The organism is Bacillus sp. FSL R9-9497 (assembly GCF_038005805.1).
Taxonomy (GTDB): Bacteria; Bacillota; Bacilli; order Bacillales; family Bacillaceae_G; genus Bacillus_A; species Bacillus_A cereus.
On sequence record NZ_JBBOTY010000001.1, the window covers coordinates 85,001 to 142,103 of the forward strand.

Here is a 57,103-nt window from a genome sequence, read left to right on the forward strand (position 1 = left end):
GTCCGCTCAGGGTTAGTCAGGACCTAAGCCGAGGCCGACAGGCGTAGGCGATGGACAACAGGTTGATATTCCTGTACCACCTCTTTATCGTTTGAGCAATGGAGGGACGCAGAAGGATAGAAGAAGCGTGCGATTGGTTGTGCACGTCCAAGCAGTTAGGCTGATAAGTAGGCAAATCCGCTTATCGTGAAGGCTGAGCTGTGATGGGGAAGCTCCTTATGGAGCGAAGTCTTTGATTCCCCGCTGCCAAGAAAAGCTTCTAGCGAGATAAAAGGTGCCTGTACCGCAAACCGACACAGGTAGGCGAGGAGAGAATCCTAAGGTGTGCGAGAGAACTCTGGTTAAGGAACTCGGCAAAATGACCCCGTAACTTCGGGAGAAGGGGTGCTTTCTTAACGGAAAGCCGCAGTGAATAGGCCCAAGCGACTGTTTAGCAAAAACACAGCTCTCTGCGAAGCCGTAAGGCGAAGTATAGGGGGTGACACCTGCCCGGTGCTGGAAGGTTAAGGAGAGGGGTTAGCGTAAGCGAAGCTCTGAACTGAAGCCCCAGTAAACGGCGGCCGTAACTATAACGGTCCTAAGGTAGCGAAATTCCTTGTCGGGTAAGTTCCGACCCGCACGAAAGGTGTAACGATTTGGGCACTGTCTCAACCAGAGACTCGGTGAAATTATAGTACCTGTGAAGATGCAGGTTACCCGCGACAGGACGGAAAGACCCCGTGGAGCTTTACTGTAGCCTGATATTGAATTTTGGTACAGTTTGTACAGGATAGGCGGGAGCCATTGAAACCGGAGCGCTAGCTTCGGTGGAGGCGCTGGTGGGATACCGCCCTGACTGTATTGAAATTCTAACCTACGGGTCTTATCGACCCGGGAGACAGTGTCAGGTGGGCAGTTTGACTGGGGCGGTCGCCTCCTAAAGTGTAACGGAGGCGCCCAAAGGTTCCCTCAGAATGGTTGGAAATCATTCGTAGAGTGCAAAGGCATAAGGGAGCTTGACTGCGAGACCTACAAGTCGAGCAGGGACGAAAGTCGGGCTTAGTGATCCGGTGGTTCCGCATGGAAGGGCCATCGCTCAACGGATAAAAGCTACCCCGGGGATAACAGGCTTATCTCCCCCAAGAGTCCACATCGACGGGGAGGTTTGGCACCTCGATGTCGGCTCATCGCATCCTGGGGCTGTAGTCGGTCCCAAGGGTTGGGCTGTTCGCCCATTAAAGCGGTACGCGAGCTGGGTTCAGAACGTCGTGAGACAGTTCGGTCCCTATCCGTCGTGGGCGTAGGAAATTTGAGAGGAGCTGTCCTTAGTACGAGAGGACCGGGATGGACGCACCGCTGGTGTACCAGTTGTTCTGCCAAGGGCATAGCTGGGTAGCTATGTGCGGAAGGGATAAGTGCTGAAAGCATCTAAGCATGAAGCCCCCCTCAAGATGAGATTTCCCATAGCGTAAGCTAGTAAGATCCCTGAAAGATGATCAGGTTGATAGGTTCGAGGTGGAAGCATGGTGACATGTGGAGCTGACGAATACTAATAGATCGAGGACTTAACCATATAATATGAAGCAATGTTATCTAGTTTTGAAAGAATATAAAAAACTTGTTGACTTTAAAAGTTAAATAAGTTAAAATGATTCTTGTCTTAAATGAATACAGTCTGGTAATGATGGCAGAGAGGTCACACCCGTTCCCATACCGAACACGGAAGTTAAGCTCTCTAGCGCCGATGGTAGTTGGGACCTTGTCCCTGTGAGAGTAGGACGTTGCCAGGCAAAATGGAGGATTAGCTCAGCTGGGAGAGCACCTGCCTTACAAGCAGGGGGTCGGCGGTTCGATCCCGTCATCCTCCACCATTTAGCCGACTTAGCTCAATTGGTAGAGCAACTGACTTGTAATCAGTAGGTTGGGGGTTCAAGTCCTCTAGTCGGCACCAGTTTTTATTGTAAGAGCCATTAGCTCAGTTGGTAGAGCATCTGACTTTTAATCAGAGGGTCGAAGGTTCGAGTCCTTCATGGCTCACCATTTTAATTAATATGCGGGTGTGGCGGAATTGGCAGACGCACTAGACTTAGGATCTAGCGCCTTTGGCGTGGGGGTTCGACTCCCTTCACCCGCACTTTTAATAAAATATCTCAAACATGTCTTGCGGAAGTAGTTCAGTGGTAGAATACAACCTTGCCAAGGTTGGGGTCGCGGGTTCGAATCCCGTCTTCCGCTCCAATTTTCAATATGACATGCCGGGGTGGCGGAACAGGCAGACGCACAGGACTTAAAATCCTGCGGTGGGTGACCACCGTGCGGGTTCGACCCCCGCCCTCGGCACCATATGCGCCCGTAGCTCAATTGGATAGAGCGTTTGACTACGGATCAAGAGGTTAGGGGTTCGACTCCTCTCGGGCGCGTTTTCTTTCGGGAAGTGGCTCAGCTTGGTAGAGCACCTGGTTTGGGACCAGGGGGTCGCAGGTTCAAATCCTGTCTTCCCGATACTTGTTTGGGGCCTTAGCTCAGCTGGGAGAGCGCCTGCCTTGCACGCAGGAGGTCAGCGGTTCGATCCCGCTAGGCTCCACCATTAGTTCTTTGAAAACTGAACGAAACAAACAACGTGAAACGTCAATTTTTATTTTAGATGCTAGACAAACTAACTTTATTGGAGAGTTTGATCCTGGCTCAGGATGAACGCTGGCGGCGTGCCTAATACATGCAAGTCGAGCGAATGGATTAAGAGCTTGCTCTTATGAAGTTAGCGGCGGACGGGTGAGTAACACGTGGGTAACCTGCCCATAAGACTGGGATAACTCCGGGAAACCGGGGCTAATACCGGATAACATTTTGAACTGCATGGTTCGAAATTGAAAGGCGGCTTCGGCTGTCACTTATGGATGGACCCGCGTCGCATTAGCTAGTTGGTGAGGTAACGGCTCACCAAGGCAACGATGCGTAGCCGACCTGAGAGGGTGATCGGCCACACTGGGACTGAGACACGGCCCAGACTCCTACGGGAGGCAGCAGTAGGGAATCTTCCGCAATGGACGAAAGTCTGACGGAGCAACGCCGCGTGAGTGATGAAGGCTTTCGGGTCGTAAAACTCTGTTGTTAGGGAAGAACAAGTGCTAGTTGAATAAGCTGGCACCTTGACGGTACCTAACCAGAAAGCCACGGCTAACTACGTGCCAGCAGCCGCGGTAATACGTAGGTGGCAAGCGTTATCCGGAATTATTGGGCGTAAAGCGCGCGCAGGTGGTTTCTTAAGTCTGATGTGAAAGCCCACGGCTCAACCGTGGAGGGTCATTGGAAACTGGGAGACTTGAGTGCAGAAGAGGAAAGTGGAATTCCATGTGTAGCGGTGAAATGCGTAGAGATATGGAGGAACACCAGTGGCGAAGGCGACTTTCTGGTCTGTAACTGACACTGAGGCGCGAAAGCGTGGGGAGCAAACAGGATTAGATACCCTGGTAGTCCACGCCGTAAACGATGAGTGCTAAGTGTTAGAGGGTTTCCGCCCTTTAGTGCTGAAGTTAACGCATTAAGCACTCCGCCTGGGGAGTACGGCCGCAAGGCTGAAACTCAAAGGAATTGACGGGGGCCCGCACAAGCGGTGGAGCATGTGGTTTAATTCGAAGCAACGCGAAGAACCTTACCAGGTCTTGACATCCTCTGAAAACCCTAGAGATAGGGCTTCTCCTTCGGGAGCAGAGTGACAGGTGGTGCATGGTTGTCGTCAGCTCGTGTCGTGAGATGTTGGGTTAAGTCCCGCAACGAGCGCAACCCTTGATCTTAGTTGCCATCATTAAGTTGGGCACTCTAAGGTGACTGCCGGTGACAAACCGGAGGAAGGTGGGGATGACGTCAAATCATCATGCCCCTTATGACCTGGGCTACACACGTGCTACAATGGACGGTACAAAGAGCTGCAAGACCGCGAGGTGGAGCTAATCTCATAAAACCGTTCTCAGTTCGGATTGTAGGCTGCAACTCGCCTACATGAAGCTGGAATCGCTAGTAATCGCGGATCAGCATGCCGCGGTGAATACGTTCCCGGGCCTTGTACACACCGCCCGTCACACCACGAGAGTTTGTAACACCCGAAGTCGGTGGGGTAACCTTTTTGGAGCCAGCCGCCTAAGGTGGGACAGATGATTGGGGTGAAGTCGTAACAAGGTAGCCGTATCGGAAGGTGCGGCTGGATCACCTCCTTTCTATGGAGAATTGATGAACGCTGTTCATCAATATAAGTTTCCGTGTTTCGTTTTGTTCAGTTTTGAGAGAACTATCTCTCAAATATAAATGTATGTTCTTTGAAAACTAGATAACAGTGTAGCTCATATTTTTTAATTTTAGTTTGGTTAAGTTAGAAAGGGCGCACGGTGGATGCCTTGACACTAGGAGTCGATGAAGGACGGGACTAACGCCGATATGCTTCGGGGAGCTGTAAGTAAGCTTTGATCCGAAGATTTCCGAATGGGGAAACCCACCATACGTAATGGTATGGTATCCTTATCTGAATACATAGGGTAAGGAAGACAGACCCAGGGAACTGAAACATCTAAGTACCTGGAGGAAGAGAAAGCAAATGCGATTTCCTGAGTAGCGGCGAGCGAAACGGAACATAGCCCAAACCAAGAGGCTTGCCTCTTGGGGTTGTAGGACATTCTATACGGAGTTACAAAGGAACGAGGTAGACGAAGCGACCTGGAAAGGTCCGTCGTAGAGGGTAACAACCCCGTAGTCGAAACTTCGTTCTCTCTTGAATGTATCCTGAGTACGGCGGAACACGTGAAATTCCGTCGGAATCTGGGAGGACCATCTCCCAAGGCTAAATACTCCCTAGTGATCGATAGTGAACCAGTACCGTGAGGGAAAGGTGAAAAGCACCCCGGAAGGGGAGTGAAAGAGATCCTGAAACCGTGTGCCTACAAATAGTCAGAGCCCGTTAACGGGTGATGGCGTGCCTTTTGTAGAATGAACCGGCGAGTTACGATCCCGTGCGAGGTTAAGCTGAAGAGGCGGAGCCGCAGCGAAAGCGAGTCTGAATAGGGCGTTTAGTACGTGGTCGTAGACCCGAAACCAGGTGATCTACCCATGTCCAGGGTGAAGTTCAGGTAACACTGAATGGAGGCCCGAACCCACGCACGTTGAAAAGTGCGGGGATGAGGTGTGGGTAGCGGAGAAATTCCAATCGAACCTGGAGATAGCTGGTTCTCCCCGAAATAGCTTTAGGGCTAGCCTTAAGTGTAAGAGTCTTGGAGGTAGAGCACTGATTGGACTAGGGGTCCTCATCGGATTACCGAATTCAGTCAAACTCCGAATGCCAATGACTTATCCTTAGGAGTCAGACTGCGAGTGATAAGATCCGTAGTCAAAAGGGAAACAGCCCAGACCGCCAGCTAAGGTCCCAAAGTGTGTATTAAGTGGAAAAGGATGTGGAGTTGCTTAGACAACTAGGATGTTGGCTTAGAAGCAGCCACCATTTAAAGAGTGCGTAATAGCTCACTAGTCGAGTGACTCTGCGCCGAAAATGTACCGGGGCTAAATACACCACCGAAGCTGCGGATTGATACCGAATGGTATCAGTGGTAGGGGAGCGTTCTAAGGACAGTGAAGTCAGACCGTAAGGACTGGTGGAGTGCTTAGAAGTGAGAATGCCGGTATGAGTAGCGAAAGACGGGTGAGAATCCCGTCCACCGAATGCCTAAGGTTTCCTGAGGAAGGCTCGTCCGCTCAGGGTTAGTCAGGACCTAAGCCGAGGCCGACAGGCGTAGGCGATGGACAACAGGTTGATATTCCTGTACCACCTCTTTATCGTTTGAGCAATGGAGGGACGCAGAAGGATAGAAGAAGCGTGCGATTGGTTGTGCACGTCCAAGCAGTTAGGCTGATAAGTAGGCAAATCCGCTTATCGTAAAGGCTGAGCTGTGATGGGGAAGCTCCTTATGGAGCGAAGTCTTTGATTCCCCGCTGCCAAGAAAAGCTTCTAGCGAGATAAAAGGTGCCTGTACCGCAAACCGACACAGGTAGGCGAGGAGAGAATCCTAAGGTGTGCGAGAGAACTCTGGTTAAGGAACTCGGCAAAATGACCCCGTAACTTCGGGAGAAGGGGTGCTTTCTTAACGGAAAGCCGCAGTGAATAGGCCCAAGCGACTGTTTAGCAAAAACACAGCTCTCTGCGAAGCCGTAAGGCGAAGTATAGGGGGTGACACCTGCCCGGTGCTGGAAGGTTAAGGAGAGGGGTTAGCGTAAGCGAAGCTCTGAACTGAAGCCCCAGTAAACGGCGGCCGTAACTATAACGGTCCTAAGGTAGCGAAATTCCTTGTCGGGTAAGTTCCGACCCGCACGAAAGGTGTAACGATTTGGGCACTGTCTCAACCAGAGACTCGGTGAAATTATAGTACCTGTGAAGATGCAGGTTACCCGCGACAGGACGGAAAGACCCCGTGGAGCTTTACTGTAGCCTGATATTGAATTTTGGTACAGTTTGTACAGGATAGGCGGGAGCCATTGAAACCGGAGCGCTAGCTTCGGTGGAGGCGCTGGTGGGATACCGCCCTGACTGTATTGAAATTCTAACCTACGGGTCTTATCGACCCGGGAGACAGTGTCAGGTGGGCAGTTTGACTGGGGCGGTCGCCTCCTAAAGTGTAACGGAGGCGCCCAAAGGTTCCCTCAGAATGGTTGGAAATCATTCGTAGAGTGCAAAGGCATAAGGGAGCTTGACTGCGAGACCTACAAGTCGAGCAGGGACGAAAGTCGGGCTTAGTGATCCGGTGGTTCCGCATGGAAGGGCCATCGCTCAACGGATAAAAGCTACCCCGGGGATAACAGGCTTATCTCCCCCAAGAGTCCACATCGACGGGGAGGTTTGGCACCTCGATGTCGGCTCATCGCATCCTGGGGCTGTAGTCGGTCCCAAGGGTTGGGCTGTTCGCCCATTAAAGCGGTACGCGAGCTGGGTTCAGAACGTCGTGAGACAGTTCGGTCCCTATCCGTCGTGGGCGTAGGAAATTTGAGAGGAGCTGTCCTTAGTACGAGAGGACCGGGATGGACGCACCGCTGGTGTACCAGTTGTTCTGCCAAGGGCATAGCTGGGTAGCTATGTGCGGAAGGGATAAGTGCTGAAAGCATCTAAGCATGAAGCCCCCCTCAAGATGAGATTTCCCATAGCGTAAGCTAGTAAGATCCCTGAAAGATGATCAGGTTGATAGGTTCGAGGTGGAAGCATGGTGACATGTGGAGCTGACGAATACTAATAGATCGAGGACTTAACCATATAATATGTAGCAAATGTTATCTAGTTTTGAAGGAATATGCCTTCAATAGTTTGGTGATGATGGCAGAGAGGTCACACCCGTTCCCATACCGAACACGGAAGTTAAGCTCTCTAGCGCCGATGGTAGTTGGGACCTTGTCCCTGTGAGAGTAGGACGTCGCCAAGCAACTAAACACGAGTCAAATGACTCGTGTTTTTTCGTGTTTTCTTTTATAATCCATAGTAATTAAAAAAATGTGCTTAAATAATTACCATGTTGATTAAATACAGGGGAATGTGGCTAGGATAGTGAATAAGCAAAAGAGTTGCAAATTTTATTAATACGTATATAATTAAAGTCAAAGATAGTCAAAGTCAATAAAGGTGGCGGATAAATGAGAAATATATCTGATATCATTGAGCAATATCTAAAGCAAGTTATTGACTTAAGTAATAATAATGTGATTGAAATCAAAAGAAATGAGATTGCGGATCGATTCGAGTGCGTACCATCTCAAATCAATTATGTAATCAATACCCGTTTTACATTAGAAAGAGGATTTATAGTAGAAAGTAAACGTGGTGGTGGAGGTTACATTCGCATTATAAAAGTCAAACTGCATGATGATATAGACATTATTGATCAAATGCTTCATATGATTGATCATAGCGTTGCACAAGGGAATGCAGAGAGTATGATTATACGTTTATTAGAAGAGGGAATTATAACAGGCCGTGAAGCAAAACTAATGTTAAGTGTACTAGATCGTTCTGTATTATCAATGGATATTCCTTCTCGAGATGAACTTAGGGCTCGAATATTATGCGCAATGTTAAGAACACTGAAATATAAATAAATACAGCTTTTGTAAAAGAATGATAATTAAGATAGGGCAGTTAAATATTGTAGAAGTTTTGAAAAAGAGCATGTACTTTTATCTAAATGGATTAAGGAAAGAGGACAATCTAGTAATGTATGAAAAGTATCATGAGGTAGATCGTTCCTATTTTAAAGGTGGGGATATTGATGACTTGTCAAAACTGTAATATAAGACCAGCAACTTTACATTATACAAAAGTAATCAACGAGAAGAAGGCGGAAGTTCATCTTTGTGAGCAATGTGCGGAGCAAAGTGGCTATACGTCTTTCTTTCAATCATCACAGTCTAACTTTTCATTTCATGATGTATTTGCTGGTTTATTACACGGTGAATCAACAATGTTTGGAGAAGAAAAAAACGGGTTTTCAAATACAAATACAGTAAGATGTCCAGATTGTAAGATGACATATGAACATTTTACAAAAGTGGGACGCTTTGGTTGTGCTTCTTGTTACGATACATTTAAAGGACACTTAAACCCATTGTTAAAGCGACTTCATGGTGGACATACAGAACATTGTGGAAAAATTCCGGAACGAATGGAAGGAAATATCCACTTAAAGAAAGAATTAGATGAACTAAAACTTATTCTGAAACAATATGTACAGAATGAGGAGTTTGAGAAAGCTGCTGAGGTAAGAGATGAAATTCGAGGGCTTGAAACTCAGCTTAGTGAGCATAGAGAGGGGGAGTAGTTCTATGTCACTGGACAAAATTATGAATGAAGCGATTAGTCCATGGATGAAGGGGGATGGCCCTGATTCTGATATTGTTTTAAGTAGTCGAATTCGTTTGGCTCGTAATTTTAAGCAATATCAATTTTCTACTATGCAAAACGAAGAGGAAGCTCAACAGGTTCAAGAATTATTTAAAAAGAAATTTATAAATAAATCGGTAGAGCCCTTTGGGAAGTTTGGATTATTAAAAATGAATGAATTAACGCCTCTTCAAAGGAGAGTTTTAGTCGAAAAGCATTTAATTAGTCCAAATCTCGCAGGGACCGAATATGGAGCATGTCTGTTATCAGAAAGCGAACACATTAGTGTGATGCTTAATGAGGAAGACCACATTAGGATTCAGTGCCTATTTCCAGGGCTACAGTTATCAAAGGCGCTTCAAAGCGCTAATCAAATAGATAATTGGATTGAGAAAGAGGTTGAATATGCTTTTGATGAATCACTTGGATATATTACGAGTTGTCCTACTAACGTTGGTACAGGATTAAGAGCTTCTGTAATGATTCATTTACCAGGGCTGGTTTTAACAAAAAGAATTAGCCGTATTATACAAGTAATTCAAAAATTAGGGTTAGTAGTAAGAGGAATATACGGTGAAGGTAGCGAAGCGTTAGGTAATATATTTCAAGTATCAAATCAAATGACGCTAGGGAAATCCGAAGTAGATATTATTGCAGATTTAAAGAGTGTCATGCAGCAAATTATACAACAAGAAAAATTGGCCAGAGAATTAATTGTACAAAATTCGAGTATTGAGCTTGAAGATAAGGTTTATCGTTCTTACGGTATACTAGCAAACAGTCGTTTAATTCAATCTGCAGAAGCGGCAACTTGCTTATCGGATGTACGACTTGGTATTGATCTAGGATATATAAAAGGTATATCGAGAAATATTTTGACTGAGCTAATGGTTCTTACGCAACCAGGTATTTTACAACAATACGCAGGAGGACCTTTAGGACCAGAAGAAAGAGATTATCGAAGAGCAACCTTAATCCGTGAGCGATTACGTATTGAAAAAAACTAAGCGCAAGTAGGAGGCGATTTCTATGATGTTTGGAAGATTTACAGAAAGAGCACAGAAAGTATTAGCTTTATCTCAAGAGGAAGCAATTCGCATTGGGCATAATAATATTGGAACAGAACATATTTTACTTGGGCTTGTACGCGAAGGTGAAGGAATTGCAGCAAAAGCGTTAATTGCTCTTGGATTGAGCCCGGAAAAAGTGCAAAAAGAGGTAGAAGCGTTAATTGGACGTGGAACAGAAGCTTCTCAAACTGTACATTATACACCTCGTGCTAAAAAAGTTATTGAATTGTCTATGGATGAAGCGCGTAAGCTAGGACATTCTTACGTTGGAACAGAACATATTTTACTTGGCTTAATCCGTGAAGGTGAAGGTGTAGCGGCACGTGTTTTAAATAATTTAGGCGTAAGCCTCAACAAAGCAAGACAACAAGTGTTACAACTTCTTGGAAGTAACGAAGCGAGTTCAGGTCACCAAGGTGGTTCATCGACAAATGCCAATACACCGACACTAGACAGTTTAGCGCGCGACTTAACAGTTGTTGCACGTGAGAATCGTTTGGATCCTGTTATTGGACGTAGTAAAGAAATTCAACGTGTAATTGAAGTGTTAAGCCGTAGAACAAAAAACAATCCAGTGTTAATTGGAGAGCCTGGTGTAGGTAAAACAGCAATTGCTGAAGGGTTAGCACAGCAAATCGTAAATAATGAAGTTCCTGAAACGTTAAGAGATAAGCGTGTTATGACACTAGATATGGGAACAGTGGTAGCTGGGACGAAATATCGTGGTGAGTTTGAAGATCGTTTAAAGAAAGTAATGGATGAAATACGTCAAGCAGGGAATATTATTCTATTTATTGATGAACTTCATACATTAATCGGTGCAGGTGGAGCAGAAGGTGCAATCGATGCATCAAATATTTTAAAACCATCTTTAGCACGCGGAGAATTACAATGTATTGGTGCGACAACTTTAGATGAGTATCGTAAATATATTGAAAAGGATGCAGCTTTAGAGAGACGTTTCCAGCCAATTCATGTTGATGAGCCGAGTCTAGAAGAATCAACTCAAATCTTGAAAGGTTTACGCGATCGTTATGAGGCGCATCACCGTGTGTCTATTACAGATGATGCAATTGATGCAGCTGTAAAACTTTCTGATCGTTATATTACGGATCGTTTCTTACCGGATAAAGCAATTGATTTAATTGATGAAGCTGCTTCAAAGGTTCGCTTACGCTCTTATACAACACCACCAAACTTAAAAGAGCTTGAAGTGAAGCTTGAGGAAATTCGAAAAGAAAAAGATGCGGCTGTACAAAGTCAAGAGTTTGAAAAGGCTGCTTCCTTACGTGATATGGAACAACGCTTACGTGAGAAATTGGAAGATACAAAGCGTCAGTGGAAAGAGCAACAAGGAAAAGAAAATTCAGAGGTTACGGTAGAAGATATTGCAAATGTCGTTTCTACATGGACACGTATCCCTGTTTCTAAACTTGCACAAACAGAGACTGATAAATTATTAAACTTAGAATCCATTCTTCATGATCGTGTCATCGGCCAGGATGAAGCGGTAGTGGCTGTAGCGAAAGCTGTTCGTCGTGCAAGAGCAGGACTAAAAGATCCGAAACGTCCAATTGGTTCATTTATTTTCTTAGGACCAACAGGTGTAGGTAAAACAGAATTAGCAAGAGCATTGGCAGAATCTATGTTCGGTGATGAGGATGCAATGATTCGCATTGATATGTCTGAGTATATGGAGAAACATTCAACTTCTCGCTTAGTTGGTTCTCCTCCAGGATATGTTGGGTATGAAGAAGGCGGACAATTAACAGAGAAGGTTCGTCGTAAGCCGTATTCAGTTGTCCTATTAGATGAAGTAGAGAAGGCGCATCCCGATGTATTTAATATTTTACTACAGGTATTGGAAGATGGTCGTTTAACTGATTCTAAAGGACGTACAGTTGACTTCCGTAATACGATTGTTATTATGACGTCTAACGTTGGTGCTGAGGCGTTAAAACGTAACAAACATCTTGGATTTAACGTACAAGATGAAAGCCGTGATTATTCGGATATGAAAGGTAAAGTAATGGATGAGCTGAAAAAGGCATTTCGTCCAGAATTCTTAAACCGTATTGATGAAATTATCGTATTCCATATGCTTGAGAAAAAACATATTCAAGAAATTGTGACTCTTATGGTAAATCAGTTAGTGAATCGCTTAAAAGAACAAGAAATTGAATTGCAATTAACAGAAGGGGCGATTGCAGCTATTGCTGATAAAGGGTTTGATCGTGAATATGGTGCTCGTCCACTACGTAGAGCAATTCAGAAGCATGTAGAAGATAGACTATCGGAAGAACTTTTAAAAGGTGCTATTGAGAAAGGGCAAAAAGTTATCTTTGATGTAGAAGGGGAAACATTTGTCATTCATAGTGCTGAAAAGGTAAAATAAGTATAGACAAACTAAGAGGGCTACGAGATAGCCCTCTTTCTTGTACGAGAAGGTCAAATGTTTATAGATGAAAGCGAAGTGAAATATAAAAAGATATGGCTAAAAAGAAAACAAAATTCACATGTCAAGAGTGTGGTTATCAATCACCAAAATATATGGGTAAATGTCCAGGGTGTGGTCAATGGAATTCGCTTGTTGAAGAGATGGAACCCGTTGTATCATCCAGACGCCTAAATTATGCAAATGCAATTCAAACAGAAGTAACAAAACCAAGACGTCTTACAGAAGTAGAAACAAAGTCTGAGGCACGTATTGAAACAAAATTTCAGGAGTTTAACCGTGTACTAGGTGGCGGAATTGTAGATGGATCTTTAGTACTTATTGGTGGGGACCCTGGGATTGGAAAATCAACGTTATTATTACAGATTTCCTCGCAATTAGCAGATGCTTCATATGATGTATTGTATATATCAGGTGAGGAGTCAGCAAAGCAGATTAAACTTCGTGCAGATCGTTTACATGTAAATGGTAGTAATCTATTTGTTGTATCAGAGACAGATTTACAGCGTATTGCAGCACATATTGAAGAGATGAATCCTGCTTTTGTTGTTATTGATTCTATTCAAACGATACATTTACCTGAAGTGACATCAGCTCCTGGTAGTGTGGCGCAAGTACGTGAATGTACAGCAGAATTAATGAAACTTGCAAAAACAAAGGGAATCCCAATTTTTATCGTAGGGCATGTGACAAAAGAAGGTGCAATTGCGGGACCGCGTATGCTAGAACATATGGTCGATGCAGTTCTTTACTTTGAAGGAGATCGACACCATACATATCGTATTTTACGAGCTGTAAAGAATCGTTTTGGTTCTACGAATGAAATGGGTATCTTTGAAATGAAAGAACTTGGCCTTGCAGAAGTCTTAAATCCTTCTGAAATTTTCCTTGAGGAAAGACCAGTTGGAGTTGCAGGTTCAACAGTAGTTGCCTCAATGGAAGGAACAAGACCAGTTTTAGTAGAAATACAGGCATTAATTTCCCCTACTAGTTTTGGAAATCCTCGAAGAATGGCGACAGGAATTGATCATAATCGTGTCTCGCTTATTATGGCGGTACTAGAGAAAAGAACAGGTTTACTATTACAAAATCAAGATGCGTATTTAAAAGTAGCTGGTGGTTTGAAATTAGATGAACCGGCAATTGATTTAGCTGTTGCCTTAAGTATAGCTTCAAGTTTTAGAGATAAATCTACGGCACCAACTGATGCGGTAATAGGAGAAGTTGGATTAACTGGAGAAATAAGAAGAGTATCAAGAATCGAACAACGTGTACAAGAAGCAGCTAAATTAGGATTTCAACGTGCTATCATTCCTAGAAAAAATTTAGGGGGGTGGACAATTCCAGAGGGGATTGAGGTTGTAGGTGTTTCTAATTTAGGAGAAGCGCTTCGTTTGACATTAGGAGGCTAGGCTATGGAAGAAAATAAGCAACGTGTCAAAAGTATAATTAATATTTTACAGCTCGTGGCCCCGGGAACACCACTGCGCGAAGGGATAGATAATGTACTTCGCGCACAAACAGGGGGACTAATTGTTCTTGGGTATAATGAGCAGATTAAAAGCATTGTTGATGGTGGTTTTCATATTAATTGCGCATTCTCTCCTGCTAGTTTATATGAATTAGCAAAAATGGATGGAGCACTTATTTTAAATGAAACTGGAAGTAAAATTTTAATTGCAAACGCACAGTTAGTTCCGGATTCATCTATTGATTCTATTGAAACAGGTATGCGTCACCGAACAGCAGAGCGTGTAGCAAAGCAGACGGGCAGCCTTGTTGTGGCCATTTCACAAAGACGTAATGTAATTACGCTATATCAAGGGAACTTACGTTATACATTAAAAGATATAGGTGTCATTTTAACGAAGGCAAATCAAGCAATTCAAACGCTAGAAAAATATAAGGCTGTATGGAATGACGGCATTACGAATTTGGGTATTCTAGAATTTGAAGAGGTCGTTACAATGTCCGAGGTGGTTCACGTTTTACATAGTGTTGAAATGGTGCTGCGTATAAAAAATGAAATATTGAGCTATATTCATGAGCTAGGAACAGAAGGTAGGTTAATTCGTTTACAGCTTACAGAATTACTAGCTGATTTAGAGGCAGAGGCAGCATTGTTAATTAAAGATTATCACCAGGAGAAAACACAAGACCATCATCAAATCTTGAAAAAGTTACAAGATCTTGCAAATACACAACTTTTAGAGGATAGTGATTTAGTTAAATTACTCGGGTATTCAGGACAAACAAGTTTAGAAGAAAGTGTGACACCTAGAGGATACCGAATCACAAGCAAGATTTCTCGTGTTCCGCCACTTATTATCGAAAATTTAATTAATCGATTTAAAACATTGCAAGGTGTTTGCCGAGCAACTATTAATGAATTGGATGATGTGGAAGGAATTGGAGAAGTGAGAGCGAAGAAAATACGAGAAGGTCTAAAAAGAATTCAAGAGCATCTCTATATGAGTAGACACAATTAAGAATATTACATTGATTCTATAATATAACGACACTAGAACATTTTTGGTATATGATATGATATATTGGTAAATAAAACTATTTACAAAAAAACACGTCCGCTTTTGCATTCGGCGTTTTGATTAGCGAAACAATGGTTAATAATGAGTAGGAGGTGGTTGGATGTTAAAACGGATTGTACAGCTCTTCTTTTTAGTGATCGGGGGAGCGTTAGGGATTTACTTAATCCCAAAAATTATTAATGTATTAGATATCGGTGCGGTTCCTTTGTTGGAAGGATCGTATGTTCGTGCAATTATTGGTGCAATTATTTTATTTTTAACAACATTTTGGCTTGTAGATTATATTGTTCAACTTATTAAGCATATTGAAGAGGCTCTTGTAAAGGCGCCTGTAGCAGATGTTTTATTTGGTACATTAGGATTAATCTCTGGTCTTATTGTTGCATATTTAATTTTGATACCAATTCGTGAATTTACAATTCCAGTTATTAGTACGGTGTTGCAAGTGTTCTTCACCCTTTTACTTGGATATTTAGGATTCCAAGTAGGATTTAAAAAGAGGAATGAATTGCTAGGATTATTTACATTACCCCAACGCGGAGGTAAGAAGAAAAACAATAGTGAGAATGAAGAGGTAGAGGTCGAAGCAGAAAAATCTACGACTCATTGGAAAATTCTCGATACGAGTGTAATTATTGATGGACGTATTGCAGATATTTGCCAAACAAAGTTTTTAGAAGGAACAATCGTCATTCCACAATTCGTATTAGAAGAGCTTCAGCATATTGCCGATTCTTCAGATGCTTTAAAGCGTAATCGTGGCCGCAGAGGACTAGACATTTTAAATCGTATTCAAAAGGAGATGCCAATTCCGGTAGAAATTTATGAAGGCGATTTCGATGATATCCAAGAAGTAGATAGCAAGCTTGTAAAGTTGGCAAAAATCACTGGTGGAACTGTAGTAACAAACGATTTCAATTTAAACAAAGTTTCTGAATTACAAGGGGTTACGGTGTTAAACATTAATGATTTAGCTAATGCGATTAAACCAGTCGTACTCCCTGGTGAAGAATTAAGTGTTTATGTTGTGAAAGATGGTAAAGAACAGAATCAAGGTGTTGCATACTTAGATGATGGTACGATGATTGTAGTAGAAGATGGTAGAGAGTATGTGGGTTCACAACTTGATGTACTTGTTACTAGCGTATTACAAACATCGGCTGGTCGTATGATTTTCGCAAAACGTAAATTGCTAGAAAAAGCATTATAAGTAGAGGATTATTAATATGTATACATTAATTATTCCGGCAGCGGGCCAAGGGAAACGAATGGGTGCTGGTAAAAATAAGTTATTTTTACTTATAGATGAAGTACCAATTATTGTGCACACATTGCGTGCTTTTGAAAAAGATAAAGCGTGCAAAAGTATTATTATGGCAATTAACGAAGAAGAACGCCCGTATTTTGAAGAGTTGGTGCAGAAGTACCAGATTGAAAAGCACGTACAATTTATTCAGGGTGGAGCCGAAAGACAAGATAGCGTATATAACGCACTTCAGTATGCGAGTGGTGTCGAATATGTTCTTGTTCATGACGGGGCGCGCCCGTTCGTAACGAATAAAGTGATTCGCGATGTATTAACTGCAGCAGAAAAATATGGAGCTTCCATTTGTGCAGTGCCAGTAAAAGATACTGTTAAGAAAGTAGAGCAGGGTGTTGTTGTAGAAACGGTAGAGCGGTCTCAACTTAACGCTGTACAAACACCACAAGGATTCTCTGTTTCTCTTTTGCTAGAAGCTCATAGAAGCGCAAAGCAAAGTTGTTTTCTTGGCACAGATGATGCAAGTCTCGTAGAACGCGTTGGGAAGCAAGTTGGTGTAGTGGAGGGGAGTTACTATAATATTAAAGTGACGACTCCGGAAGATCTACTAATTGCTGAAAGTTTCCTTCGTGTTCAGAAGAAATAAAGTTGATGATGTGTTAATAAAGAAAAGCTCGGCAACAGCCGGGCTTTTCTTTATAAGGATAGCGATATAATATAGAGTCATAAAGCTCAGTAGTTTAGCTTAAGGAGGAAGTAAGGATGTTTCGAATTGGACAAGGTTTTGATGTACATGAATTTGCGGAAGGGCGTCCGTTGATTATCGGTGGAATTACAATTCCACACGAGAAAGGATTAATCGGTCATTCAGATGCAGATGTATTGTTACATACGATTGCTGATGCATGTTTAGGTGCGATTGCAGCAGGAGATATCGGAAAGCATTTTCCTGATACAGACCCAGCTTTTAAAGATGCAGATTCAGCTGTATTGTTACAAAAAGTTTGGGAATTTGTGCGTGAACAAGGTTACGAGTTAGGAAATTTAGATTGTACAATTATTGCTCAAAAACCAAAAATGGCACCACATATTGAGAGCATGCGTAAGCGCATTAGTGAACTGTTAGAAACGTCTATCAATAACATTAATGTAAAGGCAACAACAACAGAAAAATTAGGATTTACAGGTAGAGAAGAAGGGATTGCTTCTCAAGCGGTTGTTTTATTACAGAAAAAATAATGGTTTTTAATTCGTAAGATGGATAATCACATTTTTTTGGTGTACAATTATAGAATGTGTTGACATTAAGAATGGAAGGTGTACCAATTATGGAAAAGCAAGTGAGAGTGCGCTACGCGCCAAGTCCAACAGGACACTTACATATCGGAAATGCGCGTACGGCATTATTTAATTATTTATTTGCTCGTCATTTAGATGGCAAATTTATTATTCGTATTGAAGATACTGATGTAAAACGTAACGTGGCTGGTGGAGAAGAAAGCCAATTAAAATACTTGAAATGGCTCGGTATGGACTGGGATGAAGGTGTTGATGTTGGTGGTGAATTTGGACCATATCGCCAAACAGAGCGTTTAGATATTTATAAAAAATTATATGAAGATTTATTAGAGCGTGGTCTAGCTTATAAATGTTACATGACAGAAGAAGAGCTAGAAGCAGAGCGTGAAGGACAAATCGCTCGCGGTGAAACACCTCGTTACGCAGGTAACCACCGTGAATTAACTGAAGAACAAGTGAAAGAATTTGAAGCTGAGGGACGTATTCCAAGTATTCGTTTCCGTGTACCAGCTGATCGTGACTACACATTCAAAGATATCGTAAAAGATGAAGTTGCGTTCCATTCAAATGATTTCGGTGATTTTGTTATTGTGAAAAAAGATGGAATTCCAACTTATAACTTTGCAGTAGCAGTAGATGATCATCTAATGGAAATTACACATGTACTTCGTGGTGATGATCATATTTCAAATACACCGAAACAAATGATGATTTATGAAGCTTTCGGCTGGGATATTCCACAATTCGGTCATATGACTCTAATTGTTAATGAAAGTCGTAAAAAGTTAAGTAAGCGTGATGAATCTATTATTCAATTTATTGAGCAATATAAAGAGCTTGGGTATCTTCCAGAAGCAATCTTTAACTTTATTGCACTACTAGGTTGGTCTCCGGTAGGAGAAGAAGAAATCTTCTCTAAAGATGAGTTTATCAAAATGTTCGATGCAGCTCGTTTATCAAAATCACCTGCATTATTTGATTCTCAAAAACTAAAATGGATGAACAACCAGTATATGAAAAAGCAAGATTTAGATACGGTTGTAGAGTTAAGCTTACCGCATTTAGTGAAAGCTGGACGTGTGGGAGAAACTTTAAGCGAACAAGACCAAGCTTGGATTCGTGATGTAATTGCTTTATACCATGAACAAATGAGTTTTGGAGCTGAAATTGTAGAGCTTTCTGAAATGTTCTTTAAAGATCATGTTGATTATGAAGAAGAAGGACAAGAAGTATTAAATGGTGAACAAGTACCTGAAGTACTTCGTGCATTTGCTGGTCAAATAGAAGCTCTAGAAGCAATGGAGCCAGCAGCAATTAAGGCAGCAATTAAAGCAGTTCAAAAGGAAACAGGACATAAAGGTAAAAATTTATTTATGCCAATCCGTGTTGCAACTACAGGACAAACGCATGGTCCAGAGCTTCCGAATGCTATTGCACTTCTTGGAAAAGAAAAAGTTTTAAATCGTCTTCAAAAAGTAATTGGTTAACATTTTCTAGATTTAGAAATATAATAAGTATACCTAAAATCTAATAAGGAAAAGCGACGAGAAGGAGAAGTAGAAAATCAGGCTTTTTACAGAGAGAACCACCTTTAGGCTGGGAGTGGTTTATAAGCGGATTTTTGAAATGCCCCTTCGAGTCTTCTGCTGAACAGCGAATTGCTTCGTGGGACGTCTTAGGCCGCAAAGTAAGCAGAAGCGGTGTACACCGTTATCATGGATGAGTTTGAGGCTTTTTTAAGCCTAAACAGAGTGGAACCGCGCTTAAAAGGCGTCTCTGTCAATATGACAGAGACGCCTTTTTTTTATACCGTGTAAATAGGTAGAGATATAGAATTTCTCCCCTTATATAAAGAATTAGGGGAGAAGTGATGAGTTAGGGGAGTTAGTTCGTTCGACAAAAAAGCAGCCCATAAAGGGGAGGGAACACCGATGTTTAAGAGGCTTCGGGAAGATATTGAAGTCGTTTTTGAACAGGATCCAGCGGCAAGAGGTTATTTCGAAGTCATTTTAACTTACTCTGGATTACATGCAGTTTGGGCCCATCGAATTGCACATGCTTTTTATAAAAGGAATTTTTTCTTTCTTGCACGTTTTGTTTCACAAGTGAGTCGCTTTTTTACTGGCATTGAGATCCATCCAGGAGCAACTATTGGTCGACGCTTTTTTATAGATCATGGAATGGGAGTTGTAATTGGAGAAACTTGTGAAATTGGTGATAATGTAACGATTTATCAAGGGGTTACATTAGGTGGTACAGGAAAAGAAAAAGGGAAGAGGCACCCAACAATTCAGGATAATGTATTAATTGCGACGGGTGCTAAAGTTCTTGGGTCTATTACTGTGGGAGAGAATTCTAAAATCGGAGCAGGGTCTGTCGTATTAAAAGAAGTTCCTGCACATTCTACAGTTGTAGGTATACCTGGCCGTGTCGTTATTCAAAATGGAGTAAAGATTGGTCAAGAATTAAATCACTCTGACCTTCCAGATCCGATTTTTGATAAATTAAAGGCTATGGAAGTAGAACTTGATAAATTGAAGAAACAATTGGAATTAAAGGTAGAAAGGAAGGATAAAAATGACTATTCACATTTATAATACGTTAACACGTCAAAAAGAAGAGTTTGTTCCATTAGAAGAAAATAAGGTAAAGATGTATGTATGCGGACCTACAGTTTATAACTACATTCATATTGGGAATGCAAGACCTCCTATGGTATTCGATACAGTGCGTCGTTATTTAGAATACAAAGGATACGATGTGCAATATGTATCTAACTTTACGGACGTAGATGATAAATTAATTAAAGCGGCAAATGAATTAGGTGAAGATGTACCAACGATTGCTGATCGTTTTGTTGAAGCGTACTTTGAAGATGTAACAGCACTAGGTTGCAAACATGCAACAGTTCATCCTCGTGTAACAGAAAATATGGATATCATTATTGAATTTATTCAAGAACTTGTGAATAAAGGGTATGCATATGAATCAGAGGGTGATGTGTACTTTAAGACGAAGGAATTCGAAGGTTACGGTAAATTATCACATCAACCAATCGCAGATTTACGTCACGGTGCTCGTATTGAGGTAGGGGAAAAGAAACAAGACCCTCTTGATTTTGCTTTATGGAAAGCTGCGAAAGAAGGAGAAATCTTCTGGGAAAGCCCTTGGGGGCAAGGACGTCCAGGATGGCATATTGAATGCTCAGCAATGGCGCGTAAGTACTTAGGGGATACAATTGACATTCATGCTGGTGGGCAAGATTTGGCGTTCCCGCATCATGAAAATGAAATTGCGCAGTCAGAGGCATTGACTGGAAAAACGTTTGCACGTTACTGGATGCATAATGGATATATTAATATTAACAATGAGAAGATGTCTAAATCGCTTGGTAACTTTATTTTAGTTCACGATATTATTAAGCAATACGACCCGCAGTTAATTAGATTCTTTATGTTATCAGTACACTATCGTCACCCGATTAACTTTAGTGAAGAGTTATTACAAAGTACGAATAATGGACTGGAAAGAATTAAAACAGCTTATGGAAACTTAAAGCATCGTATGGAGAGTAGTACGGATTTAACGGACCATAATGAGAAATGGTTAGCTGAAATAGAGAAATTCCAGACTGCATTTGAAGAGGCAATGAATGATGACTTTAACACTGCAAATGCAATTACCGAATTATACAACGTAGCAAATCATGCAAATCAATATTTACTTGAAGAGCATACATCTAAAGTTGTGATTGAAGCATACGTAAAACAACTGGAAACGTTATTTGATATTTTAGGATTAGAATTATCAAAAGAAGAATTACTGGATGAAGAAATTGAAGAGCTTATCCAAAAGCGCATTGAAGCTCGTAAAAATCGCGATTTCGCATTGTCTGATCAAATTCGTGACGATTTAAAAGAACGTAATATTATTTTAGAAGATACCGCTCAAGGTACAAGATGGAAAAGAGGATAAGGATGATTGATGCAAAGCAATTAAACAGCTTGGCGTTAGCGTATATGGGTGATGCGGTATATGAACAATATATCCGCTATCACCTCCTTCAAAAAGGAAAAGTTCGCCCTAATCAATTACATCGCTTAGGGACGAGCTTTGTTTCAGCAAAAGCACAGGCGAAAGTTGTTTATCATTTATTAGAGACGGCATTTTTGACAGAGGAAGAAGAGGCGGTATTAAGAAGAGGGCGTAATGCAAATTCAGGTACAGTTCCGAAAAATACGGATGTACAAACATATCGACATAGTACAGCCTTTGAAGCACTAATTGGTTATCATCATTTATTAAATAATCGTGAAAGATTAGACGAAATTGTATATAAGGCAATTGCAGTTTTAGAAGAAAAGGAAGGGGGCACATCATCATGACTAGTGAATATATTATCGGACGTAACCCTGTAATTGAAGCGTTAAGATCAGGGAGAGATATTAATAAAATTTGGATCGCAGAAGGTGCTGCCAAAGGACAAGTACAAATTGTACTAGCGTTAGCGAAAGAAAATAAGATTATTTTACAACATGCACCAAAGAAAAAGTTAGATCAATTAGTTGAGGGTAATCATCAAGGTGTAATTGCTCAAGTAGCTGCATATCAGTATGCAGAGTTAGAAGATTTATTCAAAGTGGCAGAAAAACGTAATGAAGATCCGTTCTTCTTGATTTTAGATGAGATTGAAGATCCGCATAACCTAGGTTCTATTATGCGTACTGCTGATGCAACAGGAGCTCATGGAATTATTATTCCGAAGAGAAGAGCTGTGGGACTTACAGCATCAGTTGCGAAAGCATCAACAGGAGCGATTGAATACATTCCTGTTGCGCGCGTAACAAACTTATCTCGTACAATTGATGAATTAAAAGAGCGTGGACTTTGGATTGCTGGTACAGATGCCAAAGGGAAAACGGATTACCGTAATTTAGATGGTACAATGCCGATTGGATTAGTAATTGGTAGTGAAGGAAAAGGTATGAGTCGTATTATTGGTGAAAAGTGTGATTTCTTAATCACTCTACCGATGGTTGGTAAAGTTACATCCTTAAATGCTTCAGTAGCCGCAAGTTTGTTAATGTATGAGGTATATCGTAAACGTCACGAAATTGGTAAATAAAAAATGAACGATATTTTAATCGTTGACGGTTACAACATTATCGGAGCTTGGGGAGATTTGAAGAAACTGCGGGATGTAGATTTACAATCATCAAGAGATGCGCTTATTGATAAGATGGCGGATTATCAAGGTTATACAGGCACAAAAGTGATGATAGTCTTTGATGCCTATACAGTCCATGGTATTGAAAAAAAGATGAAACAATCTCGTGTAGAAGTAATATTCACACGAAAGAATCAAACTGCAGACGAAAAGATAGAGCAACTTGCAATAGAGCTTAGAAATATAAATACACAAATATATGTTGCGACTTCTGATTATACAGAACAATGGGTTATATTTGGGCAAGGTGCCCTTCGAAAATCTGCGCGTGAATTAGAGTTGGAAGTACAAGCGATGGAACAACAAGTAAGAAGGCGTACAAAAGACGCGAAAGAACAGCAGCCTGCCATGCGAAAGATATTTAGTAAGGATATTACAGAAAAATTAGAAAAATTAAGAAGAGGAGAGCGTTGAAGCATTGACGCTCTTTATCTTTTTACTGTATAATATTGCTAAATAAATAGCGGTCGGAGGGATCAAGGTGGAAGCAGGCTTCGTAAGTATAGGCGACGTTACATTTCGTGATTTAGAGGATGAGGCAATCGTTGAGTTAGTTCGAAAAGGTAATACTGACGCTCTAGAATATTTAATTCACAAGTATAAGAACTTTGTTCGTGCGAAATCAAGATCTTACTTTTTAGTGGGTGCCGATCGAGAAGACATTGTTCAAGAAGGTATGATAGGGTTGTTTAAAGCAATTCGTGATTATAAAGAGGACAAGCTGTCTTCATTCAAAGCATTTGCTGAACTATGTATCACTCGACAAATTATTACCGCTATTAAAACGGCAACAAGACAAAAACATATTCCTTTAAATTCGTATGTGTCTTTAGATAAGCCGATTTACGATGAGGAATCTGATCGAACGTTATTGGATGTTATTTCTGAAGCGAAGGTGACTGATCCTGAAGAGATGATCATTAGCCAGGAAGAATATACAGACATAGAATCAAAAATATCTGAATTATTAAGCGATTTAGAAAGAAAAGTGCTTTCTTTATATTTAGATGGTCGTTCTTATCAAGAGATTTCAGAACAGTTAAACAGGCATGTGAAATCTATTGATAACGCTTTACAACGAGTAAAGAGGAAATTGGAACGATATATGGAAATGAGAGAAAGTACAACTTTAAATTCATAAGAAGTAACAAGTGCTGCAGGTGTAAAATAAATCACCTGTTTTCTTTTGTAGAGAGTACAAAATGCATGTCATTGACATTGTCTTTTATTGTATGATACATTTTTAGGGACATAATGTTACAAGGTTGGTGTAACTAATGAGGAAAAAAGTTGTACTCTCATGTGAAGAGTGTAAAAATCGAAACTACTCTACTATGAAAGATACGAGCTCAATAGAGCGACTTGAAATAAAAAAGTTTTGTAAAACATGCAATCAGCATACAGTTCACAAGGAAACAAAATAAATAATTGAAATAATACACTGGAGGTCCCGCAGATGCGTTTAACGAACTTTTTCGGCGATGTAGGTCGCGAAATGAAAAAAGTAAGTTGGCCTAAAAAAGATGAATTACTCCGCTCAACAGCGACTGTTGTTGCTACAGTTGTGTTCTTTGCGATTTTCTTCGCAGTAGTTGATATGGGCATTTCTTCTTTAATTCGGTTAATTCTTGGTTAATTCTTGAATAAGAAGCACTTATCCATGATATAATGTTATTTATAAGAACTGTGTAAAAGCCCGGTGAACGGGTTTTTTCATTTGCGCAAAAAAATGTACGTCAGGGAGGGAAGGACGCTCGTCCTAAATGAATGGAAAAAAGTTGGTATGTTGTCCATACTTATTCTGGATATGAAAATAAAGTAAAAGCAAACCTAGAGAAACGTGTAGAATCAATGGGTATGCAAGATAAAATTTTCCGTGTTGTTGTCCCGGAAGAAGTAGAAGTAGAAATGAAAAACGGAAAAGAAAAATTAATGAAAAGAAAAGTGTTCCCAGGTTATGTATTAGTAGAATTAATCATGACTGATGACTCTTGGTATGTTGTACGTAACACGCCAGGTGTAACTGGGTTCGTTGGTTCTTCTGGTTCTGGATCTAAACCATCACCTCTATTAGAAGAGGAAGTTGTTACCATTATGAAACATATGGGAATGGACAACGAAGTGGTTGATTTCGACTTTGAACTTCATGAGACAGTACGTGTAAATGAGGGGCCATTCGCAGATTATACAGGTGCTATTGAAGAAATTGATGTGGAGAAGAAAAAGGTTAGCGTGCTTGTGGACATGTTTGGTCGCGAGACTCCAGTTGAACTTGACTTCCATCAAATTGAAAAATTATAAAATGAAACTTGAAATGAATTGTAAAAAGTGATAATATCTTTTAAGTCAGTACGTCTTCGTTATCGGAGACGTTTTTTGAAAGATTTTATCCTTACAGATAAAATATGACGTGGGAGGGCAAATCACTGTCCAATTGACCACATCACGGACTTAAGGAGGTGTGTCTCGTGGCTAAAAAGGTAATTAAAATGGTAAAGCTTCAAATTCCTGCAGGTAAAGCTAACCCAGCTCCACCAGTTGGTCCAGCATTAGGACAAGCAGGTGTTAACATCATGGGCTTCTGTAAAGAGTTTAACGCTCGTACAGCAGATCAAGCTGGTCTTATCATCCCTGTTGAAATTACGGTATTTGAGGACCGTTCATTCACTTTCATTACTAAAACTCCTCCTGCTGCTGTTCTTCTTAAGAAAGTAGCTGGTATTGAGTCTGGTTCTGGTGAACCAAACCGTAATAAAGTGGCAACTGTTAAGCGTGATAAAGTACGCGAAATCGCTGAAACTAAAATGCCTGACCTAAACGCTGCTAGCGTAGAAGCTGCAATGCGTATGGTTGAAGGTACTGCACGCAGTATGGGCATCGTTATCGAAGACTAATTCGATTTGTTTTTAAAAAAGGTTGCGGGTCTGGAATTCCAATTCGCAACCTTTATTATCGTAAATGATTATCGTTTTTAAATAAATGGATGGCGCTCATCCTCAGGTTATACCTGAAAACAGGCGTAAACGTGGGAGGTTATTCCGCTAAAACCACATTCGAGGAGGAAATAAAAATGGCTAAAAGAGGTAAAAAGTACGTAGAAGCTGCAAAGCTTGTTGATCGTGCAGCTGCTTACTCTGCAACAGAAGCAGTAGAATTAGTAAAGAAAACAAACACAGCTAAATTTGATGCAACTGTAGAAGCTGCATTCCGTTTAGGTGTTGACCCTAAGAAAGCTGACCAACAAATCCGTGGCGCAGTTGTTCTTCCACACGGTACTGGTAAAGTACAACGTGTATTAGTATTTGCTAAAGGTGAAAAAGCTAAAGAAGCTGAAGCTGCTGGAGCTGACTTCGTAGGCGATACTGATTACATCGGTAAAATCCAACAAGGTTGGTTCGATTTCGATGTAGTAGTAGCAACTCCTGACATGATGGGTGAAGTTGGTAAACTTGGTCGCGTATTAGGACCTAAAGGTTTAATGCCAAACCCTAAAACTGGAACAGTTACTTTCGATGTAACTAAAGCTGTTAACGAAATCAAAGCTGGTAAAGTTGAATACCGCGTTGATAAAGCTGGTAACATCCACGTTCCAATCGGTAAGGTATCTTTCGAAGATGCTAAATTAGTAGAAAACTTCAAAACAATTGCTGACACTTTACAAAAAGTTAAGCCAGCTGCTGCAAAAGGTACTTACATGAAGAACGTAACAGTTGCTTCTACAATGGGACCTGGCGTACGTGTAGACGTTTCTACATTAGCGTAAATTTTGGAAGTTGACTTCATAAAGAAGTTTTAATATAATCATTTATGTTGTGAATTTAATTAGTGTACCGTAGACAGTAGGTGTCAATAGACTTAATTTCCTACCTAGGTGTTAATATACGAAGCGGAATCTTTTTTCTGTGACTATATGCCTCCATGTCTACAAGTTGGGCATGGAGGTTTTTAGTGCACTTTCGGTACATCTTCTATATAATCTACAGGAGGTGTAATAACATGAGCAAAGTAATCGAAACTAAACAACAAGTTGTAACTGAAATCGCGGACAAACTTCGCGCTAGTAAATCTACAATCGTTGTTGACTACCGTGGTTTAACAGTTTCTGAAGCAACAGAATTACGTAAGCAATTACGTGAAGCTGGCGTTGAGTTCAAAGTTTACAAAAACTCTCTAACTCGTCGTGCTGCAGAATCTGCTGAAATGGCTGAGTTAAATGAATTCTTAACAGGACCAAACGCAATCGCGTTCAGTAACGAGGATGTAGTTGCTCCTGCGAAAGTATTAAACGACTTCGCTAAAGATCATGAAGCTTTAGAAATTAAAGCGGGCGTAATCGAAGGTAAACTTGTAACACTTGATGAGGTTAAAGCAATCGCTACTCTTCCATCACGTGAAGGCTTACTTTCTATGCTTCTTAGCGTTCTTCAAGCTCCAATCCGTAACCTTGCACTTGCTACTAAAGCAGTTGCAGACCAAAAGGAAGAGCAAGGCGCTTAATTTTTTAAAAGATAATTACGTATTATCGATAAAACAATACAAACCTATTTAAGGGAGGATATTTACAATGACTAAAGAACAAATCATTGAAGCAGTTAAATCTATGACTGTATTAGAACTTAACGACTTAGTAAAAGCTATCGAGGAAGAATTCGGCGTAACTGCTGCTGCTCCTGTAGCTGTTGCTGGTGGCGCTGGAGAAGCTGCTGCTGAGAAAACTGAATTTGATGTGGAACTAACTAGCGCTGGTGCACAAAAAATCAAAGTTATCAAAGTTGTTCGTGAAATCACTGGTCTTGGCTTAAAAGAAGCTAAAGAATTAGTTGACAACACTCCAAAAGTAATCAAAGAAGCTGCTGCTAAAGAAGAAGCTGAAGAAATTAAAGCTAAACTTGAAGAAGTTGGCGCTGCTGTAGAAGTTAAGTAATTAACTTTTGATGCTTTAAAAAAAGCTCGCTCTCATGCGAGCTTTTTTTTTAACTGTAAAGAAAAGAGGTGGCCATATGGCAGACCATTATTTTTCTAACGACCCTTCTAGTAAAAGTGATCGTAAGCGATGGGAGTTTGCCCTTCGTGGATCTCGATTTACTTTCTTATCTGACCATGGGGTGTTCTCGAAAAACGAAGTGGACTTTGGTTCCCGTCTTTTAATTGAAGCGTTTCAAATGCCAGATATTAAAGGTGATATATTAGACGTAGGTTGCGGATACGGTCCTATTGGTTTGTCGTTAGCGAAAGAGTTTCAAGGTCGTGAAGTTCACATGGTGGATGTGAACGAGAGGGCACTTGGGCTTGCGAAAGAAAACGCCGCTAATAACAAAATCGAGAATATACGTATTTTTCAAAGTAGCGTCTATGAAAATGTAGATGGTAAGTATGCTGCTATTCTATCTAACCCTCCAATTCGTGCGGGTAAAGATATCGTACATGAGATTTTAGAAAAAGCTGTGGAGTATTTAGTTCCGGGTGGAGAACTTTGGATTGTTATTCAAAAGAAACAAGGTGCACCGTCTGCGCTAAAAAAACTAGAAGAAGTATTTTCTGAAGTTGAGGTTGTAGAAAAGAAAAAAGGATATTATATCATAAAATCAAAAAAACGTTGACGGTTATTTTTGGCTATGTTAACATTATACAATGCCAATATATGATTTTCTGCGTTGAGAAAGATGTATATTTTTGTTTCTCTTGGAAAAGATAGTAAAATCAGCAGATTATGAAACAGAATGATGGTTTTCTTATAGAAGCCATTTTTCTTTTTTGAGCAGGTAGAAAGACTCAACGTATTTATCTTTAAGAGAAAGAGACTACGCTAATAGCAGTAGTTGTATTTATTTGTGATTTTGCACAAATTTTTTTGTGCATTTATAATACTCATGATTTGAGGGGTGAAGCAGTTGACAGGTCAACTAGTTCAATACGGACGCCACCGCCAACGAAGAAGTTATGCCCGTATTAGTGAAGTATTAGAGTTACCAAATCTTATCGAAATTCAAACCTCTTCTTATCAGTGGTTTCTTGATGAGGGTTTGCGAGAAATGTTCCAAGACATTTCTCCGATTGAAGACTTTACGGGAAATCTATCGCTTGAATTTATCGACTACAGCTTAGGTGAACCTAAATACTCTGTAGACGAATGCAAAGAGCGTGATGTGACGTATGCAGCACCACTTCGTGTAAAAGTGCGTCTAATCAACAAGGAAACTGGTGAAGTAAAAGAACAAGATGTGTTCATGGGAGATTTCCCACTCATGACAGAGACTGGAACATTCGTAATTAACGGTGCAGAACGTGTTATCGTTTCCCAGTTAGTTCGCTCTCCAAGCGTATACTATAGTGGCAAAGTGGATAAAAACGGAAAACGTGGTTTTACTGCTACTGTAATTCCAAACCGCGGAGCTTGGTTAGAGTATGAGACAGATGCTAAGGATGTTGTATATGTGCGTATTGACCGTACGCGTAAACTTCCTGTAACTGTTTTGTTACGCGCATTAGGGTTTGGCTCTGATCAAGAAATCACCGAGCTTTTAGGTGATAACGAATACTTAAGCAACACATTAGAAAAAGACAACACAGATAGCACAGAAAAAGCATTGCTTGAAATTTATGAGCGTCTACGTCCTGGTGAACCACCAACAGTAGAAAATGCTAAGAGCTTACTTGTGTCTCGTTTCTTCGATCCAAAGCGCTACGATTTAGCAAATGTAGGTCGCTATAAGATCAACAAGAAGTTACACATTAAAAACAGGTTGTTTAATCAACGTTTAGCTGAAACATTAGTGGATCCAGAAACTGGTGAAATTTTAGCGGCAGAAGGAACAATCTTAGATCGTCGTACACTTGATCGCATTTTACCTTACTTAGAGAAAAACATTGGATTCAAAACAGCGAAACCAATGGGTGGAGTGGTAGAAGGCGATGTTGAGCTGCAATCTATTAAGATTTATGCTCCTGAGTCGGAAGGCGAACGCGTAATTAATGTAATTGGTAATGCAAACATTACTCGTGATGTGAAACACATCACACCAGGTGATATCCTTGCTTCTATCAGTTACTTCTTCAACCTACTATACAAAGTAGGGGATACAGATGATATTGACCATTTAGGAAACCGTCGTCTGCGTTCTGTTGGAGAACTATTACAAAATCAATTCCGTATCGGTCTTTCTCGTATGGAACGTGTTGTTCGTGAGAGAATGTCGATTCAAGATACAAATGCAATTACACCACAGGCACTAATTAATATTCGTCCTGTTATTGCATCTATTAAAGAGTTCTTCGGAAGTTCTCAGTTATCTCAGTTTATGGACCAAACAAACCCATTAGCAGAGTTAACTCACAAACGAAGACTATCTGCATTAGGACCTGGTGGTTTAACGCGTGAGCGCGCAGGCTTTGAAGTGCGTGACGTTCATTACTCCCACTACGGTCGTATGTGTCCGATTGAAACACCAGAGGGACCAAACATCGGTTTGATTAACTCATTATCTTCGTTCGCGAAAGTAAATGAGTTTGGTTTCATTGAAACACCATACCGTCGTGTTGACCCAGAAACTGGTCTTGTAACAGGGCATGTTGATTACTTAACAGCAGATGAAGAAGATAACTATGTTGTAGCCCAAGCGAATATGAAATTATCTGACGAAGGTGAATTCCTAAGTGAAGATATCGTAGCTCGTTTCCGTGGTGAAAACATTGTCACAAATAGAGAACGCATCGACTACATGGATGTATCTCCAAAACAAGTAGTGTCGGCAGCGACAGCTTGTATTCCGTTCTTAGAAAACGATGACTCTAACCGCGCACTTATGGGAGCGAACATGCAACGTCAGGCGGTTCCGTTAATGAATCCGGAATCTCCGATTGTAGGTACAGGTATGGAGTACGTATCAGCAAAAGACTCAGGTGCTGCAGTAATCTGTAAACATCCTGGTGTTGTTGAGCGCGTAGAAGCACGTGAAGTTTGGGTACGTCGCTATGTAGAAGTTGACGGTCAAACAGTAAAAGGCGACTTAGATCGCTACAAAATGCAAAAATTCATTCGTTCTAACCAAGGAACTTGTTACAACCAACGTCCAATCGTAAGTGTTGGAAATGAAGTTGTAAAAGGTGAAATCCTTGCGGATGGTCCTTCTATGGAATTAGGTGAACTAGCACTTGGACGTAACGTGCTTGTTGGCTTCATGACTTGGGACGGTTATAACTACGAGGATGCGATCATCATGAGTGAGCGCCTTGTAAAAGATGATGTGTACACTTCTATTCATATTGAAGAATATGAATCAGAAGCTCGTGATACGAAGCTTGGACCAGAAGAAATTACACGTGACATTCCAAACGTTGGGGAAGACGCATTACGTAACCTTGACGAGCGCGGTATCATTCGCGTTGGTGCTGAAGTAAAAGATGGCGATTTACTTGTTGGTAAAGTAACACCTAAAGGTGTAACAGAATTAACAGCTGAAGAACGTCTATTACATGCTATCTTTGGAGAAAAAGCACGTGAAGTACGTGATACATCACTACGTGTACCACACGGTGGTGGCGGTATTATCTTAGATGTAAAAGTATTCAACCGTGAAGATGGCGATGAATTACCACCAGGTGTGAATCAACTTGTACGTGCATATATCGTTCAAAAACGTAAAATCTCTGAAGGTGACAAGATGGCCGGACGTCACGGTAACAAAGGTGTTATTTCTCGTATTTTACCAGAAGAAGATATGCCTTACTTACCAGACGGTACGCCAATCGATATCATGTTAAACCCATTAGGGGTACCATCTCGTATGAATATCGGTCAGGTATTAGAACTTCATCTTGGTATGGCAGCAAGATACCTTGGCATTCACATTGCAACACCAGTATTTGATGGTGCTCGTGAGGAAGATGTTTGGGGCACAATTGAAGAAGCTGGTATGGCAAATGACGCGAAAACAATCCTGTATGACGGACGTACTGGTGAACCATTCGATAACCGCGTATCTGTTGGTGTCATGTATATGATCAAACTTGCGCACATGGTTGACGATAAACTTCATGCTCGTTCTACTGGACCATACTCACTTGTAACGCAGCAACCTCTTGGAGGTAAAGCTCAGTTCGGTGGACAGCGTTTCGGTGAGATGGAGGTTTGGGCACTTGAAGCATACGGTGCTGCTTATACTCTTCAAGAAATCTTAACAGTGAAGTCTGATGATGTTGTTGGACGTGTTAAGACTTATGAAGCAATTGTTAAAGGCGAAAATGTTCCAGAACCAGGCGTTCCTGAATCATTCAAAGTATTGATTAAAGAGCTGCAAAGTTTAGGTATGGACGTTAAAATGATGTCTAGCGACGATACAGAAATTGAAATGCGTGATACAGAAGATGACGATGATCATCAATCAGCAGATAAATTGAATGTCGAAGTTGAGACAACTAAGGAATAATTGGGATAACCTGTAGACTAAAAGGGAGGTAGGCCCCTTGATAGATGTAAATAACTTTGAATATATGAAGATTGGACTTGCTTCACCTGACAAGATTCGTTCTTGGTCATACGGTGAAGTTAAGAAACCAGAAACTATTAACTATCGTACGTTAAAGCCTGAAAAAGATGGCTTGTTCTGTGAGCGTATTTTCGGACCACAAAAGGACTGGGAATGTCATTGCGGAAAATACAAACGTGTACGTTATAAAGGTGTAGTTTGTGATCGATGTGGCGTTGAAGTAACGCGTGCAAAAGTACGTCGTGAACGTATGGGTCATATCGAATTAGCTGCTCCTGTATCTCATATTTGGTATTTCAAAGGTATCCCGAGCCGCATGGGACTTGTCTTAGACATGTCCCCTCGCGCGCTTGAAGAAGTAATTTATTTCGCTTCTTATGTTGTAACAGAAAGTGGAGATACACCACTTGATAAGAAGCAATTACTTTCTGAAAAAGAATACCGTGCATATCGTGATCGATATGGTAGCACATTCCAAGCTGCTATGGGTGCAGAAGCAATTAAAAAGCTACTACAAGACATCGATTTAGATAAAGAAGTAGACTTCTTAAAAGAAGAATTAAAAACAGCACAAGGACAACGCCGTACTCGTGCTATTAAACGTCTAGAAGTATTAGAAGCATTCCGTAACTCTGGAAATGAACCGTCTTGGATGATCTTAGATGTTCTACCAGTAATCCCACCAGAACTACGCCCAATGGTACAGTTAGACGGTGGACGTTTTGCTACTTCTGACTTAAACGACTTATACCGTCGTGTAATTAACCGTAACAATCGTTTAAAACGTCTATTGGACTTAGGTGCACCAAGCATCATCGTTCAAAACGAAAAACGTATGTTACAAGAAGCTGTAGACGCATTAATCGATAATGGTCGTCGTGGCCGTCCAGTTACTGGACCAGGTAATCGTCCATTAAAATCACTATCTCACATGCTTAAAGGTAAACAAGGACGTTTCCGTCAAAACTTATTAGGTAAACGTGTTGACTACTCTGGTCGTTCTGTAATCGTTGTAGGACCGAACTTAAAGATGTATCAATGTGGATTACCAAAAGAAATGGCGCTTGAACTGTTCAAACCTTTCGTAATGAAAGAGTTAGTTGAAAAAGGATTAGCACATAACATTAAGAGTGCGAAACGTAAAATCGAGCGTGTACAACCTGAAGTTTGGGACGTTTTAGAGTCTGTGATTAAAGAACATCCAGTACTTCTAAACCGCGCACCAACACTTCACCGTCTTGGTATCCAGGCGTTTGAACCTACATTAGTAGAAGGTCGCGCAATCCGTCTACACCCACTTGTATGTACTGCATACAACGCGGACTTTGACGGTGACCAAATGGCCGTTCACGTACCTTTATCATCAGAAGCTCAAGCTGAAGCTCGTCTTCTTATGTTAGCGGCACAAAACATCTTGAACCCGAAAGACGGTAAACCAGTTGTTACTCCATCTCAGGATATGGTATTAGGTAACTATTACTTAACACTTGAGCGTGAAGGTGCAATCGGTGAAGGTATGGTCTTTAAAGATGCAAACGAAGCATTGCTTGCATATCAAAATGGATATGTTCATCTTCATACACGTGTTGCAGTAGCTGCAAGTGCAGTAAACAACGCAACATTTACTGAAGAGCAAAAGAGTATGCTTCTATTAACAACAGTTGGTAAATTAATATTTAACGAAATCTTACCAGAGTCGTTCCCTTATATTAATGAACCAACAAATTCAAACCTTGAAAAAGAAACACCAGCGAAATATTTCGTTGAAAAAGGTGCGAACATTAAAGAAATTATTGCTAGTCGCGAAGAAGTGGCGCCATTTAGCAAGAAGATCCTTGGTAACATCATTGCGGAAGTGTTCAAACGTTTCCAAATTACAGAAACGTCTCGCATGCTTGACCGTATGAAAAACTTAGGATTCAAGTACTCTACAAAAGCTGGTATTACAGTTGGGGTATCTGACATTCTTGTATTAGGCGAAAAAGATGAAATTCTCCACGAAGCACAAGCAAAAGTAGATAATGTAATTAAACAATTCCGTCGCGGTTTAATCACGGAAGAAGAACGTTACGATCGCGTTATCTCTATTTGGAGTAATGCAAAAGATGTTATCCAAGGAAAACTGATGAAATCCTTGAATAAACGCAACCCAATCTTCATGATGAGTGACTCAGGTGCCCGTGGTAACGCATCTAACTTTACTCAGCTTGCTGGTATGCGTGGTCTTATGGCCAATCCATCTGGTCGTATCATCGAACTTCCAATCAAATCGAGTTTCCGTGAAGGTTTAACAGTACTTGAGTACTTCATCTCTACGCATGGTGCGCGTAAAGGTCTTGCCGATACAGCACTTAAAACTGCCGATTCTGGTTACTTAACACGTCGTCTTGTTGACGTTGCACAAGATGTAATCGTTCGTGAAGATGATTGTGGAACAGATCGCGGTTTATTAATTGGTGCGATTAAAGAGGGTAATGAAGTTATCGAGTCATTATATGATCGTCTTGTTGGACGTTTTGCAAGAAAAACTGTAAAACATCCTGAAACAGGTGAAGTATTAGTTGCTGAAAATCAATTAATTACTGAAGATATTGCTCATATCGTTGAAAATTCGGGTGTTGAAACTGTAAACATTCGTTCAGCGTTTACGTGTAACACTCGCCACGGTGTATGTAAGAAGTGTTACGGTCGTAACTTAGCAACTGGAACAGACGTAGAAGTAGGAGAAGCGGTAGGTATTATCGCAGCTCAATCTATCGGTGAGCCAGGAACACAGTTAACGATGCGTACATTCCATACAGGTGGGGTTGCCGGAGATGATATCACTCAAGGTTTACCTCGTATCCAAGAGATTTTCGAAGCTCGTAATCCGAAAGGTCAGGCAGTTATCAGTGAAATCGACGGTGTTATCGCAGCGATCAACGACGTTAAAGATCGCCAAGAAGTAGTTGTGCAGGGTGAAGTTGAAGCTCGTACGTATGCTATTCCTTACGGTGCTCGTCTGAAAGTAACTCCAGGACAGCCAATTAGCCACGGTAAAGAGTTAACAGAAGGTTCTATTGATCCGAAAGAATTACTAAAAGTAACGGACATTACGGCGGTTCAAGAATACTTATTACGTGAAGTTCAAAAAGTATACCGTATGCAAGGGGTAGAAATTGGTGACAAACACGTAGAAGTAATGGTACGTCAAATGTTACGTAAAGTTCGTGTAAGTGATGCAGGTGAAACAGATGTATTACCAGGAACATTACTAGATATCCATCAGTTTACTGATGCGAATGCTAAGGTCTTACTGCAAGGTAAGCAACCAGCAACGGCTAGACCTGTTCTACTTGGTATTACAAAAGCTTCACTTGAAACAGATTCATTCTTATCTGCAGCATCGTTCCAAGAAACAACTCGTGTCTTAACTGATGCAGCAATTAAGGGTAAACGCGATGAACTTCTAGGATTAAAAGAAAATGTTATTATCGGTAAACTTGTTCCTGCTGGAACAGGTATGAATCGTTATCGCAAAGTGGATCTTGTAAAAACAACACAAGATGACATGAATGTAGAAAACGATGAGGTTTATGTGGAACAGTAAAATTTTCCGGTATAAATTTTGTATAAAAACAATTAATCTTAGTTGACATTGTATGAGTCAAAATGTTACTATAATCAAGGTTGCTCCTGAACGATGCTTTGGAGGATATTTATATGTCTTATCAAAAAGTATCAACTGCTGAAAATGTAGTCGTTGGTCATAAACGCACATTGGAAGCAATCAAAAATGGTACAGTTAAAGAAGTTGTCATCGCAGAGGATGCTGACATGCGGTTAACCCATGCTATCATTCGTGTTGCAATGCAATATAACGTGCCCATAACAAAAGTTGAATCAGTTCGTAAGCTTGGTAAAGCTTCGGGGATTCAAGTGGGAGCTTCAGCAATAGGAATAATAAGTTAAAACTGTTTTTGTGAGGAGAGAGCATTTGCTCTTCCTTGCAAAAACTTTGTTTTCAACTAATAATGAACCACCTGGATATGTGGTCATACAAACATGCGAAGGGAGGATAATCAAATGCCTACTATTAACCAATTAGTGAGAAATGGTCGTACTGATAAAGTATGGAAATCTAAATCACCTGCGTTAAACAAAGGTTTTAACTCTTTAAAGAAAAAATCAACTGATATCTCTGCACCTCAAAAACGTGGTGTATGTACTCGTGTTGGTACAATGACTCCAAAGAAACCTAACTCAGCGTTACGTAAATACGCTCGTGTACGTTTAACAAACGGTATCGAGGTTACAGCTTACATCCCAGGTATCGGTCATAACCTACAAGAGCATAGCGTAGTATTAATTCGCGGTGGTCGTGTAAAGGATTTACCGGGGGTACGTTACCACATCGTTCGTGGTGCGCTTGACACAGCTGGTGTTGACAAACGTATGCAAGGACGTTCTAAATATGGTACTAAGAGACCAAAACCTGCTAAAAAATAATAACTTTAAAATGAAAGGAGGAACTCAATATGCCTCGTAAAGGACCTGTTGCGAAACGTGACGTGTTACCAGATCCAATGTACAATTCTAAGCTAGTAACACGCCTTATCAACAAAATGATGGTTGACGGTAAAAAAGGTAAATCTCAAACAATTCTTTATAATGCGTTCGATATCGTAAACGAACGTACTGGTAAAGAGCCAATGGAAGTATTCGAGCAAGCTCTTAAGAACATCATGCCTGTTCTTGAAGTACGCGCTCGTCGTGTTGGTGGTGCTAACTACCAAGTTCCAGTTGAGGTTCGTCCAGAACGCCGTACAACTTTAGGTCTTCGTTGGTTAGTAAACTACGCTCGTCTTCGTGGTGAAAAAACTATGGAAGAGCGTCTTGCTAACGAAATCTTAGATGCAGCTAACAACGCTGGTGCATCTGTTAAGAAACGTGAAGACACTCATAAAATGGCAGAAGCTAACAAAGCATTTGCTCATTACCGTTGGTAGGATTCAACGTAAAATAAATGTAAGCATAAACCGCTTTATTTGTCGCTTATGGAAGTGTGGAGAGGGAGAATGCCTCTCCCTTTCATCGGGCGCTCGTTTTACATAATGAGAGTACTGGACATACTGACATGTGTAACAATATAAAGTGGCTTTTTTGCTACTTAAAATAAAAAAATCCAATCCATATATGGAAGGAGCAAGACACCAAATGGCAAGAGAGTTCTCTTTAGAAAACACTCGTAATATTGGTATCATGGCTCACATCGATGCTGGTAAAACAACAGCAACTGAGCGTATTCTGTACTACACAGGACGTATTCATAAAATCGGTGAAACTCACGAAGGTGCATCTCAGATGGACTGGATGGAGCAAGAGCAAGAGCGTGGTATCACAATTACTTCTGCTGCAACTACAGCACAATGGAAAGGTCATCGTGTAAACATCATTGATACTCCAGGACACGTAGATTTCACAGTAGAAGTAGAACGTTCTTTACGCGTACTTGATGGCGCTGTAGCAGTACTTGATGCGCAATCTGGTGTAGAACCACAAACAGAAACTGTTTGGCGTCAGGCTACTACTTACGGCGTACCTCGTATCGTATTCGTTAACAAAATGGATAAGATCGGTGCAGATTTCTTATACTCTGTAGGAACAATCCACGATCGTTTACAAGCAAACGCACATCCAATTCAGTTACCAATCGGTGCTGAAGATGAGTTCAATGGTATCATTGACCTTGTTGAAGAGTGTGCTTACATGTACGGTAACGATTTAGGAACAGACATTCAACGTGTTGAAATTCCTGAAGAGCACAAAGAATTAGCTGAAGAATACCGTGGAAAACTTATTGAAGCGGTAGCTGAGCTTGATGAAGAAATGATGATGAAGTACCTAGAAGGTGAAGAAATCACTGTAGAAGAGCTTAAAGCTGGTATCCGTAAGGCTACAACTTCTGTAGAATTCTTCCCAGTAATCTGTGGTTCTGCATTCAAAAACAAAGGTGTTCAAATTCTGTTAGACGCAGTTATCGACTACCTTCCATCTCCACTAGATGTACCTGCTATTAAAGGTACTCTACCGGATACAGATGAAGAAGTAGAACGTAAGTCTAGCGATGAAGAACCATTCGCAGCTTTAGCATTCAAAATCATGACTGACCCTTATGTTGGTAAGTTAACGTTCTTCCGTGTGTACTCTGGTGTGTTAAACTCTGGATCATACGTGAAAAACTCAACTAAAGGTAAGCGTGAGCGTGTAGGTCGTATCCTACAAATGCACGCTAACAGCCGTGAAGAGATTTCAACAGTTTACGCTGGTGATATCGCTGCTGCTGTAGGTTTAAAAGATACTACTACTGGTGATACTCTTTGTGACGAGAAGAGCCTTGTTATCCTTGAGTCTATGGAATTCCCAGAGCCAGTTATCTCTGTAGCTATCGAACCAAAATCTAAAGCTGACCAAGATAAGATGGGTACAGCATTATCTAAGCTTTCTGAAGAAGATCCAACATTCCGTGCTCACACTGACCAAGAAACTGGCCAAACTATCATCGCTGGTATGGGTGAACTTCACCTTGATATCATCGTTGACCGTATGCGCCGTGAATTCAAAGTGGAAGCAAACGTTGGTGCTCCTCAGGTAGCATACCGTGAGACTTTCCGCGCTGCTGCGAAAGTTGAAGGTAAGTTCGCTCGTCAATCTGGTGGTCGTGGACAATTCGGTCACGTTTGGATTGAGTTTGAACCTAACGAAGAAGGTAAAGGATTCGAATTCGAAAACAAGATCGTCGGTGGTGTAGTTCCTCGTGAATACATCCCAGCTGTTGGAGCAGGTCTTGAAGATGCACTTAAAAATGGTGTACTAGCTGGTTATCCACTAGTTGACATTAAAGCTGCATTAGTTGACGGATCTTACCATGATGTCGATTCATCTGAGATGGCGTTCAAAATCGCTGCATCTATGGCACTTAAAGCTGCGGTTTCTAAATGTAGCCCAGTAATTCTTGAGCCAATGATGAAAGTTGAAGTTGTAATTCCTGAAGAGTACATGGGTGACATTATGGGTGACGTAACATCTCGTCGTGGACGTGTAGAAGGTATGGAAGCTCGCGGTAACGCACAAGTTGTTCGCGCTATGGTTCCACTTTCTGAAATGTTCGGTTATGCAACGTCATTACGTTCTAACACTCAAGGACGCGGAACATTCTCTATGGTGTTTGACCACTATGAAGAAGTACCAAAGTCTGTTTCTGAAGAAATTATCAAAAAAAATAAAGGTGAATAATTGATTTTTATCGATTGTTCAAGTATAACTACTTATGTAAGCTTAGAAAGTGGGACGTAAGTTTCGCTTTCTAGTCTAAATATAAAATAACCTATATAAACTAAGGAGGAATTTAGAATGGCTAAAGCTAAATTCGAACGTTCTAAACCCCATGTTAACATCGGTACAATCGGCCACGTTGACCATGGTAAAACTACATTAACTGCTGCGATCACTACAGTTCTTGCAAAAGCTGGTGGTGCTGAAGCACGCGGATACGATCAAATCGATGCTGCTCCAGAAGAAAGAGAGCGCGGTATCACAATCTCAACTGCACACGTTGAGTACGAAACTGAAACTCGTCACTATGCACACGTTGACTGCCCAGGTCACGCTGACTATGTTAAAAACATGATCACTGGTGCTGCTCAAATGGACGGCGGTATCTTAGTAGTATCTGCTGCTGATGGCCCAATGCCTCAAACACGTGAGCACATCCTTCTTTCTCGTCAAGTAGGTGTTCCTTACATCGTTGTATTCTTAAACAAATGCGACATGGTAGATGACGAAGAATTATTAGAATTAGTAGAAATGGAAGTTCGCGACCTATTATCTGAATACGGATTCCCAGGCGACGACATTCCTGTAATCAAAGGTTCTGCTCTTAAAGCTCTTCAAGGAGAAGCTGATTGGGAAGCAAAAATCATTGAATTAATGGCTGAAGTTGATGCTTACATCCCAACTCCAGAACGTGAAACTGACAAACCATTCTTAATGCCTGTAGAGGACGTATTCTCTATCACAGGTCGTGGTACAGTTGCTACTGGTCGTGTTGAGCGCGGTATCGTTAAAGTTGGTGACGTAGTAGAAATCATCGGTCTTGCTGAAGAAAATGCTTCTACAACTGTAACTGGTGTAGAGATGTTCCGTAAACTTCTTGACCAAGCTCAAGCTGGAGACAACATCGGTGCTTTACTTCGTGGGGTTGCTCGTGAAGACATCCAACGTGGACAAGTACTTGCAAAAAGCGGTTCTGTAAAAGCTCACGCTAAATTCAAAGCTGAAGTTTTCGTATTATCTAAAGAAGAAGGTGGACGTCACACTCCATTCTTCGCTAACTACCGTCCTCAGTTCTACTTCCGTACAACTGACGTAACTGGTATCATCCAATTACCAGAAGGTACTGAAATGGTAATGCCTGGTGACAACATCGAAATGACTATCGAACTTATCGCTCCAATCGCTATCGAAGAGGGAACTAAATTCTCTATTCGTGAAGGTGGACGTACAGTAGGTTACGGTGTAGTTGCTACTATCGTTGAGTAATCTTAACTGATATAAAAAAACCTAAGGGATTTTCCCTTAGGTTTTTTGTTTGCGTTTATATAAGGGAGAAGAGAGTGTTTTTTGTTTTGACGAGTTTCTTCTATAGTAATATAAAAACAATAAAAGATAATCCAGAAACTGTAAAATGAATTCTGTTAGATGAAAACTTGAAATTCTTTAAAGTGCCATGTATAATAGCAAAAGTAGAGAAAAGCAGATGCAAACAAAAAGATGCTTGCATCTAGACGAATAACATTGTATAATAAACAATGTTGGTCTTTGACTGCGATGAAGTGGAAGGTTGCTGACACACCCGGCCGCTTTGCCATGGCATGGTGTGGGGAAATTTCCATGGAGAAGGTCTATTTTAGAAATAGGCGAACGAAGGAGGGAAAATAATGGCAAAAGAAAAAATTCGTATCCGTTTAAAAGCTTACGATCACCGTATTCTTGATCAGTCAGCTGAGAAAATTGTAGAAACAGCTAAGCGTTCTGGGGCAACAGTTTCTGGTCCGATCCCATTACCAACTGAAAAAACTGTTTACACAATTCTTCGTGCTGTTCATAAGTACAAAGATTCTCGTGAGCAATTCGAAATGCGCACGCACAAACGTCTAATCGACATCGTGAGTCCTACTCCACAAACAGTAGATTCATTAATGCGTTTAGACTTACCATCTGGTGTAGATATCGAAATCAAACTATAATTTATATAACTTAAAAATGTAGGAGGTGTAACTCATGACCAAAGGAATCTTAGGAAGAAAGATCGGTATGACTCAAGTATTTGCTGAGAACGGTGAGTTAATCCCAGTAACAGTTATCGCTGCTAATCCAAACGTTGTTCTTCAAAAGAAAACAACTGAAACTGATGGCTACAATGCAATCCAGTTAGGATTTGAAGATAAACGTGAAAAGTTAACTAACAAGCCTGAACAAGGCCACACTGCTAAAGCATCTACAACTCCTAAGCGCTTCATTCGCGAAATCCGCGATGCAGACGTGGACGGATTAGAGGTTGGTCAAGAGGTAAAAGTTGACGTATTCGCTACAGGTGAAATCGTTGATGTAACAGGAATTTCTAAAGGTAAAGGTTTCCAAGGTGTTATCAAACGCCACGGACAATCTCGCGGACCTATGTCTCATGGTTCTCGCTATCACCGTCGTCCAGGTTCAATGGGCCCAGTTGCTCCGAACCGTGTATTCAAAGGCAAAAAACTTGCTGGACGTATGGGTGGAGACCAAGTTACTATCCAAAACTTAGAAATCGTTCAAGTTGACACTGAGCGCAACTTATTACTAGTAAAAGGTAACGTTCCAGGTGCTAAGAAATCTCTTGTAGTTGTTCAAGGCGCTGTGAAGGTTAGCAAATAATTCACAATAGGAAGGAGGAATTCCAATGCCAAAAGTTACTGTATATAACCAAACTGGTTCACAGGTTGGTGAAATCGAATTAGCTGAAGCTATTTTCGGTATCGAACCAAATGAAGCTGTACTTTTCGAAGCTGTAATGATGCAACGTGCATCTTTACGTCAAGGTACACACAAAGTAAAAACTCGCTCTGAAGTTCGCGGTGGTGGTCGTAAACCATGGCGTCAAAAAGGAACTGGACGTGCTCGTCAAGGGTCTATCCGCTCTCCTCAATGGCGTGGTGGTGGTACGGTATTCGGACCTACACCAAGAAGCTATGCGTACAAACTTCCTAAGAAAGTTCGTCGTTTAGCAATCAAATCTGCATTAGCTACTAAAGTAGTTGAGAACAACATTGTAGTTCTTGAAGACCTAGTGTTAAATGCACCAAAAACAAAAGATATGCTAGCAGTACTTAAAGGATTAACTGTTGAGAAGAAAGCTCTTATCGTAACTGCTGATGCAAACGAATCTGTAGAGTTATCTGCTCGCAATATCCCTGGAGTAACAGTAATCACTGCTGATGGCGTAAACGTTTTAGACGTGCTTCATCATGATAAGCTAATCATGACAAAAGCGGCAGTGGAAAAAGTAGAGGAGGTGCTTGCATAATGAGAGATCCTCGTGATATCATTAAGCGCCCAGTTATCACTGAACGTTCTATGGAAATGATGGCTGAAAAAAAATACACGTTCGATGTGGACGTTAAATCTAATAAAACAGAAGTTAAAGATGCTCTTGAAGCGATCTTTGGTGTTAAAGTAGAAAAAGTGAACATCATGAACTACAAGCCGAAAGCAAAACGCGTTGGTCGTCACGCTGGTTTTACTAGCCGTCGTCGTAAAGCAATCGTTAAGCTAACTGCTGACAGCAAAGAAATCGAAATCTTCCAAGGCGTTTAATTCTTACTAAAGAAGGAGGGAAATTGAGATGGGAATCAAAAAGTATAATCCAACTACTAACGGTCGTCGTAATATGACTACGAATGATTTCGCTGAAATCACGACTGATAGACCCGAAAAGTCATTACTTGCTCCTTTAAGCAAGAAGGCTGGTCGTAATAACCAAGGTAAAATCACTGTACGTCATCAAGGTGGCGGACATAAGCGTCAATACCGTATCATCGACTTTAAGCGTAACAAAGATGGAATTCCAGGACGCGTTGCTACGATCGAATACGATCCAAACCGCTCTGCGAATATCGCATTAATTAACTACGTTGACGGTGAAAAACGTTACATTCTTGCTCCTAAATCTTTAGAAGTAGGTATGGAAGTTATGTCTGGCCCAGAAGCTGACATTAAAATCGGTAACGCATTACCATTAATCAACATTCCAGTAGGTACTGTTGTTCATAACATCGAGCTTAAGCCTGGTCGTGGTGGACAATTAGTTCGTTCTGCTGGTACATCTGCTCAAGTACTTGGTAAAGAAGGTAAATACGTACTTGTACGTTTAACTTCTGGTGAAGTACGTCTTGTATTATCTGCTTGTCGCGCTTCAATCGGTCAAGTAGGTAACGAACAACACGAACTTATCAAAATCGGTAAAGCAGGTCGCTCTCGCTGGTTAGGTAAACGCCCAACAGTTCGTGGTTCTGTAATGAACCCGGTTGATCACCCACACGGTGGTGGTGAAGGACGTTCTCCAATCGGACGTAAGTCTCCAATGTCTCCATGGGGTAAACCAACTCTTGGATTCAAGACTCGTAAGAAAAACAAAGCGTCTGACAAATTCATCGTTCGTCGTCGTAAAAAATAATGGGATTGTAGTACGGTTCATTTCTAGAACCGTACGCCAATCACGAAGGGAGGCACCAAAATGGCTCGTAGCTTAAAAAAAGGACCATTTGTCGATGATCACTTAATGAGCAAAATGGAAAAATTAGTTGCATCTGAGCAAAAACAAGTTGTTAAAACTTGGTCTCGCCGTTCAACAATCTTCCCTCAGTTCATCGGACACACAATCGCTGTATATGATGGTCGTAAACACGTACCTGTGTACATCACTGAGGATATGGTTGGCCATAAGTTAGGTGAATTCGCACCAACTCGTACGTACAAAGGTCACCTTGCTGACGATAAGAAAACTAGAAGATAATGAGAGGAGGCACTTCAATGCAAGCTAAAGCAGTAGCGAGAACAGTTCGTATTGCTCCTCGTAAAGTTCGTTTAGTAGTAGACTTAATCCGAGGTAAGCAAGTGGGTGAAGCGATTGCTATCCTTAACCACACACCAAAAACTGCTTCTCCAGTTGTAGAAAAAGTTTTAAAATCTGCAATCGCAAATGCAGAGCACAATTATGAGATGGACATTAACAACCTAGTTGTTGAAAAAGTTTTCGTTGACGAAGGTCCAACGTTAAAACGTTTCCGTCCACGTGCAATGGGTCGTGCAAGCCAAATTAACAAACGCACAAGCCACATCACAGTTGTGGTATCAGAAAAGAAGGAGGGATAATCGATGGGTCAAAAGGTTAATCCAATTGGTCTTCGTGTCGGCGTTATCCGTGACTGGGAATCTCGTTGGTTCGCTGAGAAAGATTACGCTACATTATTACATGAAGACATCAAAATCCGTGAGTACATTAATGTACGCTTAAAAGATTCTGCTGTTGCTAAAGTAGAAATCGAACGTGCAGCAAATCGTGTAAATGTTACAATTCACACTGCAAAACCTGGTATGGTAATTGGTAAAGGTGGTACTGAAGTTGAAGCACTTCGTAAAGCTCTTAACCAATTAACAGGCAAGCGTGTACACATCAACATTTTAGAAGTTAAGAGAGCTGATCTTAACGCTAAATTAGTAGGCGAAAACATCGCTCGTCAATTAGAAAACCGTGTATCATTCCGTCGTGCACAAAAGCAAGTTATTCAACGTGCTATGCGTGCAGGTGCTAAAGGTATTAAAACACAGGTTTCTGGTCGTCTTGGCGGAGCTGATATCGCTCGTGCAGAATCTTACAGTGAAGGAACTGTTCCACTTCATACACTTCGCGCTGATATTGACTATGCAGCAGTTGAAGCTGATACAACATACGGTAAATTAGGCGTAAAAGTATGGATCTACCGTGGAGAAGTCCTTCCTACAAAAAAGAAAGCTTCTGAGGAAGGAGGAAAATAATATGTTAATGCCAAAACGCGTAAAATATCGTAGAGAGCATCGTGGTAAAATGCGTGGTCGTGCTAAAGGTGGAACTGAAATTGCTTTCGGTGAATTCGGTTTACAAGCACAAGCTGCTTCATGGATTACAAACCGTCAAATCGAAGCTGCTCGTCGTGCAATGACTCGTTACATGAAACGTGGCGGTAAAGTATGGATTAAAATTTTCCCTTCTAAACCTTACACTGCAAAACCTCTAGAAGTACGTATGGGTTCCGGTAAAGGGGCACCAGAAGGCTGGGTAGCAGTAGTAAAACCTGGGAAAATTATGTTCGAAATCGCGGGTGTATCTGAAGAGGTAGCACGCGAAGCATTACGTCTTGCAGCTCACAAGTTACCTGTGAAATGTAAATTCGTAAAACGTGAAGAAAATGGTGGTGAATCTAATGAAAACTAATGATATTCGTGAATTAACCACTGCCGAAATCGAAACAAAAGTTAAAGCTTTAAAGGAAGAGTTGTTTAATCTTCGCTTCCAACTTGCTACAGGACAATTAGAGAATCCAACTCGCATTCGTGAAGTGCGTAAAGCAATTGCTCGTATGAAAACTGTAGTTCGTGAAAGAGAGATCGGAATTAATCGATAAATTGAGGGGAGGTTTGCATAGTGAGCGAACGTAACCAACGCAAAGTTTATACTGGTCGTGTAGTGTCTGACAAAATGGACAAAACGATTACAGTTTTAGTTGAAACTTACAAAACTCATTCCTTGTACGGAAAACGTGTTAAGTATTCTAAGAAGTACAAAGCCCATGATGAGCAAAACCAAGCGAAACTTGGCGATATCGTTAAAATCATGGAAACTCGCCCGCTTTCTGCTACTAAGCGTTTCCGTTTAGTTGAAATCGTTGAAGAAGCGGTTATTATCTAAATAGACGAATCGGAATTTTTAGTCCGAAGGGAGGTTTCATAACATGATCCAACAAGAATCTCGTTTGAAAGTTGCTGACAACTCTGGTGCACGTGAACTTTTAACAATTAAAGTATTAGGCGGCTCTGGTCGTAAATATGCTAACATTGGTGACATTATCGTTGCTACGGTAAAACAAGCAACACCAGGTGGCGTTGTTAAAAAAGGTGACGTTGTTAAAGCAGTAGTGGTACGTACGAAGAGCGGAGCTCGTCGTCCGGACGGTTCTTACATCAAATTTGATGAAAACGCAGCGGTTATCATTAAAGACGATAAGAGCCCACGTGGTACTCGTATCTTCGGACCAGTAGCTCGTGAATTACGTGATAGCAACTTCATGAAGATCGTTTCTTTAGCTCCAGAAGTTCTATAATTTAAGGTATTGCCTTGCTAAGGAGGTGCAGAATTAAGATGCATGTAAAAAAAGGTGATAAAGTACAGGTAATCACTGGTAAAGACAAAGGAAAACAAGGCGTTATCCTTGTGGCTTTCCCAAAGCAAAACCGTGTTATCGTTGAGGGTGTCAATATCGTTAAGAAGCACTCTAAGCCATCTCAATTAAATCCACAAGGTGGAATTATTACTAAAGAAGCACCTATTCACGTTTCTAACGTTATGATTTTAGATCCGAAAACAGGTGAACCTACTCGTGTAGGCTTCAAAGTAGAAGATGGTAAAAAAGTTCGTATTGCAAAAAAATCTGGTGAATTATTAGATAAATAATTTTCTTAAGAAAGGAGGTCACTTCATTGAATCGCCTTAAAGAGAAGTTCCAAAAGGAAATTACTCCTGCTCTAGTGAGCAAGTTTAACTATAAATCTGTAATGCAGGTACCAAAAATCGAAAAGATCGTAATCAACACTGGTGTTGGTGACGCGGTATCTAACTCAAAAGCGTTAGACAACGCAGTAGAAGAATTAACACAAATCACAGGTCAAAAACCTGTTGTAACTCGTGCTAAAAAATCAATCGCTGGTTTCCGTCTTCGTGAAGGTATGCCAATCGGTGCGAAAGTAACTTTACGCGGCGAGCAAATGTATGAGTTCTTCGACAAATTAGTATCAGTTTCTTTACCACGTGTACGTGATTTCCGTGGTGTTTCTAAGAAATCATTCGATGGTCGTGGAAACTATACATTAGGTGTTAAAGAGCAACTTATTTTCCCTGAGATTGATTATGATAAAGTAAGCAAAGTCCGCGGTATGGACATCGTAATCGTTACTACAGCGAAAACTGATGAAGAAGCTCGTGAACTTTTAACACAATTCGGTATGCCATTCCAAAAATAATGGAAGCCAACGCTAAGTAGAGGAGGCGAAAACGTGGCTAAAAAATCTATGATAGCGAAACAAAAGCGTACTCCTAAGTTTAAAGTACAAGAGTATACACGTTGCGAACGCTGCGGTCGTCCGCATTCTGTATACCGCAAATTTAAACTTTGCCGTATTTGTTTCCGTGAACTTGCATATAAAGGTCAAATTCCTGGTGTTAAAAAAGCTAGTTGGTAAAACCCACAAATGGGAAGGAGGTAAAACACATGGTGATGACAGATCCAATTGCAGACATGCTTACTCGCATCCGTAATGCGAACATGGTACGTCATGAGAAATTAGAGGTTCCTGCTTCTAAAATCAAAAAAGAGATCGCTGAACTTTTAAAACGTGAAGGTTTCATTCGTGATGTAGAATACATCGAGGATAACAAACAAGGTATCCTTCGTATTTTCCTGAAATATGGTGCAAACAATGAACGTGTAATCACTGGATTAAAACGTATCAGTAAACCTGGCTTACGCGTTTACGCTAAAGCTGACGAAGTACCACGTGTACTTAACGGATTAGGTATCGCTCTTGTTTCTACATCTAAGGGAGTAATGACAGACAAAGACGCTCGTCAATTACAAACTGGTGGAGAAGTAGTAGCATACGTTTGGTAATATATATTTAAAACGAACGGAGGTGTGACCACATGTCTCGTATTGGTAAAAAGATTCTTGAAATCCCTGCAGGTGTTACTATTACAGTTGCAGAAGACAATACTGTAACAGTAAAAGGCCCTAAAGGTGAATTAACTCGTACTTTCAATGCTGATATGCTTATCAAAATTGAAGAGAATACATTAACAGTTGAGCGTCCATCTGAACAGAAGGAACACCGTGCATTACACGGTACAACTCGTGCTTTAATCGGAAACATGGTTGAAGGTGTAACTGAAGGTTTCGCACGCGGACTTGAATTAGTCGGTGTTGGTTACCGTGCTCAAAAACAAGGTGATAAACTTGTATTAAGCGTAGGTTATTCTCATCCAGTAGAAATGACTCCGGAAGCAGGTCTTGAAGTTGAAGTACCTGCACCAACTAAGATCGTAATTAAAGGTATCGACAAGCAACGTGTTGGCGAATTCGCTGCTAACATCCGTGCTGTACGTGCTCCTGAGCCTTACAAAGGTAAAGGTATTCGTTACGAAGGCGAAGTTGTTCGTCGTAAAGAAGGTAAAACTGCTAAGTAAACCCGTTAGGTGAGAGAAAGGAGTGACAAGAATGATCACTAAAGCTGATAAAAATGCGACTCGTAAGAAAAGACATGCACGTGTACGTGCTAAACTTACTGGTACTGCAGAGCGTCCACGTTTAAACGTGTTCCGTTCTAACCAACATATTTACGCTCAAGTTATTGATGATGTGAATGGTGTAACGTTAGTAAGTGCATCTACTCTTGATAAAGACCTTGCTCTTAACGGTACTAGCAATATTGAAGCTGCTACGAAAGTTGGAGAATCAGTTGCTAAGCGTGCTGTAGAGAAAGGCGTTAAAGAAGTAGTATTTGATCGCGGTGGTTACTTATACCATGGCCGTGTTAAAGCTCTAGCTGAGGCTGCTCGTGAGGCTGGATTACAATTTTAATGGTCAAAGGAGGGAAAATTGATGCATCGCATTGACCCAAGTAAATTAGAACTTGAAGAACGTGTAGTTACGATAAATCGTGTCGCGAAAGTTGTTAAGGGTGGTCGTCGTTTCCGCTTTGCTGCACTAGTTGTAGTTGGCGATAAAAACGGTCATGTTGGATTCGGTACTGGTAAAGCACAAGAGGTACCAGACGCAATCCGTAAAGCTATCGAAGACGCTAAGAAAAACTTAATCGCTGTACCATTAGTTGGTACAACAATTCCACACACAATCAACGGTCATTTTGGCGCTGGTGAAGTATTCTTAAAACCTGCTGCTGAGGGTACTGGTGTTATTGCTGGTGGACCTGTTCGTGCGGTCCTTGAATTAGCTGGTGTACAAGATATTCTTTCGAAATCTCTTGGTTCTAACACACCAATCAACATGATTCGCGCTACTGTGAACGGATTAAGCGAACTTAAGCGCGCTGAAGATGTTGCAAAATTACGCGGTAAATCTGTAGAAGAGCTACTAGGTTAAGGAGGGAAAACAAATGGCGAAAAAGTTAGAAATTACCCTCACTCGTAGTGTAATTGGTCGTCCACAAGATCAACGTGCGACGGTAGAAGCTTTAGGTCTTAAAAAGTTGAATTCAACTGTAGTTAAGGAAGAAACTCCTGCTATTCTTGGTATGATCAACAAAGTTTCTCACCTTGTAACTGTAAAAGAAGCTTAAGGATAACTCATTAATATAAGGAGGTGCCTGGGAATGAAACTTCATGAATTAAAACCTGCAGAAGGTTCTCGTAAAGTACGTAACCGTGTCGGTCGTGGTATCGGTTCTGGTAACGGTAAAACTGCTGGTAAAGGTCATAAAGGACAAAACGCACGTTCTGGCGGCGGTGTTCGTCTTGGCTTCGAAGGTGGTCAAACTCCATTATTCCGTCGTTTACCAAAACGCGGCTTCACAAACATTAACCGTAAAGAGTTTGCTATTGTAAACTTATCAACGTTAAATCGTTTTGAAGATGGTACAGAAGTAACACCTGAATTATTGCTGGAAACTGGCGTTATCAGCAAGTTAAACGACGGTGTTAAAGTTCTTGCAAGCGGAGCAGTAGAGAAAAAACTAACTGTTAAAGCGCACAAGTTCTCTTCAAGTGCTAAAGAAGCAATTGAAGCAGCTGGCGGATCAGTTGAGGTGATCTAATGTTTCGTACAATCTCCAACTTTATGCGCGTTGCTGAGATAAGACGTAAAATATTATTCACTTTAGCGATGTTAATCGTATTCAGGATTGGCACGTTTATCCCCGTGCCATTTACAAATGGAGACGTACTGAAGGCACAAGATCAATTAAATGCTTTAGGTATTCTAAATACATTTGGCGGTGGAGCCTTGAAAAACTTCTCCATCTTTGCGATGGGAATCATGCCGTATATTACAGCATCCATCATCGTGCAATTATTGCAGATGGATGTTGTTCCTAAATTTTCGGAATGGTCGAAGCAAGGTGAAATGGGCCGTCGTAAATTAACGCAATTCACGCGTTACTTTACAATTGTTCTTGCGTTTATTCAGGGGTTTGGTATGTCAATCGGTTTTAACGGTATGGTAGGTGGACAATTAATTTTGAATCCAGGTTGGAGCACTTATTTATACATTGCTACGGTACTGACTGCTGGTACTGCATTTTTAATGTGGTTAGGTGAACAGATTACAGCTAAAGGTGTAGGTAATGGTATTTCCATCCTTATCTTTGGCGGTATTGCCGCAGCGATCCCAAGTGTTATATCTCAAGTGTATCAGCAACAGTTTCAAAATATCGGAGATCAATTGTTCATGAGTATCGTTAAAGTTGCATTGATTTTACTAGCTGTGCTAGCAGTTATTGTGGGTGTTATTTTCATTCAACAGGCTGTTAGAAAGATTCCAATTCAATATGCGAAGCGTGTAACAGGAGGAAATGGTGGTTATGCTGGAGCACAAAACACACATTTACCGCTTAAGGTAAATAGTGCTGGTGTTATTCCAGTAATTTTTGCTGTTTCATTCTTAATTACGCCTCCGACTATTGCACAGTTCTTCCCGAAACATGATGTATCGCAGTGGATTATTGCAAACTTTAACTATTCTCACCCAGTGGGAATGATCATATATGTTGCGCTCATTGTAGCCTTCACATATTTCTATGCATTTGTTCAGGTTAATCCAGAGCAAATGTCAGAGAATCTAAACAAGCAAGGTGGATATGTTCCAGGTATTCGTCCGGGTAAGAATACGGAACAATATCTAACAAAAATCTTGTATCGTTTGACCTTTGTAGGATCAATTTTCCTAGCAGCGATTGCAATCTTACCAGTTATCTTTACGAAATTGGGAAATCTTCCTCCGTCTGCACAGATCGGTGGAACGAGTATGTTAATCGTTGTCGGCGTTGCTTTAGAAACAATGAAGCAGCTAGAAAGCCAACTGGTAAAACGCCATTACAAAGGGTTTATCAAGCAGTGAGTAAGTGGGAAGAATTGTCTTCCCTACATGCTCATGTACTCTGAGGGGGAACAAGGATGAACTTAATTTTAATGGGGCTTCCTGGTGCTGGTAAAGGTACACAAGCCGAACAGATTGTTGCCAAGTATAACATCCCTCACATTTCAACAGGAGACATGTTCCGTGCAGCTATGAAGGCTGAAACTGAAATGGGTCTACAAGCAAAATCTTTTATTGATAAAGGTGCACTTGTTCCAGATGAAGTTACAATCGGAATCGTTCGTGAACGTTTAAGTCAAGACGACTGCGTAAGAGGTTTCTTACTAGACGGTTTCCCACGAACTGTTGCACAAGCATCAGCTCTTGAAGAAATTATGAAAGATCTTGGCAAAAAAATCGACTATGTTTTAAACATTAATGTGGATTCAGGGTTGTTATTAAAACGCCTTACAGGCCGTCGCATTTGTAAAGAGTGCGGTGCGACTTACCACTTAGAATTCAATCCACCAGCAAAAGCTGATGTGTGCGATAAATGTGGTGGCGAATTATATCAACGCTCTGATGACAATGAAGAAACTGTAGCAAATCGTTTAGATGTAAATATTAAGCAAACAAAACCTTTGCTTGATTTCTACGAAGAGCTTGGTTACTTACAAAGCATTAATGGTGAGCAAGATATCAATAAAGTATTTGCTGATATCGATGTTCTCATCGGAGGCTTAGCGTAATGATAATCTGCAAAACTCCTCGCGAGATAGAAATCATGCGAGAAGCTGGCAGGATCGTTGCTTTGACTCATCAAGAGTTGAAACAGCACATTACTCCAGGAATTACAACGAAAGAGCTCGATCAAATAGCGGAAAAGACGATTCAAAAATATGGTGCTACGCCATCTTTTAAAGGATACAACGGATTTCCGGGGAGCATATGTGCTTCTGTAAATGAAGAGCTTGTACACGGAATTCCAGGGAAGCGCAAGCTCAAAGAGGGCGATATCATCAGTATCGATATTGGTGCGAAATACAATGGGTACCATGGAGATTCTGCATGGACGTATCCAGTTGGAAACATTTCTGAATCTGTTCAAAAGCTACTTGATGTCACAGAAAAATCGTTGTATCTTGGTCTAGAACAAGTAAAACCAGGCGAGAGATTATCAAATATCTCACATGCGGTTCAAACCCATGCTGAAGAGAATGGATTCTCGATCGTTAGGGAGTATGTTGGTCACGGAATCGGGCAAGACTTACATGAGGACCCTCAAATCCCGCACTATGGTCCACCAAATAGAGGCCCTAGATTAAAGCCGGGAATGGTCATCTGTGTTGAGCCGATGGTGAATCAAGGAAGACGATATGTAAAAACACTATCTGATGACTGGACAGTGGTAACGGTAGATGGTAAATGGTGTGCCCATTTTGAGCACACGATTGCTCTTACAGAAGCAGGATACGAAATCCTTACCACTTTATAAGTAGCTGGCTCTCCGGGATTTCAGAGCAGTGTAAAATGTTACTGATTTGAAGAAGGGAGAACTATTGAATGGCTAAAGATGATGTAATTGAAGTCGAAGGTACCGTTCTTGAAACGTTGCCAAATGCTATGTTCAAAGTAGAATTAGAGAATGGGCATGTCGTATTGGCTCACGTTTCTGGTAAAATCCGTATGAACTTCATTCGTATTTTACCAGGAGACAAAGTTACGGTAGAATTATCTCCGTACGATTTAAATCGTGGTCGTATTACGTACCGTTTTAAATAATATAGCACTCCGTAATCTTTAAGGAGGTTCGAGACATGAAAGTAAGACCGTCAGTTAAACCAATCTGCGAAAAATGTAAAGTTATTCGTAGACGTGGAAAAGTAATGGTTATTTGTGAAAACCCTAAACATAAACAAAAACAAGGTTAATCAGAAGGAGGTGCATTCGTAATGGCACGTATCGCAGGTGTAGATATTCCTCGAGACAAACGCGTTGTTATTTCTTTAACTTACGTATTCGGCATTGGTCGCACAACTGCTGAAAAAATTCTTGCTGAAGCAGGTATTTCTGAAGAAACACGAGTTCGTGATTTAACGGAAGACGAATTAGGACGTATCCGTGATATCATCGATCGTATTAAAGTTGAGGGAGACCTTCGTCGTGAAGTATCTCTTAACATCAAACGTCTAATGGAGATCGGTTCTTACCGTGGTCTTCGTCACCGTCGTGGTTTACCAGTTCGTGGTCAAAACTCTAAAAACAATGCTCGTACACGTAAAGGTCCACGTCGTACAGTAGCAAATAAAAAGAAATAATAAGTAAAGGAGGTTGAACTAACAATGGCACGTAAAACAAACACTCGTAAAAAACGTGTGAAAAAGAATATTGAAGCTGGTATAGCTCATATTCGTTCTACTTTCAACAACACAATCGTAACACTTACAGATACTCACGGTAACGCACTTTCTTGGTCTAGTGCTGGTGCACTTGGTTTCCGTGGATCTCGTAAATCTACTCCATTCGCTGCGCAAATGGCTGCTGAAACTGCTGCTAAAGCTGCAATGGAACACGGTTTAAAAACTTTAGAGGTTACTGTTAAAGGTCCTGGTGCTGGTCGTGAAGCTGCAATTCGTGCTCTTCAAGCTGCAGGTCTAGAAGTAACAGCAATTAGAGATGTTACTCCAGTTCCTCATAATGGATGTCGTCCACCAAAACGTCGTCGTGTGTAATTTTTCTGTATAGAATTTTCCCTTTTGTCTATAATGGATATGATGCATTATCGAGAAATTTCGTACAGAAACATCGCTTGTTGTGCACAATCGGGAACTGCCTAAGGGGGACTTTCGGTTAGACAGGGGTTATACCTTTGTTTAACCGGGGTTTCGACGTTTTGAAGGAGGGTTTAGTTAATGATTGAAATCGAAAAGCCGAAAATCGAAACGGTTGAACTTAACGAAGATGCTAAATATGGTAAATTCGTAATTGAACCGCTTGAGCGTGGATATGGTACTACTTTGGGTAACTCCTTACGTCGTATTCTTTTATCCTCACTCCCTGGTGCCGCTGTTACTGCTATCCAAATCGATGGCGTATTACATGAATTTTCAACAGTTGAGGGCGTAGTAGAAGACGTTACGACGATCATCTTAAACTTGAAAAAGTTAGCTCTTAAAATCTACTCTGAAGAAGAGAAGACGTTGGAAATTGATGTACAGGGCGAAGGTATTGTCACAGCTGCTGATATTACTCACGATAGTGATGTAGAAATCTTAAATCCAGATTTACACATTGCAACGTTAGCAAAAGATGCGCATTTCCGCGTGCGTTTAACTGCAAAGCGTGGCCGTGGGTATACGCCAGCTGATGCAAATAAAAGCGAAGATCAACCAATAGGAGTAATTCCTATTGATTCTATTTATACTCCGGTATCACGTGTGACTTACCAAGTGGAAAAGACACGTGTCGGACAAGTGGCTAATTATGATAAGCTTACGCTTGATGTATGGACGGATGGAAGCATCGGGCCAAAAGAAGCTATCTCTTTAGGTGCCAAAATCTTAACTGAGCATTTAAATATCTTTGTTGGTTTAACTGATGAAGCACAAAATGCTGAGATTATGGTCGAGAAGGAAGAAGATCAAAAAGAGAAAGTTCTTGAGATGACTATCGAAGAACTAGACCTTTCTGTTCGTTCTTATAATTGCCTAAAACGTGCAGGAATTAATACTGTACAAGAGCTTGCGAACAAAACAGAAGAAGATATGATGAAAGTTCGTAACTTAGGACGTAAATCCTTAGAAGAAGTTAAACATAAACTTGAGGAATTAGGTTTAGGTTTACGTAAAGACGACTGAGGATTTAAACCCATCAACAAAGGAGGGAACTACGAATGGCATACAGAAAATTAGGCCGTACAAGTGCGCAACGTAAAGCTATGTTACGTGATTTAGCTACTGATTTAATTATCAACGAGCGCATCCAAACGACAGAAACTCGTGCAAAAGAACTTCGTTCTGTAGTGGAAAAAATGATCACTTTAGGTAAACGCGGAGATCTTCATGCTCGTCGTCAAGCAGCAGCTTTCATTCGCAATGAAGTAGCTAACGCTGAGACTGGTCAAGATGCACTTCAAAAACTATTCGCTGATGTAGCTCCACGCTATGCTGAGCGCCAAGGCGGATACACTCGTATTGCAAAAATTGGTCCACGTCGCGGAGACGCAGCACCAATGGTAATTATCGAGTTAGTATAATGATAATTAAAAGGGCAGGACAGTTCTTTTCAAGAAACTGGTCATGGCCCTTTTTTTTAAATATAAAAATAGGCTAACTTGGCGAAGGAAAGGGTGCCTTCTATTGAAAAAAGAGAAACTTCGGATAAAAAATATATCATTTCAATATCCTGGGGCAGCCACTTATGCATTAAAAGATGTTTCATTTTCCTTATATGAGGGAGAATGGGTATCTATTATTGGACAAAACGGTTCAGGAAAGTCTACACTTGCAAAATTATTGAATGGTTTGTTTTTGCCAGAAGCAGGGACTATTATAATAAATGATACAATGGTTTTATCAGAGGAAACGGTATGGGATGTTCGAAAACAAATTGGAATGGTATTTCAAAATCCAGATAATCAATTTGTTGGAACAACAGTGCAAGATGATGTTGTATTTGGCTTAGAGAATATCGGAATGCCAAGAGAACAAATGATTGAAAGATTAGAACAGGCCTTGCAACTTGTCCGTATGGAAGATTTTCTTAATGATGAGCCTCATTCCTTATCCGGTGGGCAAAAGCAGCGAGTGGCAATAGCAGGCGTTTTAGCACTTCAACCATCTATTTTAATATTAGATGAAGCAACGTCAATGTTAGACCCTCAAGGGAGACGTGAAGTAGTAGAAACGGTTAGACAGCTTGTTACTCAAAAAGGTATTACTGTGTTATCGATTACGCACGATTTAGAAGAAGCGGCACAGTCAGATCGTGTCATTATTTTAAATAAGGGAGAAATATTAGAGGAAGGGACTCCAGAAAAAATTTTCAAATCCTCTCATATGCTCCAAGAAATTGGCTTAGATGTACCGTTTTCAGTGAAAATAGCAGAATTATTAAAAAGAAATGAAATTCTCTTGCAAAATACGCATCTTACAATGGAAAGCTTGGTGAACGAACTTTGGAGATTACATTCCAAAAAGTAGAGCATCGTTATCAATATAAAACTCCATTTGAAAGACGCGCACTTTATGATGTAGACGTGTCGTTTCCAAGTGGGGGCTATTATGCCATTATCGGTCATACTGGTTCAGGTAAGTCGACGATGATTCAACATTTAAATGGTTTATTGCAGCCGACAAATGGTACAGTTCAAATTGGTGAACATTTGATTTCGGCAGGAAAGAAAGAAAAAAAGCTAAAGCCACTACGTAAAAAAGTAGGGGTTGTCTTTCAATTCCCAGAACAT

63 protein-coding genes, 9 tRNA genes, 5 rRNA genes and 2 other annotated features (2 of these 79 cut by a window edge) are annotated in these 57,103 nt (G+C 40.8%); all 77 genes read left to right on the forward strand.

Annotation, left to right across the window (positions count from 1 at the left end; genetic code table 11):
* Positions 1–1,552 (forward strand): 23S ribosomal RNA (locus MKY21_RS00440); it begins 1,371 nt to the left of the window's first position.
* Positions 1,553–1,653: 101 nt separating this feature from the next.
* Positions 1,654–1,769 (forward strand): 5S ribosomal RNA (rrf, locus tag MKY21_RS00445).
* Positions 1,770–1,774: 5 nt separating this feature from the next.
* Positions 1,775–1,850 (forward strand) — tRNA-Val (locus tag MKY21_RS00450).
* Between the two features lie 4 nt (positions 1,851–1,854).
* A tRNA-Thr gene (locus tag MKY21_RS00455) sits at positions 1,855–1,930 on the forward strand.
* A 13-nt stretch (positions 1,931–1,943) separates the two neighbouring features.
* Positions 1,944–2,019, forward strand: a tRNA-Lys gene (locus MKY21_RS00460).
* Between the two features lie 13 nt (positions 2,020–2,032).
* Positions 2,033–2,113: transfer RNA gene (locus MKY21_RS00465), tRNA-Leu, on the forward strand.
* Positions 2,114–2,142: 29 nt separating this feature from the next.
* Positions 2,143–2,217: transfer RNA gene (locus MKY21_RS00470), tRNA-Gly, on the forward strand.
* Positions 2,218–2,233: 16 nt separating this feature from the next.
* Positions 2,234–2,322: transfer RNA gene (locus tag MKY21_RS00475), tRNA-Leu, on the forward strand.
* A gap of 3 nt (positions 2,323–2,325) precedes the next feature.
* Positions 2,326–2,399: transfer RNA gene (locus tag MKY21_RS00480), tRNA-Arg, on the forward strand.
* A gap of 8 nt (positions 2,400–2,407) precedes the next feature.
* A tRNA-Pro gene (locus MKY21_RS00485) sits at positions 2,408–2,481 on the forward strand.
* A gap of 9 nt (positions 2,482–2,490) precedes the next feature.
* A tRNA-Ala gene (locus MKY21_RS00490) sits at positions 2,491–2,566 on the forward strand.
* Between the two features lie 75 nt (positions 2,567–2,641).
* Positions 2,642–4,193 (forward strand): 16S ribosomal RNA (locus tag MKY21_RS00495).
* Positions 4,194–4,338: 145 nt separating this feature from the next.
* Positions 4,339–7,261: ribosomal RNA gene (locus tag MKY21_RS00500) — 23S ribosomal RNA — on the forward strand.
* Between the two features lie 50 nt (positions 7,262–7,311).
* A 5S ribosomal RNA gene (gene rrf / locus MKY21_RS00505) occupies positions 7,312–7,427 on the forward strand.
* The 16S, 23S and 5S rRNA genes sit together here with 9 tRNA genes alongside, the layout of an rRNA operon.
* Positions 7,428–7,635: 208 nt before the next feature.
* Positions 7,636–8,097, forward strand: coding sequence for a transcriptional regulator CtsR (gene ctsR / locus MKY21_RS00510; RefSeq protein ID WP_001244558.1), 462 nt, complete (start codon positions 7,636–7,638; stop codon positions 8,095–8,097).
* Positions 8,098–8,267: 170 nt separating this feature from the next.
* A complete protein-coding gene (locus MKY21_RS00515) occupies positions 8,268–8,816 on the forward strand; it encodes a UvrB/UvrC motif-containing protein (protein ID WP_000128397.1) in 549 nt (182 codons plus the stop codon).
* A 4-nt stretch (positions 8,817–8,820) separates the two neighbouring features.
* Positions 8,821–9,885, forward strand: coding sequence for a protein arginine kinase (locus tag MKY21_RS00520; protein ID WP_000050843.1), 1,065 nt, complete (start codon positions 8,821–8,823; stop codon positions 9,883–9,885).
* A gap of 22 nt (positions 9,886–9,907) precedes the next feature.
* Positions 9,908–12,343: an ATP-dependent protease ATP-binding subunit ClpC gene (gene clpC, locus MKY21_RS00525; protein WP_000971184.1), complete on the forward strand. Its 2,436-nt coding sequence runs from the start codon at positions 9,908–9,910 to the stop codon at positions 12,341–12,343.
* Between the two features lie 95 nt (positions 12,344–12,438).
* Entirely contained in the window at positions 12,439–13,815 is a 1,377-nt protein-coding gene (gene radA / locus MKY21_RS00530) for a DNA repair protein RadA (protein ID WP_001085202.1), read from the forward strand.
* Positions 13,816–13,818: 3 nt separating this feature from the next.
* A complete protein-coding gene (gene disA, locus MKY21_RS00535; protein ID WP_000392159.1) occupies positions 13,819–14,892 on the forward strand; it encodes a DNA integrity scanning diadenylate cyclase DisA in 1,074 nt (357 codons plus the stop codon).
* 160 nt (positions 14,893–15,052) lie between these two features.
* Positions 15,053–16,162, forward strand: a complete 1,110-nt coding sequence (locus MKY21_RS00540) for a PIN/TRAM domain-containing protein (RefSeq protein ID WP_000919677.1) — start codon at positions 15,053–15,055, stop codon at positions 16,160–16,162.
* A 16-nt stretch (positions 16,163–16,178) separates the two neighbouring features.
* Positions 16,179–16,859, forward strand: coding sequence for a 2-C-methyl-D-erythritol 4-phosphate cytidylyltransferase (ispD, locus tag MKY21_RS00545; protein WP_000288288.1), 681 nt, complete (start codon positions 16,179–16,181; stop codon positions 16,857–16,859).
* Positions 16,860–16,975: 116 nt separating this feature from the next.
* The gene (gene ispF, locus MKY21_RS00550) at positions 16,976–17,452 is read left to right on the forward strand and encodes a 2-C-methyl-D-erythritol 2,4-cyclodiphosphate synthase (RefSeq protein ID WP_000488388.1); all 477 of its coding nucleotides are present in this window, start codon (positions 16,976–16,978) and stop codon (positions 17,450–17,452) included.
* 89 nt (positions 17,453–17,541) lie between these two features.
* A complete protein-coding gene (gene gltX, locus MKY21_RS00555) occupies positions 17,542–18,999 on the forward strand; it encodes a glutamate--tRNA ligase (protein ID WP_000415143.1) in 1,458 nt (485 codons plus the stop codon).
* 47 nt (positions 19,000–19,046) lie between these two features.
* Positions 19,047–19,293: a binding site (T-box leader), on the forward strand.
* Positions 19,294–19,443: 150 nt separating this feature from the next.
* Positions 19,444–20,109: a serine O-acetyltransferase gene (gene cysE, locus MKY21_RS00560; protein ID WP_000476497.1), complete on the forward strand. Its 666-nt coding sequence runs from the start codon at positions 19,444–19,446 to the stop codon at positions 20,107–20,109.
* Positions 20,090–21,487 (forward strand): cysteine--tRNA ligase, encoded by a 1,398-nt coding sequence (gene cysS / locus MKY21_RS00565; RefSeq protein ID WP_000152276.1) that lies wholly within the window; start codon positions 20,090–20,092, stop codon positions 21,485–21,487. Before cysE ends, cysS begins: the two co-directional genes overlap by 20 nt.
* A gap of 2 nt (positions 21,488–21,489) precedes the next feature.
* Positions 21,490–21,897 carry a Mini-ribonuclease 3 gene (locus MKY21_RS00570; protein ID WP_000564261.1) on the forward strand — a complete coding sequence of 136 codons (408 nt, stop codon included), beginning with the start codon at positions 21,490–21,492 and terminating at the stop codon, positions 21,895–21,897.
* On the forward strand, positions 21,894–22,637 hold the full coding sequence (rlmB, locus tag MKY21_RS00575) for a 23S rRNA (guanosine(2251)-2'-O)-methyltransferase RlmB (protein ID WP_000200237.1): 744 nt from the start codon (positions 21,894–21,896) through the stop codon (positions 22,635–22,637). Before MKY21_RS00570 ends, rlmB begins: the two co-directional genes overlap by 4 nt.
* 3 nt (positions 22,638–22,640) lie before the next feature.
* Positions 22,641–23,153: an NYN domain-containing protein gene (locus tag MKY21_RS00580; RefSeq protein WP_000997885.1), complete on the forward strand. Its 513-nt coding sequence runs from the start codon at positions 22,641–22,643 to the stop codon at positions 23,151–23,153.
* 67 nt (positions 23,154–23,220) lie between these two features.
* Positions 23,221–23,880 carry an RNA polymerase sporulation sigma factor SigH gene (locus tag MKY21_RS00585; protein ID WP_000387193.1) on the forward strand — a complete coding sequence of 220 codons (660 nt, stop codon included), beginning with the start codon at positions 23,221–23,223 and terminating at the stop codon, positions 23,878–23,880.
* A gap of 136 nt (positions 23,881–24,016) precedes the next feature.
* The gene (rpmG, locus tag MKY21_RS00590; protein WP_014481927.1) at positions 24,017–24,163 is read left to right on the forward strand and encodes a 50S ribosomal protein L33; all 147 of its coding nucleotides are present in this window, start codon (positions 24,017–24,019) and stop codon (positions 24,161–24,163) included.
* Positions 24,164–24,195: 32 nt separating this feature from the next.
* Entirely contained in the window at positions 24,196–24,375 is a 180-nt protein-coding gene (gene secE, locus MKY21_RS00595) for a preprotein translocase subunit SecE (RefSeq protein WP_001241323.1), read from the forward strand.
* Between the two features lie 131 nt (positions 24,376–24,506).
* The gene (gene nusG / locus MKY21_RS00600; RefSeq protein ID WP_000415794.1) at positions 24,507–25,040 is read left to right on the forward strand and encodes a transcription termination/antitermination protein NusG; all 534 of its coding nucleotides are present in this window, start codon (positions 24,507–24,509) and stop codon (positions 25,038–25,040) included.
* A gap of 167 nt (positions 25,041–25,207) precedes the next feature.
* On the forward strand, positions 25,208–25,633 hold the full coding sequence (gene rplK / locus MKY21_RS00605; protein WP_001085872.1) for a 50S ribosomal protein L11: 426 nt from the start codon (positions 25,208–25,210) through the stop codon (positions 25,631–25,633).
* A 176-nt stretch (positions 25,634–25,809) separates the two neighbouring features.
* Positions 25,810–26,502: a 50S ribosomal protein L1 gene (gene rplA, locus MKY21_RS00610; protein ID WP_001987630.1), complete on the forward strand. Its 693-nt coding sequence runs from the start codon at positions 25,810–25,812 to the stop codon at positions 26,500–26,502.
* 49 nt (positions 26,503–26,551) lie between these two features.
* Positions 26,552–26,696 (forward strand) — a sequence feature (ribosomal protein L10 leader region).
* Positions 26,697–26,735: 39 nt separating this feature from the next.
* A complete protein-coding gene (rplJ, locus tag MKY21_RS00615) occupies positions 26,736–27,236 on the forward strand; it encodes a 50S ribosomal protein L10 (RefSeq protein ID WP_000048716.1) in 501 nt (166 codons plus the stop codon).
* Positions 27,237–27,303: 67 nt separating this feature from the next.
* Positions 27,304–27,663, forward strand: coding sequence for a 50S ribosomal protein L7/L12 (gene rplL / locus MKY21_RS00620; RefSeq protein ID WP_000159736.1), 360 nt, complete (start codon positions 27,304–27,306; stop codon positions 27,661–27,663).
* A gap of 76 nt (positions 27,664–27,739) precedes the next feature.
* Positions 27,740–28,339 carry a class I SAM-dependent methyltransferase gene (locus MKY21_RS00625; RefSeq protein ID WP_000763263.1) on the forward strand — a complete coding sequence of 200 codons (600 nt, stop codon included), beginning with the start codon at positions 27,740–27,742 and terminating at the stop codon, positions 28,337–28,339.
* Between the two features lie 291 nt (positions 28,340–28,630).
* Positions 28,631–32,164 carry a DNA-directed RNA polymerase subunit beta gene (gene rpoB, locus MKY21_RS00630; RefSeq protein WP_000147553.1) on the forward strand — a complete coding sequence of 1,178 codons (3,534 nt, stop codon included), beginning with the start codon at positions 28,631–28,633 and terminating at the stop codon, positions 32,162–32,164.
* A gap of 37 nt (positions 32,165–32,201) precedes the next feature.
* Positions 32,202–35,813 (forward strand): DNA-directed RNA polymerase subunit beta', encoded by a 3,612-nt coding sequence (gene rpoC, locus MKY21_RS00635; RefSeq protein ID WP_000567939.1) that lies wholly within the window; start codon positions 32,202–32,204, stop codon positions 35,811–35,813.
* 113 nt (positions 35,814–35,926) lie between these two features.
* Positions 35,927–36,175, forward strand: a complete 249-nt coding sequence (locus MKY21_RS00640) for a 50S ribosomal protein L7ae-like protein (RefSeq protein WP_000121837.1) — start codon at positions 35,927–35,929, stop codon at positions 36,173–36,175.
* Positions 36,176–36,289: 114 nt separating this feature from the next.
* Positions 36,290–36,712: a 30S ribosomal protein S12 gene (gene rpsL, locus MKY21_RS00645; protein ID WP_001142341.1), complete on the forward strand. Its 423-nt coding sequence runs from the start codon at positions 36,290–36,292 to the stop codon at positions 36,710–36,712.
* A gap of 29 nt (positions 36,713–36,741) precedes the next feature.
* Complete coding sequence (gene rpsG, locus MKY21_RS00650) at positions 36,742–37,212, forward strand: 30S ribosomal protein S7 (RefSeq protein ID WP_001137491.1); 471 nt, start codon at positions 36,742–36,744, stop codon at positions 37,210–37,212.
* A 208-nt stretch (positions 37,213–37,420) separates the two neighbouring features.
* The gene (gene fusA, locus MKY21_RS00655; RefSeq protein ID WP_000090370.1) at positions 37,421–39,499 is read left to right on the forward strand and encodes an elongation factor G; all 2,079 of its coding nucleotides are present in this window, start codon (positions 37,421–37,423) and stop codon (positions 39,497–39,499) included.
* A gap of 117 nt (positions 39,500–39,616) precedes the next feature.
* Positions 39,617–40,804, forward strand: a complete 1,188-nt coding sequence (gene tuf / locus MKY21_RS00660) for an elongation factor Tu (protein WP_001029614.1) — start codon at positions 39,617–39,619, stop codon at positions 40,802–40,804.
* Between the two features lie 398 nt (positions 40,805–41,202).
* Positions 41,203–41,511: a 30S ribosomal protein S10 gene (gene rpsJ, locus MKY21_RS00665; protein WP_001040596.1), complete on the forward strand. Its 309-nt coding sequence runs from the start codon at positions 41,203–41,205 to the stop codon at positions 41,509–41,511.
* Between the two features lie 34 nt (positions 41,512–41,545).
* Entirely contained in the window at positions 41,546–42,178 is a 633-nt protein-coding gene (rplC, locus tag MKY21_RS00670; protein ID WP_000160207.1) for a 50S ribosomal protein L3, read from the forward strand.
* 25 nt (positions 42,179–42,203) lie between these two features.
* Positions 42,204–42,827: a 50S ribosomal protein L4 gene (gene rplD / locus MKY21_RS00675; protein WP_001127258.1), complete on the forward strand. Its 624-nt coding sequence runs from the start codon at positions 42,204–42,206 to the stop codon at positions 42,825–42,827.
* A complete protein-coding gene (rplW, locus tag MKY21_RS00680; protein ID WP_001205558.1) occupies positions 42,827–43,117 on the forward strand; it encodes a 50S ribosomal protein L23 in 291 nt (96 codons plus the stop codon). Before rplD ends, rplW begins: the two co-directional genes overlap by 1 nt.
* 28 nt (positions 43,118–43,145) lie before the next feature.
* Positions 43,146–43,976, forward strand: coding sequence for a 50S ribosomal protein L2 (gene rplB / locus MKY21_RS00685; protein ID WP_000511583.1), 831 nt, complete (start codon positions 43,146–43,148; stop codon positions 43,974–43,976).
* Positions 43,977–44,036: 60 nt separating this feature from the next.
* Positions 44,037–44,315 carry a 30S ribosomal protein S19 gene (rpsS, locus tag MKY21_RS00690; protein WP_000124454.1) on the forward strand — a complete coding sequence of 93 codons (279 nt, stop codon included), beginning with the start codon at positions 44,037–44,039 and terminating at the stop codon, positions 44,313–44,315.
* Between the two features lie 17 nt (positions 44,316–44,332).
* Positions 44,333–44,674: a 50S ribosomal protein L22 gene (gene rplV, locus MKY21_RS00695; protein WP_001148024.1), complete on the forward strand. Its 342-nt coding sequence runs from the start codon at positions 44,333–44,335 to the stop codon at positions 44,672–44,674.
* A 3-nt stretch (positions 44,675–44,677) separates the two neighbouring features.
* On the forward strand, positions 44,678–45,337 hold the full coding sequence (rpsC, locus tag MKY21_RS00700) for a 30S ribosomal protein S3 (protein ID WP_000529956.1): 660 nt from the start codon (positions 44,678–44,680) through the stop codon (positions 45,335–45,337).
* Position 45,338: 1 nt separating this feature from the next.
* Positions 45,339–45,773: a 50S ribosomal protein L16 gene (rplP, locus tag MKY21_RS00705; RefSeq protein ID WP_000928969.1), complete on the forward strand. Its 435-nt coding sequence runs from the start codon at positions 45,339–45,341 to the stop codon at positions 45,771–45,773.
* Positions 45,763–45,963, forward strand: coding sequence for a 50S ribosomal protein L29 (gene rpmC, locus MKY21_RS00710; protein ID WP_000855718.1), 201 nt, complete (start codon positions 45,763–45,765; stop codon positions 45,961–45,963). The genes rplP and rpmC overlap by 11 nt, the downstream gene beginning before the upstream one ends.
* Positions 45,964–45,983: 20 nt before the next feature.
* On the forward strand, positions 45,984–46,247 hold the full coding sequence (rpsQ, locus tag MKY21_RS00715) for a 30S ribosomal protein S17 (RefSeq protein ID WP_000004106.1): 264 nt from the start codon (positions 45,984–45,986) through the stop codon (positions 46,245–46,247).
* A gap of 43 nt (positions 46,248–46,290) precedes the next feature.
* On the forward strand, positions 46,291–46,659 hold the full coding sequence (gene rplN, locus MKY21_RS00720; RefSeq protein WP_000615912.1) for a 50S ribosomal protein L14: 369 nt from the start codon (positions 46,291–46,293) through the stop codon (positions 46,657–46,659).
* Between the two features lie 38 nt (positions 46,660–46,697).
* Positions 46,698–47,009 (forward strand): 50S ribosomal protein L24, encoded by a 312-nt coding sequence (gene rplX, locus MKY21_RS00725; protein ID WP_000558200.1) that lies wholly within the window; start codon positions 46,698–46,700, stop codon positions 47,007–47,009.
* Positions 47,010–47,035: 26 nt separating this feature from the next.
* Positions 47,036–47,575 carry a 50S ribosomal protein L5 gene (gene rplE / locus MKY21_RS00730; RefSeq protein ID WP_001080831.1) on the forward strand — a complete coding sequence of 180 codons (540 nt, stop codon included), beginning with the start codon at positions 47,036–47,038 and terminating at the stop codon, positions 47,573–47,575.
* Between the two features lie 33 nt (positions 47,576–47,608).
* On the forward strand, positions 47,609–47,794 hold the full coding sequence (gene rpsN, locus MKY21_RS00735; protein ID WP_001085700.1) for a 30S ribosomal protein S14: 186 nt from the start codon (positions 47,609–47,611) through the stop codon (positions 47,792–47,794).
* Between the two features lie 29 nt (positions 47,795–47,823).
* Entirely contained in the window at positions 47,824–48,222 is a 399-nt protein-coding gene (gene rpsH, locus MKY21_RS00740; protein ID WP_000245511.1) for a 30S ribosomal protein S8, read from the forward strand.
* Between the two features lie 32 nt (positions 48,223–48,254).
* Positions 48,255–48,794, forward strand: a complete 540-nt coding sequence (gene rplF / locus MKY21_RS00745; RefSeq protein WP_000086558.1) for a 50S ribosomal protein L6 — start codon at positions 48,255–48,257, stop codon at positions 48,792–48,794.
* 31 nt (positions 48,795–48,825) lie between these two features.
* Positions 48,826–49,188, forward strand: a complete 363-nt coding sequence (gene rplR, locus MKY21_RS00750) for a 50S ribosomal protein L18 (protein ID WP_000628816.1) — start codon at positions 48,826–48,828, stop codon at positions 49,186–49,188.
* 21 nt (positions 49,189–49,209) lie between these two features.
* Complete coding sequence (gene rpsE, locus MKY21_RS00755) at positions 49,210–49,710, forward strand: 30S ribosomal protein S5 (protein WP_000554646.1); 501 nt, start codon at positions 49,210–49,212, stop codon at positions 49,708–49,710.
* Positions 49,711–49,723: 13 nt separating this feature from the next.
* Complete coding sequence (rpmD, locus tag MKY21_RS00760) at positions 49,724–49,906, forward strand: 50S ribosomal protein L30 (protein ID WP_001085234.1); 183 nt, start codon at positions 49,724–49,726, stop codon at positions 49,904–49,906.
* Between the two features lie 33 nt (positions 49,907–49,939).
* On the forward strand, positions 49,940–50,380 hold the full coding sequence (gene rplO / locus MKY21_RS00765) for a 50S ribosomal protein L15 (RefSeq protein WP_000766081.1): 441 nt from the start codon (positions 49,940–49,942) through the stop codon (positions 50,378–50,380).
* Complete coding sequence (gene secY / locus MKY21_RS00770; RefSeq protein ID WP_000490117.1) at positions 50,380–51,681, forward strand: preprotein translocase subunit SecY; 1,302 nt, start codon at positions 50,380–50,382, stop codon at positions 51,679–51,681. The genes rplO and secY overlap by 1 nt, the downstream gene beginning before the upstream one ends.
* A gap of 56 nt (positions 51,682–51,737) precedes the next feature.
* Positions 51,738–52,388, forward strand: a complete 651-nt coding sequence (locus tag MKY21_RS00775) for an adenylate kinase (protein ID WP_001048989.1) — start codon at positions 51,738–51,740, stop codon at positions 52,386–52,388.
* Positions 52,388–53,134, forward strand: coding sequence for a type I methionyl aminopeptidase (gene map, locus MKY21_RS00780; RefSeq protein ID WP_000582539.1), 747 nt, complete (start codon positions 52,388–52,390; stop codon positions 53,132–53,134). Before MKY21_RS00775 ends, map begins: the two co-directional genes overlap by 1 nt.
* Positions 53,135–53,202: 68 nt before the next feature.
* Positions 53,203–53,421 carry a translation initiation factor IF-1 gene (gene infA / locus MKY21_RS00785; protein ID WP_001029884.1) on the forward strand — a complete coding sequence of 73 codons (219 nt, stop codon included), beginning with the start codon at positions 53,203–53,205 and terminating at the stop codon, positions 53,419–53,421.
* A 35-nt stretch (positions 53,422–53,456) separates the two neighbouring features.
* Positions 53,457–53,570: a 50S ribosomal protein L36 gene (gene rpmJ, locus MKY21_RS00790; protein ID WP_000868344.1), complete on the forward strand. Its 114-nt coding sequence runs from the start codon at positions 53,457–53,459 to the stop codon at positions 53,568–53,570.
* A gap of 21 nt (positions 53,571–53,591) precedes the next feature.
* Positions 53,592–53,957 (forward strand): 30S ribosomal protein S13, encoded by a 366-nt coding sequence (gene rpsM, locus MKY21_RS00795; RefSeq protein ID WP_000090788.1) that lies wholly within the window; start codon positions 53,592–53,594, stop codon positions 53,955–53,957.
* A gap of 24 nt (positions 53,958–53,981) precedes the next feature.
* Entirely contained in the window at positions 53,982–54,371 is a 390-nt protein-coding gene (gene rpsK, locus MKY21_RS00800) for a 30S ribosomal protein S11 (protein ID WP_000101798.1), read from the forward strand.
* Positions 54,372–54,551: 180 nt separating this feature from the next.
* Positions 54,552–55,496 (forward strand): DNA-directed RNA polymerase subunit alpha, encoded by a 945-nt coding sequence (locus MKY21_RS00805; RefSeq protein WP_000569643.1) that lies wholly within the window; start codon positions 54,552–54,554, stop codon positions 55,494–55,496.
* A 35-nt stretch (positions 55,497–55,531) separates the two neighbouring features.
* Positions 55,532–55,894, forward strand: coding sequence for a 50S ribosomal protein L17 (gene rplQ / locus MKY21_RS00810; RefSeq protein WP_000331490.1), 363 nt, complete (start codon positions 55,532–55,534; stop codon positions 55,892–55,894).
* Positions 55,895–55,997: 103 nt separating this feature from the next.
* Positions 55,998–56,840 (forward strand): energy-coupling factor ABC transporter ATP-binding protein, encoded by an 843-nt coding sequence (locus tag MKY21_RS00815; RefSeq protein ID WP_000711765.1) that lies wholly within the window; start codon positions 55,998–56,000, stop codon positions 56,838–56,840.
* A protein-coding gene (locus tag MKY21_RS00820; protein ID WP_000406534.1) for an energy-coupling factor ABC transporter ATP-binding protein crosses the window boundary here: on the forward strand, positions 56,816–57,103 show its 5' portion. Its footprint extends 594 nt past the window's final position; 288 of the gene's 882 nt are visible here — the first part of the coding sequence; its start codon is at positions 56,816–56,818; its stop codon lies beyond the right edge, outside the window. Before MKY21_RS00815 ends, MKY21_RS00820 begins: the two co-directional genes overlap by 25 nt.

Bases quoted from the DNA above. Each gene is read 5' to 3' on its own strand.
- ctsR (WP_001244558.1), top strand. From the start codon at position 7,636: ATGAGAAATATATCTGATATCATTGAGCAATATCTAAAGCAAGTTATT.
- rpsG (WP_001137491.1), top strand. From the start codon at position 36,742: ATGCCTCGTAAAGGACCTGTTGCGAAACGTGACGTGTTACCAGATCCA.
- rplR (WP_000628816.1), top strand. From the start codon at position 48,826: ATGATCACTAAAGCTGATAAAAATGCGACTCGTAAGAAAAGACATGCA.
- MKY21_RS00540 (WP_000919677.1), top strand. From the start codon at position 15,053: ATGTTAAAACGGATTGTACAGCTCTTCTTTTTAGTGATCGGGGGAGCG.
- rpmC (WP_000855718.1), top strand. From the start codon at position 45,763: ATGAAAACTAATGATATTCGTGAATTAACCACTGCCGAAATCGAAACA.
- rplA (WP_001987630.1), top strand. From the start codon at position 25,810: ATGGCTAAAAGAGGTAAAAAGTACGTAGAAGCTGCAAAGCTTGTTGAT.
- MKY21_RS00515 (WP_000128397.1), top strand. From the start codon at position 8,268: ATGACTTGTCAAAACTGTAATATAAGACCAGCAACTTTACATTATACA.
- clpC (WP_000971184.1), top strand. From the start codon at position 9,908: ATGATGTTTGGAAGATTTACAGAAAGAGCACAGAAAGTATTAGCTTTA.
- fusA (WP_000090370.1), top strand. From the start codon at position 37,421: ATGGCAAGAGAGTTCTCTTTAGAAAACACTCGTAATATTGGTATCATG.
- rplL (WP_000159736.1), top strand. From the start codon at position 27,304: ATGACTAAAGAACAAATCATTGAAGCAGTTAAATCTATGACTGTATTA.
- cysE (WP_000476497.1), top strand. From the start codon at position 19,444: ATGTTTAAGAGGCTTCGGGAAGATATTGAAGTCGTTTTTGAACAGGAT.
- MKY21_RS00805 (WP_000569643.1), top strand. From the start codon at position 54,552: ATGATTGAAATCGAAAAGCCGAAAATCGAAACGGTTGAACTTAACGAA.
- secE (WP_001241323.1), top strand. From the start codon at position 24,196: ATGCGTTTAACGAACTTTTTCGGCGATGTAGGTCGCGAAATGAAAAAA.
- rpsL (WP_001142341.1), top strand. From the start codon at position 36,290: ATGCCTACTATTAACCAATTAGTGAGAAATGGTCGTACTGATAAAGTA.
- ispD (WP_000288288.1), top strand. From the start codon at position 16,179: ATGTATACATTAATTATTCCGGCAGCGGGCCAAGGGAAACGAATGGGT.
- rpmG (WP_014481927.1), top strand. From the start codon at position 24,017: ATGAGGAAAAAAGTTGTACTCTCATGTGAAGAGTGTAAAAATCGAAAC.
- rplB (WP_000511583.1), top strand. From the start codon at position 43,146: ATGGGAATCAAAAAGTATAATCCAACTACTAACGGTCGTCGTAATATG.
- radA (WP_001085202.1), top strand. From the start codon at position 12,439: ATGGCTAAAAAGAAAACAAAATTCACATGTCAAGAGTGTGGTTATCAA.
- rpsM (WP_000090788.1), top strand. From the start codon at position 53,592: ATGGCACGTATCGCAGGTGTAGATATTCCTCGAGACAAACGCGTTGTT.
- rpsS (WP_000124454.1), top strand. From the start codon at position 44,037: ATGGCTCGTAGCTTAAAAAAAGGACCATTTGTCGATGATCACTTAATG.
- map (WP_000582539.1), top strand. From the start codon at position 52,388: ATGATAATCTGCAAAACTCCTCGCGAGATAGAAATCATGCGAGAAGCT.
- infA (WP_001029884.1), top strand. From the start codon at position 53,203: ATGGCTAAAGATGATGTAATTGAAGTCGAAGGTACCGTTCTTGAAACG.
- rplX (WP_000558200.1), top strand. From the start codon at position 46,698: ATGCATGTAAAAAAAGGTGATAAAGTACAGGTAATCACTGGTAAAGAC.
- disA (WP_000392159.1), top strand. From the start codon at position 13,819: ATGGAAGAAAATAAGCAACGTGTCAAAAGTATAATTAATATTTTACAG.
- nusG (WP_000415794.1), top strand. From the start codon at position 24,507: ATGGAAAAAAGTTGGTATGTTGTCCATACTTATTCTGGATATGAAAAT.
- ispF (WP_000488388.1), top strand. From the start codon at position 16,976: ATGTTTCGAATTGGACAAGGTTTTGATGTACATGAATTTGCGGAAGGG.
- rplP (WP_000928969.1), top strand. From the start codon at position 45,339: ATGTTAATGCCAAAACGCGTAAAATATCGTAGAGAGCATCGTGGTAAA.
- rplJ (WP_000048716.1), top strand. From the start codon at position 26,736: ATGAGCAAAGTAATCGAAACTAAACAACAAGTTGTAACTGAAATCGCG.
- MKY21_RS00580 (WP_000997885.1), top strand. From the start codon at position 22,641: ATGAACGATATTTTAATCGTTGACGGTTACAACATTATCGGAGCTTGG.
- MKY21_RS00775 (WP_001048989.1), top strand. From the start codon at position 51,738: ATGAACTTAATTTTAATGGGGCTTCCTGGTGCTGGTAAAGGTACACAA.
- tuf (WP_001029614.1), top strand. From the start codon at position 39,617: ATGGCTAAAGCTAAATTCGAACGTTCTAAACCCCATGTTAACATCGGT.
- rplN (WP_000615912.1), top strand. From the start codon at position 46,291: ATGATCCAACAAGAATCTCGTTTGAAAGTTGCTGACAACTCTGGTGCA.
- rpsJ (WP_001040596.1), top strand. From the start codon at position 41,203: ATGGCAAAAGAAAAAATTCGTATCCGTTTAAAAGCTTACGATCACCGT.
- rplF (WP_000086558.1), top strand. From the start codon at position 48,255: ATGTCTCGTATTGGTAAAAAGATTCTTGAAATCCCTGCAGGTGTTACT.
- rplC (WP_000160207.1), top strand. From the start codon at position 41,546: ATGACCAAAGGAATCTTAGGAAGAAAGATCGGTATGACTCAAGTATTT.
- rpmJ (WP_000868344.1), top strand. From the start codon at position 53,457: ATGAAAGTAAGACCGTCAGTTAAACCAATCTGCGAAAAATGTAAAGTT.
- rpsE (WP_000554646.1), top strand. From the start codon at position 49,210: ATGCATCGCATTGACCCAAGTAAATTAGAACTTGAAGAACGTGTAGTT.
- rpsH (WP_000245511.1), top strand. From the start codon at position 47,824: ATGGTGATGACAGATCCAATTGCAGACATGCTTACTCGCATCCGTAAT.
- rplD (WP_001127258.1), top strand. From the start codon at position 42,204: ATGCCAAAAGTTACTGTATATAACCAAACTGGTTCACAGGTTGGTGAA.
- gltX (WP_000415143.1), top strand. From the start codon at position 17,542: ATGGAAAAGCAAGTGAGAGTGCGCTACGCGCCAAGTCCAACAGGACAC.
- rpsC (WP_000529956.1), top strand. From the start codon at position 44,678: ATGGGTCAAAAGGTTAATCCAATTGGTCTTCGTGTCGGCGTTATCCGT.
- rlmB (WP_000200237.1), top strand. From the start codon at position 21,894: ATGACTAGTGAATATATTATCGGACGTAACCCTGTAATTGAAGCGTTA.
- secY (WP_000490117.1), top strand. From the start codon at position 50,380: ATGTTTCGTACAATCTCCAACTTTATGCGCGTTGCTGAGATAAGACGT.
- MKY21_RS00570 (WP_000564261.1), top strand. From the start codon at position 21,490: ATGATTGATGCAAAGCAATTAAACAGCTTGGCGTTAGCGTATATGGGT.
- rpmD (WP_001085234.1), top strand. From the start codon at position 49,724: ATGGCGAAAAAGTTAGAAATTACCCTCACTCGTAGTGTAATTGGTCGT.
- rplO (WP_000766081.1), top strand. From the start codon at position 49,940: ATGAAACTTCATGAATTAAAACCTGCAGAAGGTTCTCGTAAAGTACGT.
- rplW (WP_001205558.1), top strand. From the start codon at position 42,827: ATGAGAGATCCTCGTGATATCATTAAGCGCCCAGTTATCACTGAACGT.
- MKY21_RS00625 (WP_000763263.1), top strand. From the start codon at position 27,740: ATGGCAGACCATTATTTTTCTAACGACCCTTCTAGTAAAAGTGATCGT.
- rplQ (WP_000331490.1), top strand. From the start codon at position 55,532: ATGGCATACAGAAAATTAGGCCGTACAAGTGCGCAACGTAAAGCTATG.
- cysS (WP_000152276.1), top strand. From the start codon at position 20,090: ATGACTATTCACATTTATAATACGTTAACACGTCAAAAAGAAGAGTTT.
- MKY21_RS00520 (WP_000050843.1), top strand. From the start codon at position 8,821: ATGTCACTGGACAAAATTATGAATGAAGCGATTAGTCCATGGATGAAG.
- MKY21_RS00640 (WP_000121837.1), top strand. From the start codon at position 35,927: ATGTCTTATCAAAAAGTATCAACTGCTGAAAATGTAGTCGTTGGTCAT.
- rpsK (WP_000101798.1), top strand. From the start codon at position 53,982: ATGGCACGTAAAACAAACACTCGTAAAAAACGTGTGAAAAAGAATATT.
- rplV (WP_001148024.1), top strand. From the start codon at position 44,333: ATGCAAGCTAAAGCAGTAGCGAGAACAGTTCGTATTGCTCCTCGTAAA.